This is a genomic window from Streptomyces lydicamycinicus (genome assembly GCF_000829715.2).
Lineage (GTDB): Bacteria > Actinomycetota > Actinomycetes > Streptomycetales > Streptomycetaceae > Streptomyces > Streptomyces lydicamycinicus.
On sequence record NZ_BBNO01000004.1, the window covers coordinates 1 to 56297 of the forward strand.

Consider the following 56297-nt stretch of genomic DNA (forward strand, 5'->3'; position numbering starts at 1 on the left):
ATCGTGCGGTCTCTGACGGACGGTGCCACCGGCCGGCAGTCGGCAACGGGGGACGGTCGGAGGGGATGTACCGGGGCCCGCCCGCAGGACCGGAGCAAACACCGGGGTGCTCAATCCCATGGACCCGCGTCGCCCGCGCCGAGGACGGGTCCCGGTGCGTCCCCTCCGGCCCCCGCGGCAACCACAGACCCCGCAACGACGCCAGCCACCACGGCGCCGCACCGAACGACGTACGGCGCCCCCTGAGGGGCGCGGGGAACCGCGCGCCCAGCCACAACCCACCCGCAGACAAAAAACGCCGCCCCGGCCACTGTCAGTGGCCCCCGGCATCATGGACCCATGCGCGCAGCCCGGCTGATCAAGATGGTGTTGCTGCTCCAGGCACGGCCGTCGATGACGGCGGCCGAACTGGCGCGGGAGCTGGAGGTATCGGAGCGCACGGTCGCCCGCGACGTCCTCTCGCTGTCCGAGGCGGGCGTGCCCGTCTACGCGGACCGCGGCCGCGCGGGCGGCTACCGCCTCATCGGCGGCTACCGCACCCGCCTCACCGGCCTCGGCCGCAGCGAGGCAGAGGCGCTCTTCCTGTCCGGAGTGCCGTCCGCACTGCGTGAGATGGGGCTCGCGGACGCCGCGTCCGCGGCCCGGCTGAAGGTCTCCGCCGCCCTGCTGCCCGAGCTGCGGGATGCCGCGACGGGCGTCGCCCAGCGCTTCCATCTCGACGCCCCCGCCTGGTATCAGGAGCCCGAGACCCCCGCCCTGCTGCCCGAGATCGCCGACGCGGTCTGGGACGACCGCAGGATCACCGCCCGCTACCTCCGCAAGGACACCGAGGTGGAGCGGGAGTTGGAGCCGTACGGCCTCGTGCTGAAGGCGGGGGTCTGGTATCTGGCGGCGCGTACGCAGGGCGACTACCGCGTCTACCGGGTCGACCGGTTCACCGCCGTGGCGGTCGCGGAGCACCGCAGCGCCTCCGGGGCCGGGAACGCCAGGACCGAGGACGCCGGGACCGAGAACGCGGGCGAACGGTTCACCCGCGACGCATCCTTCGACCTCCCGGCGTTCTGGGCAGAGCGGGCATCGCAGTTCGCCCGGTCGATCCTCCGGGAGGAGGTCGTGCTGCGGCTCTCCGCAAGCGGCATCCGCCAGCTCCCGTACGTCACCGAACGCACCGCGGCCCGCGAAGCGATCGCCCGGGCGCAGTCCGAGGGCGGCCCCGACGAACAGGGCCGGCTGACCGTCACCCTCGCCGTGGAGTCCGCCGACGTCGCCTACGCCCAGCTGCTGGCGCTGGGCCCGGAGGGCGAAATACTCGCGCCCCCCGAGCTCCGCGCCCGCTTCACCGCGGCCGCCCACCGGACAGCCGCGCTGTACACATGACCGCTCGCGCCCCCAAAGGGACGCGGTGAACCGCGCGACCAGCCACGACGACACAGCCGCAGGCGCAGGCGCAACCGCAACCGCAACCGCAGGGCCAGCCGCAGGCGCATCCGCATGACGGCACAAGCGAAAACGGCGCGACCCGTCGAGGGGCCTAGCGGTAATCCGCCGCGCTCCCGTCCTTGCCCCCGAAGACCACCTCCTCGAAGTACCCGAACCCGTCGGGCCGGGAGCCGTCCGTGTCGGTGAAGCCGTACTCCTTCGCCAGCTGTCCGCTGGAGAGCGACTGCCCGCTCCAGCGCGCCTTGTCGGGGTCGGCGGCCAGCGCCCGCAGCCCGCGGGCGATCAGGGCCGGCGACTCGGCGATGGCGAAGTGCGGTTCCTGGGCCACCGCGTCGCGCCAGGTCTCCTCCGTCACCCCGAAGTGGTCCAGCATCTCCTCCGACCGCAGAAAGCCGGGGGTGAGCGAGACCGCCGTGCCGCCGTGTTCCCTGAGCTCGGCGGCGAGGCCGAAGGCGATGCGGTGCGGGGCGTTCTTGGTGAGGTCGAAGCAGAGGTTCTCGCGGTAGCGGCGGTTGAAGGTGGCGGTGCCGTCGGTGATTTCGACGACCAGGCCGCCGGGCCGCCGGATCAGCAGCGGCAGGGCGTAATGGCTGGTGATGATGTGGCTGTCGATGCCGAGCCGGAACATCCGCAGCCCGTTCTCCAGATCGAGGTCCCACAGCCTGGTGTCGAACTCGATCAGCCGGTCGCCGCCCCAGAGGCTGTTGACCAGCACGTCCAGCCGGCCCTGCTCCCGGTCGATGCGCTCGGTCAGCGCCTTGACCTGCGCGGTATCCAGATGGTCGGTCGGTACGGCGATGCCGGTGCCGCCCGCCGCGCTCACCAGCTCCGCGGTCTGCTCGATCGTCTCCGTGGGCCGGCCGACCTCGCTCGTCCGCTCCCGGGTGGTCCGGCCGGTCACATAGACCAGGGCACCGGCCCGCCCCAGCTCCACCGCCATGGCCCGGCCCGCGCCCCGGGTCGCCCCGGCGACCAGCGCCACCTGTCCCGCCAGTTCCTTCTCTCCGGTCACGTACGCCACTCCTCGCTGTCAGGTGCCTTGTCGTGCTGCACGGCGACCCTGACAGCGATACCCGACACCTTCTGTCCGGATTCCGCGGGCACTGCCCGGCAATCCGTCCACCGGCTACGGGTGCGGCGCCCGTACGCTCCCTCCGGCCCGCAGCCGCCCGGTGACCTCCGCCGGGGCGTCCGGCCCGGCCGGTGTGGCGAGGGTGTTCTCCTCGGCGGTGGCGCGGACACCGCCCGTGGCGTCGAGTCCGCCGACCCCCGGGCTGCCGGCCGCGAGCAGGTACCACTTCCCGGACTTCGCCTGCCAGTGGAGGTCCCCGACCACCTGGGGCCCGAAGCGGCTACAGGCGGCCGTGTTCCCGGCCCGTCCGGCGATCCGCCCGGGGTCGGCCGGGTGCGCGGCGGGCGGCAGGAACCGCAGCGTCACGCTGCCGGGCCCGCGCCAGGTGTCGGCGCGGGTGCACACCCAGGCTGCACTGCCACCGTCCTCCGGCAGCTGCTGCCGGGCGAACTCCCAGGTGTTGACGGCCCGTACGCCGGCGCCCCGCAGCGACCCGAGCGAGCAGGCCGTCCGGGCCCAGTTCCGCAGCGCGGGCGCACCGGTCGCCCCGGTCGGCACCCCGGCTGCGCCGGCGGACGGCGGGGGCCCGGAGGCGAGGTGGGCGGGGACGAGATCGTCGAGGTCGGCGACCAGAAAGGCGGTGTCCGGACCGGCTGCCACGATCCGCGTCGAGGGCCGCAACTGGGCCACCGGCCAGCGCCCGCAGCCGGCGCCCGTCGCGGGCGGCAGCGGGATGCGGTCGGTGACACCGTCGGGGGCGACATGCAGCCCGTGCGGCGGGGCGGCCGGGGTCAGCAGATCCCGCGTGGTGATCTCCGAGATCCACGGCGCGAGCAGATAGCGCATCCAGCCGTTGCCGCGCCCGATCACCAGCGCGGCACCGGTCGTCAGATCCGCGGCGTCGACCCGGGCGAAGTGCAGGGTGGGCGTGGCGTCTTCGGGCTCGGCGTAGCGGACCAGGCGCTCCCCGTCGTGCAGGACCACCACCATGACGTTGTCGATCAGTCCCGCGTACAGCAGCTGCGGCGGATGGTCCGGCGGCCGGGTGGAGGTGTCCGCGGCCGCCCTGATCCGGGTGTCGGGGGGCGGCGCCGCCCAGACCCGCAGCGCCCGTGCCAGCAGTTTGCGGTCGCCGGCCTGCCGGCCGCGGACGGGCCAGGCGGTGAAGTCGATCCGGGCGGTGTCCGCCCACTGCTCGTTGGGGGTCCGCAGTAGCCGGTCCGGGTCCAGCGCCTGCTGCGCGGCGGACGGGGCCCGTCGGTCCGCCGTGCCGGGCCAGGTCCCGGCCACCGCCGCACCGATCGCGAGCACGGCCGCCACCGCGGCCACCAACCGCACCCGCTGCCGGCGGCGCAGCAGATCCGTCGGCCGGGTCTGCACCATGCACGGGTCGAACTCCCCCGAGCTCAGCAGGGCCGCCGCACCGGCCCCGGTCTCCAGGTCCAGCTGTGCGGCCGCCCGCTGCGCCGCGTCCGGTTCCTCGGCCCCGGCCCGCGCCAGCACCGCGCGCGCGGCGTCCTCGTCCAGACCTTCGAGATGCCACAGCCCGAGGGCGGCCCGCACCGCTGCCGGGACGGCGGACAGCGCCTGGTCCAGGGCGAGTTCATCGGCTCCGCCGGCCCGCGGGAACAGCCGCAGCCCCCAGACCAGGGGCAGCGCCGGCAGTACCCGGCCCGGCTGTCCCTCGTACGCCAGCGCCAGCCGCAGGGCCCGTTGGCGGACCAGGTCGTAGCCGGACTCGGGGGCCGGGCCGCGCTGCGCCGGCAGCCCGCCGTCCGGGCGGCGCAGCCGGGTCCGGGGCAGGGCGCGCTGGACCAGACCGTGTGCGGTCAGGACCCGGCGGTGGCGGCCCAGCGACGGGGGCAGTACGAGGTAGGTGAGGCGGACGAGCCGTGGATAGTGCTCGACGATGGCCGCCTCGGCCCGTTCGACATCGGCCCGGGTGCGTTCGTCCATGGGCATGGCCTGGAACAGCCCTTCGCGAAATGAGGGATATGCGGTCGTTGTCCGTTGCACGCCTTCCAACGAGTGATTCTTGGGACGGTCACAAGACGGATCACCGACCGGGGTGAGCGAGCCGCGGTCCGAACACCCCGTCACCCTTCCGGGCCGCCCGTCATCATTCCGGATAACGACCCCGTCGCATCCGGGGGACTCCGCATGCGACGGGCGCCGGCAGGGCAGATGCTGGAGCGGTGATGGACGAGACGGAGTTCTGGGAGCTGATCGACGCCTCCCGCGAGGCCGCTGAGGGCGATCCCGAGGAGCAGGCCGACGCACTGGTCGAGCGGCTGCTCGCGCTCGACCCGGACGCCGTCGTGGACTTCGCCCGCCACTTCGAGGCCCGCTACAACCGGGCGTACTCCTGGGATCTGTGGGCCGCCGCCTCGGTGATGCTGGGCGGCGCCAGCGATGACGCCTTCGACTACTTCCGCTGCTGGCTGATCGGCCAGGGCCGGGAGGTGTTCGAGGGCGGGCTGCACGACCCGGACCAGCTCGCCGAGCTGGTCGACGACTTCGACGAGTCGGTGGACGGGGACGCCGAGGAGCTGGGCTACGCGGCCGACGAGGCGTACGAGCAGATGACCGGCGGGGTGATGCCGGACCTGGAGCTGCCCCCGCCGCCCCGCGAACCGCTCGGCGCCTACCTCGACTTCGACGACGAGCGGACCATGGCGGAGCGCTTCCCCACCCTCTGGGACCGCTTCCGGCCGTAGCGCCTTTCGGGCCGGGGGGCGCGATCCGGCCCCGGGTGCCGCCACCGGCCCGCCGCTGCGGGCAGTATGGCCCCATGCGGATCGCGATCACCGGCTCGACCGGACTCATCGGCACGGCGCTCGTACGGTCCCTGCGCACGGACGGCCATGACGTCGTCCGGCTCGTACGGCGGGCGCCTTCGGCCGCCGACGAGGTGCGCTGGGACCCCGGGCGCCAGGAGATCGACACCGCCGGGCTGGCCGGCTGCGAGGCGGTGGTCCATCTGGCCGGCGCCGGCGTCGGCGACCACCGCTGGACGGCCGCCTACAAGCAGGAGATCCGCGACAGCCGGGTGCTGGGCACCCGCACCCTCGCCACGGCTCTCGCCGCCATGGACACCCCACCGCGGGTCCTCGTGTGCGGCAGCGCGATCGGCTACTACGGCGACACCGGCGACCGGCGCACGGACGAGAGCGCGCCGGCCGGCCACGGTTTCCTGCCGGAGGTCTGTGTGGCCTGGGAGGACGCCGCGAAACCGGCCCAGGACGCGGGGATCCGCACCGTCTTCGCGCGCACCGGCCTGGTCGTGGCGCGCGCGGGCGGCGCCTGGGGCCGGCTCTTCCCGGTCTTCCGGCTCGGCCTGGGCGGACGGCTCGGCGACGGCAGCCAGTACTGGAGCTTCATCTCCCTGGAGGACCACATCGCGGCGCTCCGCCATCTCCTCGACACCGGGGACCTGGCCGGGCCGGTCAACCTCACGGCCCCGGAACCGGTCACCAACCGCGAGGTCACCGCGGTGATGGGCAAGGTGCTGAACCGGCCCACGCTCTTCCCCGTCCCGGCGCCGGTGCTGCGGATCGCCCTCGGTGAGTTCGCCGGTGACGTACTGGGCAGCCAGCGGGTCATCCCGCGGCGGCTGCTGGACTCCGGGTTCACTTTCCGCCACCCCCGCATCATGGAAGCGGTCCGGGCGGCCGCCGCGTAGGGCCCGTCTTTCCGTCTGACGGGGCCCTCCCGGCGGGCTTGGCCAAGGGGCTCCGGACGCCCCTGGCACCGGGCCGCCCCTCTCTGGTGCCACCTCACACCCACGACTCGGCATCTCTCGCAGCTGTACCGGGCATGACACTCGGTGCCGCCATTTGGGACCGACCTCGGGAGGGGCAAGTGCTGCGCACCGCATCGGCCGTGGACGTCGTCATCGTGGGAGCCGGCCCGGCCGGTCTCGCCGCCGCCCGCCATCTGACCGGCGTAGGGGTGTCGGTCACCGTTCTGGAGGCCGCGCCACGGATCGGCGGCCGGTCCGTCACCGACCATCTCGACGGCTTCCGGCTGGACCGCTGCGGCCGGCCGCTGGCCGTCTCCGCCGCCGAGCTACGCCGTACGCCGGGGCTCGGCGAGCTGACCCTGCGTCCGTTCGCCCCCGGTCTGAGCCTCCACAACGGCCAGCGGGCACAGCGCATCAGCGCCCCCCGGAGCACCCGAGGCGCCCTTGCCGCGGCACGTGCCCTCTCCCGCGCCGACCGTCGTACGGAGCGCCGGACGGACCGTCAGGCGGGCCGCCAGACAGGCCGCCAGGTGGGCCGCCTCACCGACCGGCGGACCGCCCAGGACACGGACCGCCGTACGGACCGGAGCAGCGACCGGGCCGCCGTCACCGCCGTCACTCCCCCCGCCTCCGCCACCCACGCCCCGCCCGCCGACCGCCCGGTCCGCGACGTCCTGGCGGGCCGCCCCGCCTTCCCGCCGCGCGCCCATGACGCGCTGCTGCGGCCCCTGCTGGGCGCGCTGCTGTGCGATCCGCAGCTGGGCGGCTCCAGCCGGGGTGCCGCGGCGGCGCTGCGCGCCTACGCGGAGGGCCGGCTGTGGCTGCCGGCCGGCGGCGCCGCGGCCGTCCCCGAACTGCTCGCCGCCGCGCTGCCACCCGGCACGGTCCGTACGTCCGTGCAGGTCACCGCCGTCTCCACCACCGGCGTCAGCACCGCGGAGCACGGCCATATCCCGTGCCGGGCGGTGCTGGTGGCGACCGGCGCGCGGGAGGCGGCCGAGCTGCTGCCGGGACTGCGGGTGCCCGCCTTCCACCCGGTGACCGTCCTGCACCACTCCGCGGCGGTGGCCCCTGGCAGCCGCGGCGCGGCGGCGCGTGACACGACGCTGATCCTGCCGACGGACGGCCCGGTCGCGTACACCTACGCCGCCGGCGCGATCGACCCGTCCCGTACGCCGCCGGGACGGTCCCTGATCACCACGGCCGTGCTCGGCGCCGCGGCGGCGCTGCCGCTGTCCCTCCTTGAGCGGACGGTCCGGCCCCACCTCGACCGGATCTACGGCGCGCACACCGAGGACCGGCAGCTGCTGACCGCCCATCACACCCCGTACGCCGTGCCCGCGATGCCCGCCCCGTACGACCCGGAGCGCACGGTGCGGGTGCTCGCCGGGCTCTATGTGTGCGGCGACCACCGCGACACCAGCACGCTCCAGGGCGCCCTGAACTCGGGACGGCGCGCGGCCCGCGCCGTCCTCCAGGACTTCGGCCTGCCCGGCCTCACGACGGAACCGGACACCTTGCCCACGGCGGCCTGACCCCCGGGGCCGGGCCCGGGTCACCCCAGCGCCGCCACCCGCTCCTGGTACCCCCGGACCGCCGCCGCGTCCCGGTACGGCTCCAGGCGGCGCTCGAACTCCCGGACGTACTCGTGGGCCCGTACGGACCGCATCTCGGAGGCCTGGAGCGCCGCCTCGGCACCCAGCGTGCAGGCCTGCTCCAGCTCGCCCAGGCCCAGCCGCGCGGTCGCCAGCACCACCCGGCAGAAGAGCCGGCTGCGGGCGAAGCCGGCCGCCCGCAGCTGGAGGGAGCGTTCGGCGTGCTGGGAGGCCGCGCGGTACTGCTGGAGATCGCGGTGGCAGTGCGCGAGTTCGTCGGCGAGCTGCGCCTCGTCGAAGAAGCGCGCCCAGTACGGGGTGTCGTCGCCGGGACGGACGGTCTCCAGCGCCCGCTCGGCACGGGCCAGCGCCGCGGTGCAGGCCCGGACCTCGCCCAGCACACCGTGGCCGCGGGCCTCCGCGGAGTGCAGCAGCGCCTGCACCGTGGGCGGTGCGCTGCTGCCGATGCCCTGCTGGGCGACGCGCGCCAGCTGGACGGCCTCCCTGCCGTGCCCCAGATAGACGGCCTGCCGGCTCATCGTCACCAGGACGTAGGACCCGTACGCCCGGTCGCCGGCGGCCTGGGCCAGCCGCAGGGCCTGGACGAAGTACCGCTGCGCCAGCCCGTGGGCCGCGATGTCGTACGAGGTCCAGCCCGCGAGCCGGGTCAGATCGGCGGCGGCGGCGAACAACCGGCGGCCGGTGGCCTCGCCGTAGGTGCCGCGCAGCATCGGCTCGGCCTCGTGCTCCAGATAGCGCACCAGGGCCTGCCGGGCGTGGCCGCCGCCGTAGGCGTGGTCCAGCGCCCGGAACAGTTCGCCCACCGAGCGCAGCGCCGCGATGTCGCCGGAGGTGACCCGGGAGCCCTGGGTGCGGTCGACCCGGTCGTTGCGGCGCTGGCGCGGCACCGTGGCGGGGCGGCCGCCCTGTGCGGGCACCCGGCCCGCGCCCTCGGGAACGGGCTCGCCGCGGGCGACGCGCTCGTCGGCCCGTCCGATCAGCCAGTCCCGGCTGGGCACCACGAGCCCGGCGGGGGTGAAGGCGATCTTGCGGAGCTCGGCGTGGCTGCCGGAGTCCTTGCGCCACAGGCCGCTGACGATGTCCACCGCCTCGCTGGGGGTCGCGGCGAACTCCAGCCCGGCGTAGACCGGCGCACAGGCGTCCAGGCCGAGGTCCTGGGCGGACAGCCGGCGCCCCAGCCGGCGGGTGAACACCTCGGCGATCAGTGCGGGGGTGGTGCCTCTGGGCTGCTGGCCGCGCAGCCAGCGGGTCACCGATGTCTTGTCGTAGCGGAGGTCGAGGCCGTGCTCGATGCCGAGCTGATCGACGCGTCTGGCCAGCCCGGCATTGGAGAATCCGGCCTCGGCGATGAGCGCGGCCAGCTGGCGGTTGGGCGTGTGGTGCGGGGGTCGTTCCGTCATCAGCTTTACCGGTCTCCTGCCTTCCGGGCCGCACTGCCGGGTTCGGCGGACCCTGTCCGGCATGCTCAGCGCCCTTGTGGAACGGCGTGAATGTAACGGCCTTCGGCGGCCCGATCCTGGCCTGTGACCCGCGTTCATCCGATCGTGTGAGCAGGGACGTCCCGGTCAGGACACCCGGCCGCCTGCGGGGACCGGAGCCGGCGGCCGTACAGTGGCATGGGCGCGAAGTGGCATCAACGTTGCAGCGAAGTGCAACGAAGGTTCGAAGAGGAGCTGCCGTGACTGCGATCTCTCGGGGGGAGACCCCCGTACCCGAGGGGCTGCGCTTTGTGCATCTGGGCTTCGGCGCCGACGCCGTGGACTACGAATCCGCCTGGCAGGAGCAGCGCCGGGTGCACGCCGCCCGGTTCGCCGACGAGGTACCCGACACCTGTCTGCTGCTGGAACACCAGGCGGTCTACACCGCGGGGCGGCGGACGTCCGACGACGAGCGGCCGCTGGACGGGACCCCGGTCGTCGACGTGGACCGCGGCGGGAAGATCACCTGGCACGGGCCCGGGCAGCTGGTGGGTTACCCCATCCAGAAGTTGCCGCGTCCGGTTGACGTCGTGGCCCATGTCCGCCGCCTCGAAGACGCGCTGATCCGGGTCTGCGCCGAGTTCGGCGTCGAGGGCACCCGGGTCGAGGGCCGCAGCGGGGTGTGGGTGCTGGGCGACCCGGTCGAGGAGCGGGCGGCCCTGGGCGGGCTGAACCTCGACTTCGACCCGCGGCTCACGGACGAGCTGTTCGACCCGCGGCTGAACGGTCCGGAGTACGCGCCGTCCAACGCCGGCCAGCGCCGTGAGGACCGCAAGCTCGCCGCGATCGGCATCCGCGTCGCCAAGGGCGTCACGATGCACGGTTTCGCGCTGAACGTGAACCCGGACAACACCTCGTTCGACAAGATCGTGCCGTGCGGCATCCGGGACGCCGGCGTCGCCTCGCTGGCCAACGAGCTCGGCCGCGAGATCACCATCGCCGAGGTGCTGCCCGTGGCCGAGAAACATCTGCGGGACGTCCTGGAGGGCGCCGAACTGCTCCCCCGCGCGGTCTGAGGGGCAGGGGCGCCGGTCATGCACCCCGGAGACCCCAGGGAATGCACCCCCGCCATACGGGGTTGCACCGCACGTAAAGACGTGCGAATCAACGGGCGTACCCTGGTGTACGCCGAAGAAACGAAGTCGTAGGGAGCCGGTCGTGTCCGCAGTCGCACCCGACGGACGCAAGATGTTGCGCCTGGAGGTCCGGAACAGCCAGACCCCCATCGAGCGCAAGCCCGAGTGGATCAAGACCCGGGCGAAGATGGGTCCCGAGTACAACCACCTCCAGGGCCTGGTCAAGAGCGAGGGTCTGCACACGGTCTGCCAGGAGGCGGGCTGTCCCAACATCTTCGAATGCTGGGAGGACCGCGAGGCGACCTTCCTCATCGGTGGTGACCAGTGCACCCGCCGCTGTGACTTCTGCCAGATCGACACCGGCAAGCCGCAGGAGCTGGACCGCGACGAGCCCCGCCGGGTCGCCGAGTCCGTGCAGACCATGGGCCTGAAGTACGCCACGATCACCGGCGTCGCGCGCGACGACCTGGAGGACGGCGGCGCCTGGCTCTACGCCGAGACCGTCCGGCAGATCCACGCCTCGATGCCCGACACCGGCGTCGAGCTGCTGATCCCCGACTTCAACGCGGTCCCCGAGCAGCTCGCCGAGGTCTTCTCCTCCCGCCCGGAGGTGCTGGCCCACAACGTCGAGACGGTCCCGCGGATCTTCAAGCGGATCCGCCCCGGCTTCCGCTACGAGCGCTCGCTGGAGGTCATCTCCAAGTCCCGCGAGGCCGGTCTGGTCACCAAGTCGAACCTCATCCTGGGCATGGGCGAGGAGCGCGAGGAGATCAGCCAGGCGCTTCAGGACCTGCACGACGCGGGCTGCGAGCTGATCACGATCACCCAGTACCTGCGCCCGTCCGTGCGCCACCACCCCATCGAGCGCTGGGTCAAGCCCGCCGAGTTCGTGGAGCTGAAGGAAGAGGCCGAGGAGATCGGCTACGCGGGTGTCATGTCCGGCCCGCTGGTCCGCTCCTCCTACCGCGCCGGCCGCCTTTACCAGCAGGCCATGGAGCGGCGCGCGGCCGAGACGGCCAGTCAGGCGGTTTGACGCTCCCGGCGCGCCTTCTTGTGAAACGTGGCACATGCTGAGGACGCGGCCCGCACTCCCCCAGGACGGGGGGCGTGGGGGCCGCGTCAACGTTTCATTGGTGTTTGACCGGCAGGTCATCCGTTGGTAACACCTTTCGGTGACGATGGATGCACGCACCGCTCCCGCACCTACCCCTGCTTCTCCGAACAGATCAGAGGGAGTCACCCACCATGCAGGCCGCGCCGCTCCGCGCCACCACCACCCCCGCCCCCGCCCTCCCGCTCCCCTCGGTCACCGGCGCCCTGCGTGCCGTCGAGGCCGTGCTGATGCGTGGCGGCCAGCGCACCGCCCGTCGTAACGCCTGGACGTCGGTCCTGGAGGACCGCCGCCGCGCCAAGGACCGCCACGAGGCCGAGTACGTACTGGAGGCCGCGGCGACCCGCCGTCCCCAGGCCACGTAAACTTCGCTGTATGGCGAGGAAGGCAAACTCAGACGGCGCTGCCGGCGCTGAGAACACCGGGCGGCTGAAGCAGATCGCCCTGACCTACAAGATGACCCGTCGGGTCGACTCCAAGGTCGGTCTTGTCGTCGCTGGTGTAGGCATCGTCGTATTCGGCGTTCTCCTTGCCATCGGCTTCGCGATCGGCCACCCCATCTACGCGGGGATCCTGGGCTTCGTCCTGGCCTTCCTCGCGATGGCGATCGTCTTCGGGCGGCGCGCCGAGCGAGCTGCCTTCGGGCAGATGGAGGGCCAGCCCGGTGCGGCGGCCGCCGTGCTGGAGAACGTCGGCCGCGGCTGGACGGTCACCCCCGCGGTGGCCATGAACCGCAGCCAGGACGTGGTCCACCGCGCCGTCGGCAAGGCCGGCATCGTGCTGGTCGGCGAGGGCAACCCGAACCGGCTCCGGGGCCTGCTGGCCGCCGAGAAGAAGCGGATGGCGCGCACCGTCGCCGACGCCCCCGTCCACGACATCGTGGTGGGCGACGGCGAGGACCAGGTGCCGCTGAAGAAGCTCCGCACGACCCTGCTGAAGCTGCCGCGCGTGCTCCCCGGCGCCCAGGTCACCACCGTCAACGACCGGCTCCGTGCACTGGGCGACCTGATGAGCAACATGCCGGTCCCGAAGGGCCCCATGCCGAAGGGCATGCGGATGCCCAAGGGCGGCGGCAAGATGCGCTGACCGCCGTCAACGACCGGCCGGCCGCACGGGCGACCTGATCAGCAACATGCCGGTCCCCACGGGGCCGATGCCGGAGGGCATACGGATGCCCAAGGGCGACGGACCGACACCCGAACACGCGACGACGCCCCGGAGCCCTGAGCTCCGGGGCGTTTCGTATGGGGTGGGGGGTGCCTGGGGCGCGGGCGGTCGTCAACCGGCCCGCAGGTCGTCAGCCGGCCCGCGACTCCCGGACCGTCACAGACGGACCTGTACGGCGCGTGTGAGGCGATCGTGCAGCCCCCGGCCGTCCCGGTCCCACACCACCGCCGGGATGACCGCGACCAGCAGCACCGTGCGCAGCACGACCCGCGGCAGCGAGATCCGGCCACCGTCCTCGGAGATCACCCGCAGGCCCAGCAGCCGCTTGCCCGGTGTGAAGCCGACCGTGCCGACCGTCAGCACGCTGAGCACCGCGAAGACCACCAGCGCCCAGTTGCTCGCCGCCTGCGCCTTACCGCCGCTGAGCAGGCCGTACGCGATGAGCAGGCACAGCGCCCAGTCGATGAAGAGCGCGGCGAAGCGCCGCCCGGGGCGGGCGATCGAGCCCGGCCCCTCCTCCGGCAGCCCCAGCTGCTGCCCGCGGTATCCGAACTCGACACCCATGTCCTCGGCTGCCGCGCGGGGCCCGGAGATCCACGATCCGATTGCTCGCCTGTTGTCCACCCGACCACGGTACTGCGACCGCATACGTTCCCTTCGCGGAGGGCCTGTCGCGGTGCGGGCACGGCGAGCCGGGCCGACCGGGCGCGACGGGCGGCCCGGTAAGGGGCAGGACGGCTCGGCGGGCCACCGGCCGGGGTGGCGGCAGCGGCCGCCCGGAACATCCCTCTTTGGCGCACACTGGGAGGTAAGGGCGGCCGCCGCCGGTTAACCTCGGCGAAACAAATGGGTCATGCTTGGGAAATCCCGCCTGCCTATGGTCGGGCATCGCGCCACCGCACAGGGTCGCGTTCCGAGTAGCAATCCCGCGTCCGCCGACCGGTGACCGGGCTAGGAGGAGTTGGATGTTCCAGAACGGCGACGAGGCCAAGAAGTTCATCGCGGACGAAGACGTGAAGTTCATCGACGTCAGGTTCTGCGACCTGCCCGGTGTGATGCAGCACTTCACGATCCCGGCGAAGGCGTTCGACCCGGCCGAGGAACTCGCCTTCGACGGCTCCTCGATCCGCGGCTTCCAGGCCATCCACGAGTCCGACATGGCGCTGCGCGCGGACCTGTCGACGGCCCGTGTGGACCCGTTCCGCCGCGACAAGACCGTCAACATCAACTTCTTCATCCACGACCCGATCACGGGCGAGCAGTACAGCCGTGACCCGCGCAACATCGCCAAGAAGGCCGAGGCCTACCTCGCCTCCACCGGCATCGCGGACACCGCGTTCTTCGGTCCCGAGGCCGAGTTCTACGTCTTCGACAACGTCCGTTTCGAGACGAAGTCGAACGAGTCCTTCTACCACATCGACTCCGAGGCGGGTGCCTGGAACACCGGCTCGGAGGAGAACAACCGCGGCTACAAGGTCCGGTACAAGGGCGGCTACTTCCCGGCCCCGCCGGTCGACCACTTCGCCGACCTGCGTGCCGAGATCTCCCTGGAGCTGGAGGCGGCCGGCCTGGAGGTCGAGCGTCAGCACCACGAGGTCGGCACGGCCGGCCAGGCGGAGATCAACTACAAGTTCAACACGCTGCTCGCCGCCGCCGACGACCTGATGCTCTTCAAGTACATCGTGAAGAACGTCGCCTGGCGCAACGGCAAGTCCGCGACCTTCATGCCCAAGCCGATCTTCGGTGACAACGGCTCCGGCATGCACGTCCACCAGTCCCTGTGGCAGGGTGGCGCGCCCCTCTTCTACGACGAGCAGGGCTACGCGGGCCTCTCGGACACCGCCCGCTACTACATCGGCGGCATCCTCAAGCACGCCCCGTCGCTGCTGGCCTTCACCAACCCGACGGTGAACTCCTACCACCGCCTGGTCCCCGGCTTCGAGGCCCCGGTCAACCTGGTCTACTCCCAGCGCAACCGCTCCGCGGCCATGCGTATCCCGATCACGGGCTCGAACCCCAAGGCCAAGCGCGTCGAGTTCCGCGCCCCGGACCCGTCCTCGAACCCGTACCTCGCCTTCTCCGCCCTCCTCCTCGCGGGCCTGGACGGCGTCAAGAACAAGATCGAGCCGGCCGAGCCGATCGACAAGGACCTCTACGAGCTCGCCCCCGAGGAGCACGCGGGCGTCCCCCAGGTCCCGACCTCCCTCCCGGCCGTCCTCGACGCCCTCGAGGCCGACAACGAGTACCTCCAGCAGGGCGGCGTCTTCACCTCCGACCTGATCGAAACCTGGATCGACTACAAGCGCACCAACGAGATCGCCCCGATCCAGCTGCGTCCGCACCCGCATGAGTTCGAGCTTTACTACGACATCTGAGCCGCGGATTCCGCGCGAAGGCCGTCACCCCGCTCCGGGGTGGCGGCCTTCGCCGTGAGGGCCCCGGACGGGCGAGCAGGCTACGCCGCGGGCGGCTCCGGGATACGCCAGATGATGTGGAACCGCTCGGCGTCGGGAAGCCCGAGCGGGGCCACCGGGCTGGTCTGCTTACTTCCCCTCTGCGCCAATAGCCGTAAGCCCCTTCTCCGTAGGTCCGTAGACCTGGGTGTTGTCCGCCCAGAAGGCTACGGGGGAGGTCCAGGAGGCGGTGCTGCCGGCGAATTCGTAGGTCCAGCGGGCTTTTCCGGTTTCGGGGTCCAAGGCCCAGAGTTGGGAGTGGGCCCAGAGGTAGGTGGTGTCGGTGGTGGGCTGGAGGGCGAGGATGCCGGTGCGGAGCAGGGGGAGGGAGCCTGCCCAGTGGATGGCGCCGGTTTTGGCGTCGAAGGCGTGGAGGATGACGTGGCCCTGGAAGTCGGGGCCGGCGGCGTAGACGGTGGAGCCGTCCGGGGAGGCTGCCATGGCGTGGATGGTCACGTGGTCGGGAGACTGCCATGCCTTCTGGCCGTTCGTCGCGTCGATGGCGTAGAGACGGTCGGCCAGGTAGAGGAAGTAGCCGCCGGCGGAGCAGTGTGGGCCGTCGTGCCAGGAGACGGTGAAGAAGTCGGTCTCGTGACCGGAGGTCTGGCCGCCTCCTGGGGCGGGCTGTTGCCACTGCATCCTGCCGCGGTCGTGGACGTCCAGTCCGGCGAGCTTCGGGGCGCTCCGGTCGGGGTTGCTGGTGGTCCACAGCAGGCGGGTACCGGACGACGGGACCTTGAGCGAGACCTGGCTCATGGTCGTGTTCTTGAAGGTGGTCTCCCAGCGGAGCTTTCCGGTCGCCGGATTCACGGCCCAGATGAAGCTCTTCTCGGCGAACAGCTCCGCCCCCCTCGACAGATCGGAGCCCAGCTTCGAGAGTTCGGAGCGCAGCTTCGCCATGTCGTCGGGCAGGCGGCTCTTCGACATGGTGCCGGTGACGTAGACCGTGTCGTCCAGCATTCCCGGCACCCACGCGGTGGCCACACCGGTCCGCGGACTGCCGAGGGTCCAGGCGACCTTGCCGGTGTCGAGGTCCACGGCCCGCAGCACCGTGGCCGGTTCCGGCACCCAGCGCGACCGGCCCGGCATCTTCGTCTGTCCGATCGCGAACGCCCTGCCGTGGCCGACGGCGACGGGGCGGCCGCCCAGGCCGCCGACGGCCGGCGCGGCCGTGACGTTGGCCAGTGGACCCCACCGGGGGCGGCCCGCGCGGTCGAAGGCCCAGAGGTGCTTGCCGCTGACCGCGACGACCGTCCCGTCCGTGCCCGTCACCTGGGTCAGGGGTTCGGTGAGGGGCGCCGTCCACCGCGCGGTGGCGACGGTGCGGGTGGCGAGCGAGCGTGCGGGGTTCTTGAGGGAGGGGGAGGCCGTCTTGCCGCCGGTGCGGTTGTCCCGGAGCGACAGGGCGAGCGTGGTGCCGCCGCCGGCCAGTGCGACGGTTCCGCCGGCCAGGCCGAGGAGGAGCTTGCGGCGGCCGAGGAGGGGGGTGGGGGGCGGGAGCGCGTCCGGTAAGTCCGGCACCGGCCCGTACGGGGGTTCCGGGGCCCCCGGCGCGGGAGGCTGACCGGCGAGCGGGGAGGCGGGGCCGGGCAGGAGCTGGGTGGCCGCTGTCGGTGCGGCGCCGGCGGCGTCGGGCGGGGCGGGAAGGAGTTGGGTGGCCGCTGTCGATGCGGCGTCCGCGGCGTCGGGGAGGGCGGGCATACGCCGGGTCGGGCCCACTGCGGGCGGCCGGGCCGGTGCCATGACCGCGGATGCCTCTTCGATCGCGGTGATCAGGACCGGCGGCAGCCAGGCGCCCGGCGCCGCCAACTCCGCGTCCCGTTCGATGAATTCGATGACCTGACGCGGCGTCGGCCGGTCGGCGGCGTCCTTCGCGAGGCAGGCCGCGACCATCAGCCGCAGGCCGTCCGGGACCGTGGACAGGTCGGGCTCGTCGTACACCACCCGTTTCAGGACGTCCGGGACCCGGCCCTCGCCGAACGGGCTCGCCCCGGACGCGGCGAAGACGAGGGTGGCGCCGAGCGAGAACATATCGCTCGCCGAGGAGAGCGGCTCCCCGTTTCCCTGCTCGGGAGACATGTACGCGGGCGTGCCGAGGACCACGCCGGTGGTCGTCAGCGCCGTCCCCTCGGCGGCCCGGGCGATACCGAAGTCGATGACGTACGGCCCGTCGAGGGCCAGCAGGACGTTCGCGGGTTTCAGGTCCCGGTGCGTCAGCCGTGCGGCGTGGATGTTCACCAGGGCCTCGGCGATGCCGGCCGTCAGGGCCCGCAGCGCGGTCTCCGGGAGCGGGCCGCCGAGCTCCACCGCGCGGTGCAGGGAGATGCCCGGTACGAAGGCGGTCGCCATCCACGGCACGGCGGCGTCCGGGTCCGCGTCGACCACCGCGGCGGTGAAGGCGCCGGACGCGGCCCGCGCCGCTGACACCTCGGCGCGGAACCGGGCGCGGAACCCGGCGTCGCCGGCCAGTTCGGGGCGGATCAGCTTCACCGCGACCGTGCGGCCGCCGGCCGACCGCCCGAGGTAGACCGAGCCCATGCCGCCCGATCCCAGGCGGCCCAGCAGCGTGTAGGGGCCGACCCGGGGCGGGTCCGAGGGGTCCAACGGCTCCATTTTCAGGCTCCGTTCGCGTGGAGAGCGGCGACCGTCGTGGCCGTCGGGTCCGAGAGGCAGAGTCGCCCGTCACCGGCTGTCCACGCCAGTTTCGTGGGATCGGTTCCCTTCATGCCGGTGTACTTCCAGCGGGGCTTGCCGTTCGAGGGGTCACATGCCCAGACGACGGAGTCCGCACCCATCCGGTACAGGTTCCCGTCGGCGCACAGGAGGCGGGCACCGAAGGCCCGGGAGTCCTTGGAGTCGGCGGGGAGCGGTACCTTCCAGCGCGTGCGGCCGGTCCCGCCGTCCAGGGCTCCCAGGGAGTAGCCGTGGTCCTCGTCCTGCCAGAGGGCGTACAGGACCTTCCCGTCCTTGTCGGTGGCGATGCCGCCGCCCCGGAGGGACGCCGGGACGATGTCCGGCACCGTCCACAGGTTCTTTCCGGTCGCCGGGTCCAGTGCCGACATCCGGCCGCCGCCGTCGACGAGGACGAAGTGCCGCCCGGCGGCGTCGAGGGTGTGCGGCTCCGTCTTCTTCGACCAGGCGACCTTGCCCTTGGCGTCGAGTGCCCGCACCCGGGTGGCGCCGGCGAACAGGGCGTTGTCACCGCGCTGCGGCAGGGCCGAGAAGAGGAGGTCCGCGTCCTCGCCGTACAGCCAGGAGGTTTTACGGGAGGCGAGGTCCAACGCCCAGACGTGGTAGCCCACGGGGGACGGGCCGTGGTCCTTGCCGTCCCCGAAGCCGAGCAGATACGCCGTGCCGTCCAGGACGCCGCAGAAGCGGAGCACTCCCTGGGTGTGCGGCCGGTCCAGCGTGGCGCTCCAGGCGGCCTTCCCCTGGGTCAGGTCGATCGCGAGCACGGCGCTCCGCGCGGCCGCCGACTTCATCGCCACTCCGGCCACGTACAGATGGCCGTCGTCCACCGCGGCGATGACGTTCGGCACCGATCCCTGCACCGAGAGGGCGAGGCCGTGGTCGGCGCCGTTCACGGTCCACTTCGTATTGCCCTCGTCGTCGAGCGCCAGGACCCGTTCGAGGGAGGGGCAGACCACGACACCGTGGGTCGAGATCACCTGTGGGCAGGCCGCGGACTGTCTGTCCTTCCAGGCCAGGGTCGCCTCGGGGACATCGTCGCCGGAGGGGCGGCGGAGGCCGGACCCGCCGCCGGCCTGCCCGGTACCGCTCAGGGCCAGCCAGGTCCCCGCTCCGGCCACCGCGAGCGTTCCGCCGGCCAGCCCGAGGAGCAGCTTCCTGCGGCTCGTCCAGGGGCGGTCCGGGTCGGGGCGGTCCGGCTCCGGGTGGCCCGCAACCGGATCGCCCGGCTCCGGGTGGCCCGGCCCCGAACCGTCCGGCGCCGCCGGGAGGGGTTCCGCCGCCCCGGAGGCCGCACTGCCGAGGACCGGCGCCATATGGGTGAACGGCCGGGTCGGCGGGGGCTCGGGCAGCGTGGTCATGACGGCGCGGACGGCGATGATGTCGGCGGCGACCGCCTCCGGGAGCCAGCCGCCCGACGGGATGGGGTGGCCCTCCCGCTCGACGGACTCGGACACCTGGCGCGGGGTCGGCCGGTCTTCGGGGTTCTTGGCCAGACAGGACGCGATCAGGTCCCGCAGCCCGGCCGGGACCGCACCGAGATCGGGTTCGGTGTGCACGATGCGGAAGAGGACGCCCGCGGCCGCGCCCGCGCCGAACAGGCTCTCCCCGCCCGCGGCGAAGGCAATCGCCGAACCCAGCGAGAACATGTCGCTGGCCGAGGTGAGCGCCTCCCCCACCGCCTGCTCCGGCGACATGTACGGGGCCGAGCCGATGATCGCGCCGGTGGAGGTCAGCGCGGTGCCGTCGACGGCCCGCGCGATGCCGAAGTCGATGACGCGCGGCCCGTCCAGCGCCAGCAGCACGTTCGCCGGTTTCAGGTCCCGGTGGATCAGCCCGGCGTCGTGCACACTGGCCAGCGCCTCCGCCACCCCGGCGGTCAGCGCCCACAGCACGCCCTCGGGCAACGGGCCCCGGGTGCTGACCGCCTGGTCCAGCGAGACGCCGACGACGAAGGCGGTCGCCATCCAGGGGAGCTCGTCCCGCGTATCGGCGTCCACGACCGGCGCCGTGAAGGCCCCGGACACCAGCCGGGCCGCCTCGACCTCGCGCTGGAACCGGTCCCGGAACGCGTCGTCCTGTGCCAGATCCGGCCGCACCACCTTCACCGCGACCGTGCGGCCCCGGGCCCGGCCGAGGTACACCGCCCCCATCCCGCCGGCACCCAGCCGGCCCAGGAGTGTGTAGGGCCCGATCTGCCGCGGGTCCCCGGCCTCGAGCTGCTTCATCGCATCCCCCTTCAATGAGCCCCCACAGGCTACTGCCGGAGCCGTGGGCAGCCACCCCGGTTCGGATCAACCGCTCGGCCCAACATGCCGTGGTGTGACGGCTGTTGGCGTCGGCGGCTCGTCGGAGCGGCAGCATGTCGCCCCCGCTGACCGGGATTGACGGGGCGGCTCCCGGACCGCCCCGCTACCCCTCCGCCACGCGCCGGGCGCGCCCTCCGGGCAGACTGACGTTATGCCTGAATTGCCGGAAGTTGAGTCGCTCGCCCAGTTCCTCGCCGGCCGTCTGGCCGGCCGGGCCGTCGGCCGGGTGTATCCCGTGGCCGTGCATGCGCTGAAGACCTACGACCCACCGGTCACCGCGCTCGAAGGGGGCGCGTGCGAGGGGGTGACGCGGCACGGGAAGTTTCTCGATCTTCAGGTCGGGGCGCTGCATCTGGTGCTGCACCTGGCCAGGGCGGGGTGGGTGCGATGGAACGACACGCTGCCGGCGGTGCCGCCGCGGCCCGGGAAAGGGCCGCTGGCGCTGCGGGTGCGGCTCGCCGATCCGGACGACGGGGCGGGGTTCGACGTGACCGAGGCGGGGAGTCAGAAGCACCTCGCGGTCCATGTCGTACGGGATCCGCAGGAGGTGCCGGGGGTGGCGCGGCTCGGGCCCGACCCGCTCGGCGAGGACTTCACCCTGGCCGCCTTCCGTGCGCTGCTGGAGGGCGAGCGCCGGCAGATCAAGGGCGTGCTCCGGGATCAGAGCGTGCTGGCGGGGATCGGGAACGCCTACTCGGACGAGATTTTGCACAGGGCCCGGATGTCGCCGTTCAAACTGGCCGCGGCGCTCTCCGGGGAGGAGGTGGAGCGGCTGTACGCGGCGGTCGGAAGCACGCTCACGGAGGCGGTCGAGCGGTCCCGTGGGCTGGCCCTGAAAGACCTCAAGGCGGAGAAGAAGAGCGGGCTGCGGGTGCACGGGCGGAAGGGGGAGCCGTGTCCGGTCTGCGGGGACACGGTGCGCGAGGTGTCGTTCAGCGATTCGGCGCTCCAGTACTGCCCCACCTGCCAGACGGGCGGCAAGCCCCTGGCGGACCGGCGACTGTCCCGGCTGCTGAAGTAGCGGGGACGGCCGCCGGCCCGCCCGGGACGGTCAGTCCGCGGAGCTGCCGGACGCCAGCAGCTCCCGCAGCTCGGCCACCGCCTCGCGGAGCCGGTCGGCGAAGACCTGCATCGGGCCGGCCACCGCCAGGGGGGTGCTGAGGTAGAGGTGGAAGCGGTCGGGCAGCAGGACGTAGGCGACGCCGATACAGCGGCTGCTGGTGGAGCCGAAGCCGAAGTACTGGATGTTCTCGGACGGGGCGGAGCTGGTGCTCAGGTAGTCGTCCCGCATCGTCAGCCAGCCCGGGGTCCGGTAGAGGGCGGGCTGCTCGGTCACCCCGAGCTCCGCCCCGCGCCGCCGCTGGATCAGCTCCAGCTCCCACAGATGCTGCTCGGGGGCCTGGCCGGCCTGGCACTCCTTGGCGCGCGCCACATGCTTCCCGGCGGCGGCGCGGAACGCGGCCCGGCGGGTGTCCGGGGAGGCCGCCGGGTCCTCCATCGCGGCGACGAACGCCTGGATCTCCGGGGTGACGACCCGCATCGCCTCGGTCCGGCCGCGCCGCCACTGGCGGGTGGCGATCGACTCGTAGGTGGCGCCGAGATGCCCCTTGGCCCGCTGATGGGCGAGCTGGTAGGCGAGCTGGACGAAGGCGTCCGGTGAGGCGCCCAGCGCCTTGGCGGTGGTGCTGCCGAAGTCGTCGAAGGAGACGGTGCGGGTGGCGGTGTTCGCGCCGTACTCCGCGAAGGCGTCGGCCGCGGAGCGCACCTGCGCCCGGAGGGCGTCGTCCAGCTCGAAGAGGACCGGCTCCAGGGCCGGGAGCCCCTGGGAGCGGGCGCCGGAGCGGCGGGAGTGTTCCTCGGCCGGGGCGCTGAGCAGGGCGTCGGTGAAGCTGAGGATGGTGGTGCCGTCCAGCTCGCAGTGCTCCACGTTGATGCCCGCCCGGCCGTCGGCGAAGACGATCAGGGACACGGCCTTGTCGAACCAGCGGTTGCCGCCGTCGCCGTACAGCAGCCGGTCGCAGGCCTCCTGGACGTCCGCGGGGGCGGCGTCCTCCAGGCAGACACAGAACAGCGCGGTCTCGATGTCGTCCAGGGCGGCCGCGTTGCGGGGGTGGTGGGCGCGCAGGGACTCCCGGGCGGCGGCCCACTCCGCGCGCGCCATGGTCGTGAGGTGGCCGACCGAGGTGCCGGCCGCGGCCGGTTCGGCACCGGCCTTCTGTACGGCGCGCAGGCCCGCTTCGAGGTCGTCCAGGCTGTGCGGAACCCCGTCCGCGCCCAGCACCTCCATCCGGAACACGTTGCCGCGGTGGAACACCACGATGTGCCGGGCGTCGGACGGGCCGGGCCAGGCGTCGGTGTAGGGGCTGCGGACGGTGTCCTGTTCCGCCCCGGGAATCCGGGTGGCGGAGAACAGGTACTTGTTCTGCACCATCGACTGGGGCACGCCCCGCTGCACCACCGGAGGGATGAGCTCCTGATCGAGCTGCCGCTTGTAGTCGACGGCGCCGGCGATGAGCCCGGCCGCCCGCTCCACCTGGGACTGCGGCTGTCCGGGGGCGGGGTCGCGGAACAGGAAGAAGAAGTTGGCGTTGAGCGCGATCCGGTCCCGGCGGCCCAGATAGCGGTACGGCCAGAAGGTGTCGAGCCAGCTGTGGACGCCCTCCGTGGCGTCGTACTCCTCCAGCGCCGCCTGAAGCACCCGGCCGGGGCCGCCGGGACGGAGGAAGGCGGCCACCTCCGCCTCGGTCGCCGCCCGCTGGTCGGCGGTCAGCAGCGGCGCGCACCAGGCGAGGAACCTCTCGCAGCTCGCTTCCAGCGTGGGCAGCGGCACCCGCGGGAGGTTGTCCTCCTGGGCGAAGGTCGTCATGGCGGCCCTTTCCTGATGGTTATTCAATTCTGCTCTCTCGATTCGGATCACGGGGACCTGTGCTGTCACTCATCCATGGTCGCGCCGTCACCCACCGTGTCCGTCACCCCATGGCGCGCGGAGCGGGGACATGTGCGGACGACGCGGGGTCCGGGCCGTCCGCTAGTCCAGCAGCCGGTCGCCCCGTACGGCCCGGCCCTCGGCCGCGGTGTGGGCGGGCAGGACCCGGCCGAAGAGCTGCCGGGTGCGGGCGACGCTCCCGATGACGCCGGGCCGCTCGCTGTAGGCGAAGATCGCGGAGTGGCGCGCGGTCTCGCCGCGCACCGGGCTCACCCGGTGGAGCGAGTAGCGGCCCTTGAACAGCTGGAGGTCGCCGGGGTGCAGCGGCAGGCGCCGGATCAGCCGCTCGCCCCGGCCGTCCAGGACGTCCCGGACGTCGTCGAAGCGCTCGTCGTGCGCGGACCGGATGTTCGGGCAGTACTCGAAGACGCCGCCGTCCTGCGCCTGCCGGGTGAGCATGCTGACGGTGAACTCGTTGGTGTCGAAGTGCCAGGGGTGCTCCATGCCGGGGGCGACGACATTGAGCACCAGCCCGGAGAGCGGGTCCGCCAGCTCGTGCAGCCGTGGCAGTCCGAAGCAGCGGGCCAGGAAGTCCTGGAACACCGGGTCGGAGTAGAGCCGGCTGATCAGCGACTCCTCCGGCACCCGGTCCCGCGGGACGAAGGCGTTGCCCCGCTGGAAGGTCCGCCGGCCGGGGTGGCCGGCCGGCAGGTCCGCGTCCACCGCGATGTTGTAGACGTTGACCGTCTCGATGTCGAAGTGCGCCTGAGGGGCGATGGCGGCGCACTCCTGCTCCAGCGCCGCGCGGAGCGCCGGGCGGACGAAGTCCGGCAGCACGGTGCAGCCGAGCGTCCGGAGTTCGTGCCGGGCCCGGGAGATCACGGCCTGTCCCCCGGCACTGTCGGGTTCCGGCAGGGGGTACCGGGCGGTGTCGACCACCTGGTCGAGCGTGAGGGCTTGCGCAGTGCTCATTCGATCCTCTCCACATGCGGGCAGACCGTCGTGAGCCGGAGGCCGCCCACGGCCGCGCGCCCCGCCGGGAACGCCCCTCCGGGCCGTCCCCGCGGTCCGCGCGCCGTCGGGTCCGCGCCCCGGCTCTTCGGCAACTCCTCTTGCAGCAACTCCAGCACGGAGCAGCACAGTTGAAGCTCCCACAGCGTCGCCGGGTTGTCTGTGACACGTCGCACTGCGCGACCCGGCAACTGCGCGCCGTGCGGGGCGGAGCCGGGCGGCCCGGCGCGCGGCGGAGTCGGCTGCGTCACGTTTTTTGCAACTTGTTGCATAACTCTGGGGGGCTGGTCTACAACTACTGCCACGACCACCGCGCCTGGAGGCCCCCATGAGCCAGTACCCCCACCTGATGAGCCCCCTCGACCTCGGGTTCACCACCCTGCCCAACCGGGTGCTGATGGGGTCGATGCACATCGGGCTGGAGGAGGCCGAGAACGGCTTCGCGCGGATGGCCGCCTTCTACGCCGCCCGCGCGCGCGGCGGCGTCGGCCTGATGGTGACCGGCGGTATCGCGCCGAACGACGCGGGCCGGCCGTACGAGGGCGGGGCCAAGCTCACCACCGAGGCGGAGGCCGCGCAGCACCGGACCGTGACCGAGGCGGTGCACGCCGCGGGCGGGCGGATCGCGATGCAGATCCTGCACTTCGGGCGGTACGCGTACCACGCCGATCTGGTCGCACCGAGCGCGCTCCAGGCGCCCATCAGCCCCTTTGTGCCGAACGCGCTCACCGACGACGAGGTCGAGCAGACCATCGAGGACTATGTGCGGGCGGCGGAGCTGGCCAAGTCCGCCGGGTACGACGGTGTCGAGATCATGGGCTCCGAGGGCTATCTGATCAATGAGTTCATCGTCGGCGCGACGAACCAGCGCACGGACCGGTGGGGCGGCTCGTACGAGAACCGGATGCGCTTCCCGCTGGAGATCGTCCGCCGCACCCGGGAGCGGGTCGGCACCGACTTCATCCTGATCTACCGGCTCTCCATGCTGGACCTCGTCCCGGGCGGTTCCACGCTGGAGGAGGTGGTCACCCTCGCCAAGGAGATCGAGGCGGCGGGGGCCACGATCATCAACACCGGTATCGGCTGGCACGAGGCCCGTATCCCCACCATCGTGACCTCGGTGCCGCGCGGCGCCTACACCTGGGTGACGAAGCGGCTGATGGGCTCGGTGAGCATCCCGCTGGTCACCAGCAACCGCATCAACACCCCCGAGGTCGCCGAGGAGTTGCTCGCCGACGGACGCGCCGACATGGTGTCACTGGCCCGGCCCTTCCTCGCCGACCCGGACTTCGTCGCCAAGGCGCGGGACGGCAAGGCCGAGGCGATCAACACCTGCATCGGGTGCAACCAGGCCTGCCTCGACCACACCTTCAGCGGGAAGATCACGTCCTGCCTGGTCAACCCGCGGGCGTGCCACGAGACCGAGCTGGTGCTCTCTCCCACCCGGCGGCGCAAGCGGCTCGCCGTGGTCGGCGCCGGACCGGCCGGACTCGCCTGTGCCGTGTCCGCGGCCGAGCGCGGCCATGCGGTCACCCTCTTCGACGCCGCGGCCGAGATCGGCGGGCAGCTGAACATCGCCAAGCGGATACCGGGCAAGGAGGAGTTCGACGAGACCCTGCGCTACTTCCGCCACCAGCTCGAGCGCCATGGCGTGGACGTACGGCTGAACTCCCCGGTCACCGCCGCGGACCTGGGGGCCTACGACGAGGTCGTGGTCGCCACCGGGGTCACCCCGCGCACCCCGGAGATCGAGGGCATCGACCACCCGAGCGTCGTCAGCTACCTCGATGTGCTGCGGGACGGGGCGCCGGTCGGCGAACGCGTGGCGATCATCGGGGCGGGCGGCATCGGCTTCGATGTCGCGGAGTTCCTCACCGATGCCGGCGACGCGGCGAGCCAGGACCCGGAGGCCTACTTCCGCGCCTGGGGCGTCGACACCGGCTACGGCGACCGGGGCGGGCTGCGCACGCCCGAGCGCCCCAAGGCCCCGCGGCAGGTGCATCTGCTCCAGCGCAAGACGTCGAAGGTCGGCGCCGGTCTCGGCAAGACCACCGGCTGGATCCACCGTGCGGAGCTGCGGCACCGGGGCGTGACCAGCGTCGCCGGGGCGGCGTACGAGCGGATCGACGACGAGGGCCTGCACCTCACGGTCGACGGCACGGCGACCACGCTGCCGGTGGACACCGTCGTGCTGTGCACCGGGCAGGAGCCGCGCCGGGACCTGTACGAGGAGTTGCTGGCCGAGGGGCGCACCGTGCATCTCATCGGCGGTGCGGACGTCGCCGCGGAGCTGGACGCCAAGCGCGCCATCAAGCAGGGGACGGAGCTGGCGGCGGCCCTGTGAGCCGGCGCGGGACCGGGACGCGGCGGGCGGCGCGAGGCCGCGGCGTCCCGGCCGCCGCGACCTAGGATTCCCCCATGTCACTCCCGCACGCGATCCTCACCGCCCTGCTAGAGAAGCCGTCGTCGGGGCTGGCACTGACCCGTAGGTTCGACCGGTCGATCGGCTACTTCTGGTCGGCCACCCATCAGCAGATCTATCGCGAGCTGGGCAAGCTGGAGCAGGCCGGGTTCATCCGGGCGCTGCCGAGCGAACAGCCGTCGCGGGGGCAGAAGAAGGAGTTCGAGGTGCTGCCCGCGGGCCGGGCCGAGCTGACCCGCTGGGCCTCCGGCGAGCAGGAGTCCAAGCCCATCCGGGACGCGCTGCTGCTGCGGCTGCGGGCGTCAGCGGTGGTGGGGCGGGCCGGGCTCGACGAGGAGCTGCGGCGCCATCTGACGCTGCACCGGCGGCAGTTGGCGGAGTACCAGGAGATCGAGGACCGCGACTTCGGGGCGGCGGCGGACCCGGAGGACCGGTTGCGGCGGCTGGTGCTGCGGGCCGGGATCGGGCTGGAGACCTTCTGGGTGGAGTGGCTGGCGGAGGCGCTGGCCGAAGTGACGGACATGGACGCGGCGACGGCCCCGGGGGACGGCGCGGGCGGCTGAGCCGCACCGCGGGTACGCCGGCGCGGGAACGGCATGGGGCGGCCGGCCCCGGGGGAAGTCCCGGGGCCGGCCGCCCTGTTGATGCGCCGGGAGCCGTCAGCAGTTGTCGTAGAGGAGGGCGCGCACCAGACGGCAGGTCGTGTCGGACGGGGCGTGCACCCCTATCTCGGCGGCGGTGCTGCGGATCTTGCGGTTGTGGGCCTGCTCGGGGCGGTAGACGCCGGTGTCGAGCAGGGCGATGGCCAGCCGCATGGCCTTCAGGCGGCGGTTGTGCGATTCATACCGCTCGCGCGGCCATCCGGCGGGCAGCGGCTTCTTGGGCAGTGGGTGGGCCGGGAGAGGCTTCGTCATGAGTGTGGCAGCGGCCATCGGCGACCTCCTGGAGCGTGGATGAACCCTCACTGACTGGTTCCCATTCTACTGGCCACCACTGACAAAAGCCCCTGGCCAGAGGGGATTTGACGGCCCGAGGACGGCCCTGCGGACGGCCCCGGGTCAGGCCGCGGCGGCCATGGCACGCAGCCGCGTCTTGTCCGGCTTGCCGACCGGCGTGAGGGGGATGGCGTCGACGAGATGAACCGCGGCCGGGGCGTACAGGGCCCCCTGGTGCTCGGTGACGAAGGCGCGCAGGGCGGCGGGGTCCACACGGTGGCCCGGAGCCGGGACGACCGCGGCATGCACCTGTTCGGTCTCGTCCGGCCCGCGCACCCCGTAGACGGCGCAGTGGGCGACCGCCGGGTGGGTGTGCAGCAGATCCTCGACCTCCGCCGGGTGGACATGGCCGCCGACGACGATGATCAGGTCCTTGACCCGGTCGACGAGGTAGAGCCGGCCGTCGTCGTCCAGGATGCCGACGTCGCCGGTGCGCAGCCAGCCGTCACCGGGCAGCACCTGCGCGGTCAGCTCCGGCTGCTTCCAGTAGCCGGTCATCACCCCGGCGGACCGTACGTGGACCTCACCCCGCTCCCCCGCGGGCAGCTCCCGCCCGTCCGCGTCACGGATGGCGAGCGTGACGCCGGGCAGTGCGCGGCCGGCGGTGATCCGACCGCCGGGCCCGGTGGTGCGGTGGTCCTCCGGACGGGCCTCGGTGATCGTCATCGCCTCGGACATGCCGTACACCCCGTACAGCACCGGCCCGAAGACCTCGGCGGCCCGCGCCAGCCGGGAGGGCGAGGCCGCGCAGCCGCCATAGGTGATGCGGGTGAGGGAGCTGAGGTCGGTGCCGGGCAGCGTGGGGTCGTCGAGGAGGCGGTAGAGGAGCGGGGGCAGCAGCCAGAGGTGGGTGATGCGGTCGCGGGCGACGGCGGCGAGGACGGCCGTGGGGTCGAAGGCGTGGTGCAGGACGACGGTGCCGCCTGCCGCGAGGGTGGCATCGGTGAGGACGCCCGCGAGATGGGCGAGCGGGGTGCAGGCGAGGAAGCGGGGCGGGTCACCGGCGCCTTCCATGCGGTGGTGCCGGAGCATCCCGGCGTACGGGGCGTGCGGCATCCGCACGCCCTTGGGGATGCCGGTCGTGCCGCCGGTGTGCCGGATGCACCAGTCGTCCTCGGGCCGGACGGCGCCGGCGGGCACTTCGGGTGTGGCGGGGAGGGCGGCGCAGGCGGCCAGCAGGTCGGGGGCCGGGTCGGCAGCCGCGGGCACCGGGCCCAGGGTCAGCACGTCGGGCGCGGGGCCTCGGGTGTGGTGGAGCAGCGCCCGTGCGGTGCCGTACAGGGCCGGGTCGACGAGGAGCAGGGCGGTCTCCGCGCTCTCGGCGATCCGGGCCAGGGTCTCGGCGGCCATCCCGTCGTAGAGGAAGACGACCCGGGCGCCGAGGAGGTTGGCGGCGTAGCGGGCGGCGAGCACCTCGGGGCGGTTGCCGCTGAGGAGGCCGACGGTCCGCCCGTGGCCGATGCCGCGGCCGGCGAGCACGGCCGCCATGCGGTGCACGGTGTCGTACAGGGCGCCCGCGGTGACCTCGTCCCCGTCGTCCGTCATCAGGACGGGCCGGGACCGGTCACGGGCGAGGGCGGCGAGCAGCACATCGGTATAGCTGGTGAAGCCGGTGGCGGGCGTCATGGCGTGGGGCTCCCTGGGCCGGGACGGACAGCTGACGGCCCTGACGCTACGGACCGCCGCTGATGCCCTCCACGACCAATTTCGCCATGTGGTCATGCCTCCAGAGGCATCAGCGGGCTCAGCGTCTCCTCGGCCGCCGCCAGGATTTCGGTGACCCGGAGGCCGAAGTGGACATCGCAGGCGTTCGGCAGACCGGTCGCGGTGGCGGCGAGCAGGGCGTCGACGGCGCGGTGGTAGGCCGGTTCGGGGCCGTCCAGGCGGCGCGGCAGGGTGGTGATACCGGCGGTGCCGCGGAGGGTGATCTCGACGCCGGCGGCCGCCGCGGGGGCGGCCAGGCCGACCGTGGCCGTACTGGCCGCCCCGCTGCTGTGCCGCATCGTCAGCAGCACCGTGTCGGCCGGGCCCCGGGTGGCGGTGACCGCCTCCGCGTCCCCCAGGACCGGCAGCAGCACCGACAGCGCATGCGGGCCGACGTCCCACAGCCCGCCCTTCGTACGGCGCCAGGGCGAGGCGGCGTACGGGCTGGAGCTGTCCTCGGCGAAGACCGAGCCGAGCCAGTCGGCGTGCGCGGTGAACCAGCCGCCGGCCGCGGCCTGGGCGGCGATCCACTCCCCCTCCTGCTCCCCGAAGCGCGCGGTGAAGAAGACCACCGAGGCGATCCCCGCGCGGTCGGCGGTCGCAGCGAGGGCGCGGGCCTCGGGCACGGAGGTGGCGACCGGCTTGTCCAGGAGGAGGTGGCGGCCGGCCTCGGCGGCGCGGACCGCCAGCGGGGCCTGGACGGACGGCGGCAGCGCGATCGCGACGGCGTCGCAGGCCGCGAACAGTTCGTCGGGCGCGTCGTAGGGGCGGGTGTCGTGGACCTGGGCCAGCGCCGCGGCGGCCTCCGGCCGGCGCCCCCAGATGCCGGTGAGCTCGACGCCGGGGTGCGCGGCCAGGGCGGGGGCGTGGACCCGCCGCGCCCAGGGGCCGGTGCCGAGGAGTCCGATGCGCAGGGTCGTCATGGGGCCAGTGTCTCGCGGGGCGCGGGGCGGGACGCCGATTTCGCGGGCCGTGCCGTGGGCCCGGAGCCGGGTCGGCGGGGCCCGGTGCGGGTCCGGTGGCGTCGGGCCGGCCCGGGGTCCGAGGGGCTGCCGAAGCGGCGTCCACCTGAGGTCTCCGTCACATCGAAATAGCGAGAAGACAGGCGCAGCAAGGAAGTAATCCCAGGCTGCCAGCGAAGAAAACCTTGGAAAAGCCTGGATGTCCGGCTAGGTAACCTGCGGTTCACAAACGAGCAACGGACGAGAAATGGCGCGTTGCGAGAGTGCTCCGGTACGCCCGCACCGTACCCGCACCGACCGTGAAGAGGACCCCGTGACCATCAAGGCCGAGTACATCTGGATCGACGGCACCCAGCCGACCGCCAAGCTCCGCTCCAAGACCAAGATCCTGACCGACGGCAGCAAGCTGCCGCGGTGGGGCTTCGACGGGTCCAGCACCAACCAGGCCGAAGGCCACGCATCGGACCTCGTACTGGAGCCGGTGTTCAGCTGCCCGGACCCGATCCGCGGCGGCGACCACCTGCTGGTGCTGTGCGAGGTGCTGCACACCGACCTCACCCCGCACCCCTCCAACACCCGTGCGCTGCTGCGCCCGGTCGCGGAGCGGTTCGCCGACCAGGAGGCCATCTTCGGCATCGAGCAGGAGTACACCTTCCTCAAGGGTGACCGCCCGCTCGGCTTCCCCGAGGGCGGCGGCTACCCGGCCCCCCAGGGCGACTACTACTGCGGTGTGGGCGCGGACGCGATCTTCGGCCGGGAGATCGTCGAGAAGCACCTCGACCTGTGCCTGGCGGCGGGGCTGGGCCTGTCCGGCATCAACGCCGAGGTCATGCCCGGCCAGTGGGAGTTCCAGGTGGGCGCGCTGCCCGCGCTGGAGGTCTCGGACCACATGTGGGTGGCGCGCTGGCTACTGCACCGCGTCGCGGAGGACTACGGCGTGACCGCCTCGCTGGAGGCCAAGCCGGCCAAGGGCGACTGGAACGGCGCGGGCGCGCACACCAACTTCTCCACCCGGGCGATGCGCGAGGGCTACGACGCGATCATCACCGCCTGTGAGGCGCTGGGCCAGGGCGACAAGCCGCTGGAGCACGTCCGCCAGTACGGCACCGGCATCGAGGAGCGGCTGACGGGCGCGCACGAGACCGCCCCGTGGGACGCGTACTCCTACGGCGCCTCGGACCGTGGTGCCTCGGTGCGCATCCCCTGGCAGGTCGAGGTCGAGAAGAAGGGCTACATCGAGGACCGGCGGCCGAACGCCAACGTCGACCCGTATGTGGTCACCCGGCTGATGGTGGACACCTGCTGCACCGAGCTGGCGCGGCGCATGCAGGTCTGACGCCTCCGGAGGAGCGCGTGAGCGGGGCCGGACCGGACAGGTCCGGCCCCTCCGCATGTCCGGGGCGGTGTGGTCCCGTTGCCGCCGGACGCGGCAGGTCCGGGCCGTTCGTCGGTGGCTGCTGGCAGGCTGAGGGCATGCTGACGATCAACGCCGGGACCGGGCCGGGCCGCAGCCGACCAGAGATCCTGACCCGCCTCCGCCGCACCGCCGTGCCCTGGGCCACGCCGCTGTATGTCGGCGGCGTACAACTCGGTGCGTACGCCACCGCGCGGCTGCCCGCCCGGCGGCGCACCGAGCTGCTGCGCGCGCACTCCACCAATGTCGCCAATCTGCGGGCCGGGCGGTGGCGGACGCTGGTCACCAGCGCGGCCTTCGTCGAACATCCGCTGCCGCTGCCGTACGGCGCCGCGCTGCTCGCCGCCCTCGGTACGGCCGAGGCGCGCTGGGGCACCGGGCGCGCGGCGGGGGTGTTCATGGCCGGTCACATCGGGGCCAGCCTGCTGGTCTACGCGGGCCTGCGGGCGCGGGGGCACGGCCGTCCCGCCCACGGGCCCACGGGGGACGCGGCGCCGGACGCCACCGCACAGGCCATCGACGTCGGGGCCAGCTACGGCTTCAACGCCACGGTGGGCGCCCTCGCCGCCACCGTCCCGCACCGCGGCCTGCGGGCGGCGGCCACCGGCGGGCTGCTGGCGCTGGCGACCGCGCCCGTGCTGCGCCGGGGGCGCACGTTCACCGACGCCGGGCATCTGGCGGCCCTGGCGCTCGGGGTGGCGATGGGGGCGGGGATGCGACGAGCAACGGGCGGCGGCGGAGCGGGGACGAAGCAGGCATAGGGGGCAGGGGCGTCGCGCGGCGGATTCCGGCCATGGCCCTCCCCGCCGCGCGGTCGCCAACTCCGTTGCGGACGAGCCGAGTCGGGCCAGGAGTGCCGCCGGTCCCGGTGTCCGGGCGGGTCCGGCGCGGCGGAATCCCGTCACCGGGCGCCGCACGCCGGGGACAGATCACCGACCGTCTGGTTCAATAGGGCCATGGCCAGCCTCACCGACACCGCGACAGGTCGCAGCGACCTAGAGCCTTTCTGGCCGTCCCGGCAGGCGCACGCCTTCGACCGTCTGTGTTGCCGCGCGCACTGAGCGCGGGCCCGCACACCCCTCTCCGACGCCGCTGACCGGCGTCCGCTGCCCTGCCCGCGCGCATGACGTCCCCGACGCCCCGCTGCGCGAAAGAGCTGATTCCTGATGACGAACCTCCGTACCATGACCGCCGGTTCCGCGACCGCCCCGCTTCCCGCCGCCGCGGCGCCCGCCCACCGTCACCGGCTGCGCGCCGTGACACCCGACGAGGCCCATCCGTTGCCCGCCACCGCCCCGGCCGGCGGGGCTCCGCACCCGAGCGCCGTGTCGGTCGCCGAGCTGCTGAACTCCGGCGCGACCTGGCTGCCGGCGCCCCAGCACAGCCTGCCCGCGCTGCCCGGCCGGCCGCCGATGGTCGGCTATCTCGTCCTCGTACCGGCCGAACAGGCCGCCGCCACCGCCGCGCCGCCGGCCGCCGTGCCCGAGGCGCCCGCGGCACCCGCGCCGACCGGTGACGCGATCGTGCGGATCGACCCCGAACAGCGCACCGCGCAGGTCCAGGGCCGGCCGCTGGACCTGACCTACCTCGAATTCGAGCTGCTGGCCCATCTGGTCGCGCATCCGCACCGGGTGCACACCCGCGACCAGCTGGTGACCACGGTGTGGGGCTACGGGCACGTCGGCGACGGCCGCACCGTCGACGTCCATGTCGCCCGGCTGCGCCGCAAGTTGGGCGCCGCACACCGGTCGTCGATCGTGACGGTGCGGCGGGTCGGCTACAAGTACGTGCCGAGCATCTGAGGCAGGGTCAGACGCCCTCCTGACGCTGCCGCAGGCCCGGCCGGGCGGGGATCCGCTCCCCCGCCCGGCCGGGTGCCGCTCCCGCACGGGGACCGCACCGCTGCGCCGTTTCCCGGCCCGCCGGACCGCCCCACCGGTGCCAACAGCCCACGCAGAGGGCCGCCACCAGCCCGATACCGGAGACCAGCAGCACGCCCTTGGCCGGGGAGTCGGTGAGCGCCGCCCCGCCCAGCCCGCCGAGCGCCGCGCTGGACAGCGCCCAGAGGCCCGCGCCGACCGCGTCCAGCGCCACGAAGCGGCGCAGCGGGAAGCGGAGGCTCCCGGTGGACAGGGCGGCGACCACCCGGCCACCGGGCAGGAAGCGGCCGGCGATGATGAGCAGCGCGGCATGCCGTTCGACCCGGGCGCGGGCCCGCAGGTGCCGGGCCCGGCCGCGCTCACCACGCAGCAGCCGGGCGCTCGCGCGCGGGCCCGCGTACCGTCCCACGGCGTAGCCCAGACAGTCCCCCGCCAGCGCCCCGGCCGCCGCGACACCCGCCAGCAGGGCGAGCAACGCCGGGTCGGGGCCGATGAGCACGGCGACCAGGACGACGGTGGTCTCGCTCGGCATGAACGGCAGCAGCGCGTCGAGGCCGGACACCAGCAGGACGACCAGCCACAGCCAGGGCGAGCCCAGCATGCCCTGAAGGGACGCGGTGAGCTGGTCCAGCTGCTCAAACATGGGCCGGGGTGTCCCGCGGCGGGGCGTGCGGCACCGGAGCGGCGGGCCGGAGGGACACGGCCGGCCGGGCCGCGCCGCCGCCCGTCACCGCCGTCACCGGGCGCCCGCCCAGCGCGGCGCGAGCCGCCATCGCCGCCAACGTGCGCCGGTCCAGGCCCGCGTCGAGCGGCCACAGCACCGGATGCGCCGTGACACGTACGGTCAGGGCACGGGCGGCGAGCACCCGGCGCAGCGAGCCCGCGAAGGTGTCCTCCCCGCAGAACGCGGCGACCGTGCTGGGCAGGCCCTGCTGGCGGTAGTCCAGGGTCACCGGGCGGACCGGCGCGCCCGCGTCGACGGCGGCCTGGAAGGTGGCCCGGCGGAAGGTGCCCGCCTCGGCGGTGCACCAGGTGGTGGCCTGCGGGAAGACCGCCACCGACCGTCCGGCGGCGAGCAGTTCGGACACCTCCCGCACGGTGTGCGGCAGCCGCCGGGGGTGGGTGCGGTCGATGAAGTGCGTACCGGCCCGGCGGGCCAGGCCGCCGACGACCGGCCAGCCGCCGACCTCGCGCTTGGCGAGCAGGGTGACCGGTTCGACGGCGAGCAGGGCGAGGATGTCGAGCCAGGAGATGTGGTTGACGACGACGAGGGTGCCGGTGCCGTCCCCGGCGGTGAGCGCGGCGGCGCCCTCGACCTGGATGTCCAGCGCGTCGAGCAGCGCGCGGGCGTGGATCCGCAGCCGTCCCGGCTCGGCCATCCGCTCGCCGTCCGTCAGCGCCCGCCGCACGGTGCGGGCGAACGCGGTGCCGCGCCGGGCGATCCGGGTCGCCGGTACCCGCGGCAGGGCGTGTACGGCGCAGTCCGGGGTGCAGTCGGAGTGGACGTCCCAGGGGCCGTTCACCGTTCCCCCAGGAAGTAGCGCCGGTAGCGGTCGCCCAGCCGCTCCATGTCCAGGACGACGAAGAAGTCGGCGACGTCGAACTCGGGGTCGTGGGCGGGCGCGCCGCAGATGACGGCGCCGATGCGCAGATAGCCGCGGAGCAGCGGCGGCAGCTGGGCGAGGGCGGGGCGCTCGGGGACGGGGAGGGTGGTGTGCCAGGGGTGGTGCGGGGTGACCTGGAGCTCGGGCGGGGCGGCGTAGCGGGTCCGGCCCAGTTCCCAGGCGTGGGCGGCGGCGGTGCCGCCGTCGGCGAGCGGGACGGAGGCGCAGCCGGCGAGGTAACGGTGGCCGGAGAGCAGGGTGTAGCGGGCGAGGGCGGCCCACATCTGGGTCATGACCGCGCCGTTGCGGTGGCCGGGGTGCACACAGGAGCGGCCGGCCTCGATGAGGGAGGAGCGCAGCTCCGCCAGGGCGCCGAGGTCGAACTCGCCGTCGGAGTACAGCCGCGGGCTGCGGCCGGGCGGCAGCAGCCGGTAGGTGCCGACCACGTCGCCGGTGGCGGTGTGGCTGACGATGAGGTGGTCGGCGAGGTCGTCGACGGCGTCGATGTCATGGCCGGCCAGCGGGGAGTGCAGGGTCGCGCCCATCTCCTCGGCGAAGACCTGGTGGCGCAGGCGCTGGGCGGCACGGATCTGTGCGCGGGTGTCGGCGATCTCCGCGGTGTAGCCGGACTCGGCGGGAGCGGCCGCCGGTGCGGTGGCGGGAGCGGTGCGGGGGTCGGCGGCGGACGCGGCCGGTGCCATGCTCATGAGAGCTCTCCTTGGGGAGGGGGGAGGCTGGTGAGTCGGCGGGCGGTGGGGACAGCGGGGCCGGTGGGGCCGTGCGGGGCGGACGGTGCGCCGCTCCACGGTGGTGCCGGGTACACCCCGGCCGGGACGTAACCCCATGACCTGGCCCTTCTCTACGCGGCAGACTGTTCCCGGGTCCGACGGCCGGGCGCGTGAAGCCCAGGGAGCGAACGGATGAGGGTCCGCAGAACACTGGTCGCCGCGGTCCGGGGCCCGGGACTCACCTCGGCCGTGGAGCTGGGGTGGGCGGTTTCCTCCTCGGCCCGGGCTCACTGCCCGCGGAGCATCCGTGGCCGCTGTTCACCCTGCCGGTGCTCGGCGCCGGTTTTCCGCTGCTCGCCCGGTACGCCGGCCCTGCCCTGATCCGGGCGCTTTTCCTGCTCGCCGCGGTGTTTCTGACGCGAGCCCCGGGCCGAGCCGTCCGAGCGGGTGGCGCGGCCGGCCGAGACCCGGCACGACGCGGTGGACGCCGTCGGCCGCCGGACCGCGCCGGATCGAGCGGGATCTGCACGACGGCGCCCAGGCGCAACCGGTGGCCGTGGGCATGAGCCTCGGCACCACCGAGGCCCTGGTGGAGAAGGGCCCGGCGCGGGCCACCGAGCGGGCGGTCACCAAGCACACCTCCCGCATCTTCGGCAAGCGCCGGCTGCCGCCGTCGGACGACGGCAACCGGCGGGTGCCGGCGGTTCCGGCCTACTTGGACCGCGGCTGACCGACCGTTAGCGTGCCCCCCGCACGGGACTGTTGTGAGCACCGAGCACTGGGGGCACACGTGAGCCGACCGTCACGACGCGCACTGTTGGGAACCGCCGGAGCGATCGGCGCCGGGGCGGCGTTGGGCGGGGCCGCCGCCCCCGCTGCCGCCTCCGCCGGGACACCACCCACCCGGCGCCAGGAGGAAGCACCCGGGTACGACACCGCACCGGCACGGGCCGCGCTGAGGCGGCTGCTGCCCGCCCACGCCGACCAGTTCACGCTGGTGCCGCTCGCCCGGGACGGCGTCGGCGACCGCTTCCGGATCGAGGGCCGTACGGGCCGCATCACGGTCGCCGGGACCACCCCCGCGGCGGCGCTGACCGGCGTCAACTGGTACCTCAAGTACACCTGCCGGGCCCATCTGTCGTGGGCCGGCGACCAGGTGGCGCTGCCCGGCCGGCTGCCCGCCCCGGACGGCCCCGTCGAGCGGGCGACCTCACTGCCGCACCGGTTCGCCCTCAACGACACCCACGACGGCTACACCGCCCCGTACGCGGACTGGCCGCGCTGGGAGCGGCTGATCGACGCACTGGCGCTGCGCGGAGTGAACGAGGTGCTGGTCACCCCGGGCACCGAGGCCGTCTACCACCGGCTGCTGACCGGCTTCGGCTACTCCGACGCCGAGGCCCGCGGCTGGCTCCCGGCGCCCTCGCACCAGCCGTGGTGGCTGCTCCAGAACATGAGCGGCTACGGCGGCCCCACCAGCCCGGAACTGATCGCCAAACGGGCAGAGTTGGGGCGCCGGATCACCGGGCGACTGCGCGAGCTGGGTATGCACCCCGTCCTCCCCGGCTACTTCGGCACCGTCCCGGACGGTTTCGCCGCCCGCAACCCCGGGGCCAGAACCGTCCCCCAGGGCACCTGGGCGGGCCTCAAGCGCCCCGACTGGCTCGATCCGCGCACCGACGTCTTCGCCGCCGTCGCCGCCGCCTTCTACCGCCACCAGGAGCAACTCCTCGGCGCCGCCGACCACTTCAAGATGGATCTGCTGCACGAGGGCGGCGACCCCGGTGACGTACCGGTGCCGGAGGCCGCCCGAGCGGTCGAGAAGGCACTGCGCACCGCCCGCCCCGGGGCCACCTGGGTGATCCTGGGCTGGCAGGACAACCCGCGGCGCGATCTGCTGGACGCCGTCGACCACGACCGGATGCTGATCGTGGACGGCCTCAGCGACCTCGACACGGTCACCGACCGGGAGCGGGACTGGGGCGGGGTGCCGTACGCCTTCGGCTCCATCCCCAACTTCGGCGGCCGCACCACCGTCGGTGCCAAGACCCATATCTGGGCCGAGCGCTTCACCGCCTGGCGCGACAAGCCGGGCAGCCGGCTCGTCGGCACCGCGTACATGCCGGAGGCCGCCGAGCGCGACCCGGCCGCGTTCGAGCTGTTCGGCGAACTGGCCTGGCGGGATCGCCCGGTGGACCGCACCGCGTGGTTCAACGGCTATGCCGACCTCCGTTACGGCGCCCGCGACGCCCACGCCCGTGCCGCGTTCGCCGCGCTGCGCACCAGCGCGTACGAGATCTCCAGCAAGGACGGCCGCCCGCACGACTCCGTCTTCGCCGCCCGCCCGAACCTGGCCGCCCGCTCCGGCACCGTCTACGCCACCCACACCCCCGCCTTCGACCCGGCGGCCTTCGACACCGCGTTCGCCGCGCTGCTCGCGGTCCGCCCCGCGCTGCGCGGCAGCGACGCCTACCGCCACGATCTGACGGACGCCGCCCGGCAGGCGCTGGCCAACCGGTCCTGGCAGCTGATCGGTCAGCTCCAGGACGCCTACCGGCGCAAGGACCGGGACACCTTCCGTGCGCTGTCCGAACTCTGGCTCCGGCTGATGCGGCTCAGCGACGAGGTCACCGGCGCCCACCGGCAGTTCCTGCTGGGGCCGTGGCTGGCGGACGCCCGTGCGATGGCGACCGGCGCCGAGGAGGAGGCGCGGCTGGAACACAGCGCCCGGGCACTCATCACCACCTGGGCGGACCGGCCCACCGCGGACGGCGGCTCGCTCGCCAACTACGCCAACCGCGACTGGCACGGCCTGATCGGCGAGGTCCATCTCCCGCAGTGGCAGGCGTACTTGGACGAACTCGCGGACGCCCTGGCGGCGGACCGCCCGCCGAAGACCTTCGACTGGTACGCCACGGAAGAGCCCTGGACCCGCGCCCGCACCAGCCATCCGCTGCGCCCGACGACGGATGCGTACCGCACCGCGCGGCGGGTCCACGACACCCTCGCCCGGGCCCCCTACCAGGGCACCGTCACGGTCACCGCCGACCCGGCCGCGCTGCCGCCGGGCGGCCGGGCCACGGTCACCGCGGCGCTGCGCAACGTCAACGGGCTGCGGGCGACCGGCCGGGTGGACTTCGCCCTGACCGGTCTCGACGCCACCGCCTCGGGCCCGGTGTCGCTGCCCTCGGTCCCGCCCGGCGGCACCGGCCGCGCCCACTGGCGGGTCACCGCCCCGGCCGGCCCCCTGGAGGCCCCGCTGCACCCGCTCCCCTACGACCTCACCGTCGACTACGGCCCGCAGGGCGCACCGCGGGTCCGTACGCCGCGGCACGGCACGCTGTTCGTGGCGGGGCCGCTGGACCCGGGGCTGCGGACGGTCACCACCAACGCGGCGGTTTTCGGCCAGTTGGACGACCGTTTCGCCATCCATGGCGGGGGCGCGGACTTCTGGAAGGCCACCGCCGAATTCGGCGCGCTCTACCGGCCGGACGCCCTCACCGCCGGCGGCTCGGTCACCGTCGAGGTGACCGCGCAGGACCCGACCGGCCCCTGGGCCCGCGCCGGCCTCGTCGTCCGCAACCGCCTCACCGCCTCCGCCCCGGGCACACCGGACGCCCTCGGCTTCCTCAACCTGTCCGTGACGCCCGCCAACGGCGTCGTGCTGTCCTACGACGCCAACGGCGACGGCACCCTGGACACCTACCGGCGGCTCACCGGCATCACCGCCCCCGTACTGCTCCGGCTGACCCGCGGCACGGACAACGGCAACTCCGGCAGCTACACCGGCGCCTGCTCCACCGACGGCGGCACGACCTGGCGCGACATCGCCACCGTCGGTGTCCCCGGCGCCGCCGCCCGGCAGGACACCGGACTGCACCAGTCCGCCGCCAACTCGGCCACCGGGGACGGCGGGACGGCCGTATTCCGCCGCTGGAAGCTCGCCTGAGCGCCGCGTACGCTGACCCGGGAACGCACCACGAGCGAGGGGATCACGGTATGAGTGCCGCAGCTGAGAAGGAGTGGCTCTACGCCCTCGACATCTCCGACGCGACCTGGCAGCGCGCCCCCGGCGACTCCGAGGAGGCCGTGGAGATCGCCTTCCTGGAGCGGGGCGCGGTGGCCATGCGCAACTCCACGGACCCCGATGTGGTGCTGCGCTACACCGAGGCGGAGTGGCGCGCCTTCGTCCTCGGCGCACGGGACGGCGAGTTCGACCTCCAGCCCTGAAGCCGCCGCTCCCGGCGGCCCGTCACCGGCCCTCCCGGCGCCCCTCGGGGTGCGGGGAGGGCCGGTGACCATCACAGGATTCACTCGTTTCACGGAACGTGAAGCAGCAGCAGAAACAGCAGCAGGCGACACCCCGGCGCCCGGACCGCACCACCCCCGGCAGCCTTGCGGACTTCGGTGACGTCATCGACGTCGAGCAGGCCGAGGCGGCGCTGGTGGAGCACTACCCCCGGCTGGTCCGGCTGGCCTACCTCGTCCTGCCGCCCGGCCAGGGCCGCAGCCGGCGGGTGCTGGCCGCCCACGGCGTGGTGCAGCGGACCCTGCCACGCCAGCGCAGCTCCACCCGCGGGGCCGGTCTGCCCGCCCCGCGCACCGGCGCGGACGCGGCGATCGACCCCGGCTACGCCTTCGTCCGGCTGCGGGTCCTGCGGGCCGCGCTGGCCGGCGGCCGGACCCGCCGGTGGCTGCCGCTGCCGCCGCTGCTCCCCCAGGTGTGGGGCCTGCGGCTCTTCCCGCGCTCCGGGGGTGCCGACGAACTGGCGCTGGACCAGGCGCTGTCGGCGCTGTCCGGGCCGGGCCGGGCGGCGTTCGTGCTGCGCGATCTGGAGCGGCTGAGCGCACCGGAGACCCGCCGGGTGCTGGAGGCGGCCGGGGTGGCGCACCCCCGGGAGGCGCTGGAGGAGGCGGAGCGGGCGACGACACCGGCCGGCAGCCGGGACCGGTCGCTGCTGGAGTCGGCGGAGTTCGACCCCTGTGCGCTTCAGGCCAGGCCGACGGATCTGATCCGGCGGCGGCAGCACGGCCGGGCGGTGCTGGCGGCGGGCGCGGCCGTGCTGGTGTGCGGGGCGCTGCTGGGGCTGCCGGGCGAGGGCTGGGGCCCGGACGGCGCCGCCGCCCCGCCGTACGCGCAGAACGCCGCGGCCGAGGCGGCCTTGGACCCGGGCAAGCTGACGGTGTCCTCCGCGACCGCCTGGAAGCACGCGGCGCGGCAGGACTTCGCGACCTGGCCCGCCCGCGGCGACCGGATCCACGACCGGGCGCTGCTGCGGCGGGCGCTGGCCGTATGGGCCAGGCCCGGGGCCGGGGTGCAGGTCTCGGCGACCCCCGGCACCCCGGCCGGTCCGGCGGCCGGTCCGGCGCAGCTGCTGTTCGCGGGGGTGGTGAATCACGCCGTGGTCGTGCTCTTCCACGACGGACTGCGGGTGGTGCGCTATGCGGAGGCGGCGGACGGCGAGGGGCAGAGCGACGGCACCGGCGCGGCGCTGGACTTCGCGCGTACGGACGGTGCGGCGGCGGCTTCGGCGACCGCGCTGGTGGTGAGCCGCACCCAGGGCAATGTGCGCTTTCTGACCGCCCCGTGGGTGAAGTCGGCGCGGCTGGTCGATCTGGTCAAACCGGAGGCGGTGGACCAGCCGGTGACGGTCGGCGCGGGCGGGGTGACCGATCCGGTGCCCACGGCGCAGCCCACCGCGCAGTGCACGACCTGGCCGGCGCTGCGGATGGGCGGCCGGCTGCTGACCGATCTCGGTGAACTGGTCCCGGCGCGCCTGACGTACGGCAGCCCGCGCAAGCCGGGCGACGTGACGTCCCCGAAGGCCCGGACGGCATGGGCCCGCACGGCCTGCCAGCTGGCCGTGGCGCGCGGTCAGGGCGTCCGTACGGTCAACGCCTGGGAGTTCGCCCGGCAGCCGCTGCCCGGGGGCGCCGGAACCGCGGCCTGGCTGTGCACCCGCGCCGAAACCTGGCGCGGGGCGGGCAGCCGCACGATGGCCCAGATCCAGACACCCACGCCGAACGGGAAGCCGTACACGCCGGGCACGATCGCGGCCCGCGCCGAGGGCGGCACCGCCTGCGGCCCCCGGGCCCCCCGGGCGCTGGCCGGGGTCCTCTGGAAGGCCGCCGACAAACGCTGGTGGCTGCTCGCCGCGGGCAGCACCCAGGTCACCTCGGTCAGGGCAACCGGCGGCGTCTCCGGCCAGGCGACCGGCCGCCTGCTGTCGGTCCCGGCAAAGGCGGGCGACCGTGCGGAACTGACCGGCAGCCTGGCGAACGGCGGGCGGATCGGGGCGATCGGCTAGCGGGCGGCCCCGGGACCGGACCGGCCCTAGGGAAGCACGCGTTCCGCCCGCCGTGGCGAGGGCCGGGCCGCTGCCGCTCGTTCGTCGGCGGCCGCCAGCCAGAAGTAGAGCGGCGGCAGGGCCAGTTCGAGGGCCGTCAGGGCGAGCTGGAACCCTTGGGGCGGTCCGTGGACGGCCAGTGACAGCAGTCGGCCGAGGCCGCCGAGCAGAAAGATGCCGGCCAGCCACCGCACTGCCGTGGCCGGGATCGGCGAGCGCCGGGCCGTCCGGATCCAGGCGAGGCCGTAGCCGAGGAAGACCGCCCCGTAGAAGCGCTCCCGACTGTCGACGGTGGCACCCGCCGCACCCTCCCCCGGCACGGAGTCGATGCCGAGGGCGAAGTGGAACGCGCCGATCGCCACACAGGCGGCCCCCATCGCCAGCGCCAGCCACTTGAGAAGTCCGGCCATGCCCCGGCCCTCCATTCCCCGGTCCGCAGATGCCCGCTAGTAGACGCCTGTCTATTAATGGGAACGTACGGCCGGTAGTAGACAGGTGTCAAGTAACCTCGGGACCATGACCACACGCCGCCGACTCGACCCCGCCGAGCGCCGCAGCCAGTTGCTCGACACCGGAGCACAGCTCTTCGCGGCGAAGCCGTACGACGAGGTGTTCATGGAGGAGGTCGCCGAACGGGCCGGCGTCTCCCGCGCCCTGCTGTACCGCTACTTCCCGAACAAGCGCGATCTGTTCGCCGCGGTCTACCAGCAGGCCGCGGACCGGCTGCTGACCCGTACGGAACTCGATCCGGCCCGCCCCGTGCACGAGCAGCTGCGCGCCGGACTCGACGCCCATATCGACTACTTCACCGCGAACCGTCACACCGTGCTCGCGGCGAACCGGGTGCTCGCCGGTGACCCGGTGATCCAGACCGTCATCACCGACGAGCTGGCCGAACTGCGCCGGCGACTGCTCGACTCCACCGGCCTGAGCTCCGGACCCGGCGAGCTGGCGCCGGCGGCCCTGATGAGCTGGCTGGTGTTCGTCCGCACGCTCTGCGTGGAGTGGCTGACGCATCAGACCTTCAGCCGCACCGAGTTGCGCGAGATGTGCGTCGGCGCGCTCCTGGGAGCGCTGCGCCCGGTGATGGATCTCGACCGGCTGCTCACCGGCGAGGAGGAGCGCCCCGCGGACCCGCAGACGCCCCCCTGACCTTTCACCGTCCGAGGGGTACCGGCATTCCTTACCGCCCAGTACATTGACGCCATGTCTAATACGGCCCCGTTGCGGCCTCAGCCGGCCGCGTCCGAGCACCCCCCGCTGAAGGCCCGCAACGTCGCCTTCGACTGGGCGGACACCCCGTTGCACTGGATACCGGGCGATCCGTTCAGCACCCACACCATCAATGTGCTGCATCTGCTGCTGCCGGCCGGCGAGCGCTGGTTCGTGCACGTCTACAAGCAGGTACTGCCGCACATCCGCGACCCCCGGCTGCGGGCGGACGTGATCGGGTTCATCGGCCAGGAGGCGATGCACTCGCAGGCGCATGACGAGGTGCTGCCGCACCTCAAGGCGCAGGGGCTGGACCCGGCCCCGTACACCGCACAGGTCGACTGGCTCTTCGAGAAGCTGCTCGGCGACCGCACCCTGCCGCCGGGCCGCCCCCGGCGATGGTGGCTGCTGGAGCGGGTCGCGCTGGTCGCCGCCATCGAGCACTACACCGCGTTCCTGGGCGACTGGGTGCTCAACGCCCGGGCACTGGACGCGCGGGGCGCCGATCCGACGATGCTGGACCTGCTGCGCTGGCACGGCGCGGAGGAGGTCGAGCACCGCTCGGTGGCCTTCGATCTCTTCGTCCATCTGGACGGCGGATACCGTCGGCGCGTCCGCACCTGGGCCACGGCCTTCACCGCGCTGGTCTTCCTCTGGCAGCGCGGCACCCGCTTCTTCCTGGCGAACGACCCGTCGCCGGACGTCGGGCGGGCGAGCTTCCGGGAATTCGTCCGCGCCGGGCGGCGGGGCGTGCTGCCGACGGCCGGCGCCATGGCCCGCTCCATCCCGCAGTACCTCAGCCGCACCTACCACCCCTCCCACTACGGCAGCACCGAGCAGGCCATGGCCTATCTGGCCGCCTCCCCCGCCGCGACCGCGGCCGAGGCCCGTACCACCGGAGGTGCCTGAGATGCCCCGGCTCCGCACCGTCGCGCTGGTCGCCGCGGGCGCACTGGCCGCCCGGCGGGCACTGCGCCGACGGATCCAGTCCTCCCCCCTGTGGCCACTGCCCGCGCTGGAACACCCAACCTCCGGGCAGGGCCACCAGGCAGCCGGGACACGGCAGTTGCGGGTGGTGGAGCGTACGGCGGAGGCCGAGGGCGTGGTCCGGCTGCGCCTGGCGGGCGAGGGGCTGCCGGACTGGGAGCCCGGGGCGCACCTCGATCTGGTGCTGCCCTCGGGGGCCGTACGCCAGTACTCGCTGTGCGGCGACCCCGCCACGCCCGGTTCGTACACCATCGCCGCCCGGCTGATCGAGGACGGCCGCGGCGGCTCGCGCGAGGTGCACGAGCGACTGCACGAGGGGACGCTCGTCGGGGTCCGCGGCCCCCGAAACCGCTTCCCGCTCCGGGACGGCCCCGCCTATCTCTTCCTCGCGGGCGGTATCGGCATCACCCCCCTCCTGCCGATGGTGCGGCAGGCCGAGCGGGCCAGGGTGCCGTGGCGGCTGCTGTACTGCGGGCGGTCGCGTGCCTCGATGCCGTTCCTGGCGGAGCTCAGGCAGCTGGCGGGCCCCGGCGACGCCCGGCTGACGGTGGTCGCCGAGGACGAGGACGGGCGCCCCGATCTCGCCGCGGTACTCGCCGGTGCGCCACCGGGGGCGGCCGTCTACTGCTGTGGCCCCGAGCCCCTGATGGACGCCGTCGCGGCACTTCTGCCCGCCGTCACCGAGGGACTGACCCTGCACACCGAGCGGTTCACGGCGGCCACCCCCGCCCCCACGGCCGGGAACACGCCGTTCGAGGTCGAGCTGCGCCGCACCGGCCGTACGGTCACGGTGCCCGCGGACAGCAGTGTGCTGCGGGCGATCCGCGACCAGGCGCTGCCCGATCTGCCGTACTCCTGCGAGCGGGGATTCTGCGGCACCTGCCAACAGCGGGTGCTGTCCGGAGAGGTGGACCACCGCGATGACCTGCTGACGGACGCCGAACGCGCGGACTCCCTGCTGATCTGCGTCTCCCGGGCGCGCGGTGGACGTCTTGTGCTCGATCTGTGATGAGACCGGCGATTCCGCGCCGCGCCCCAGGTCGTTAGGGTGGCCGCATGACGACCGGGACGCGGCGGAGAATGGGCGTCGAGGAGCGGCGTGAGCAGCTGATCGCTGTCGCGCTCGACCTCTTCAGCCACCGTTCCCCGGAGGATGTCTCGATCGACGAGGTCGCCGAGGCGGCCGGTATCTCCCGGCCGCTCGTCTACCACTACTTCCCCGGCAAACAGCAGCTGTACGAGGCCGCGCTGCGCCGGGCCGCCGAAGAGCTCACGGCCCGTTTCGTGGAGCCGCACGAAGGCCCGCTCGGCGCCCGGCTGTTGCGGGTCATGGAGCGCTTCTTCGACTTCGTGGCCGAGCACGGCCCCGGCTTCTCGGCCCTGATGCGCGGCGGCCCCGCGATCGGATCCACCCGCACCGGCGCGATGATCGACGGCGTCCGCCAGGCCGCCTACGAGCAGATCCTGGCCCACCTCGGCATCCCCGACCCCGCCCCACGGCTGGAGTTGGTGGTCCGCTCCTGGGTCTCCCTCGCCGAGACCACCGCCCTGCTGTGGCTGGACGGCCGCCGCGTACCGCGCGCCGAGCTGGAACGCCAGCTCGTCCACGATTTCGCTGCGCTGGCGGCGGTGAGTGCGGCGTATGACGGCCAGATGGCCGTCGTGGTCCGCCGCATACTGGCCGAGGAGCCGGCGGATGGGATGTTCGCGGATCTCGTCACGCGCCTAAGCCGTTTCACTTAGCCTTCCCACGTTTTCGGCTGTCCCGCCGTGTGGGACCTCGCCGTTGCGCCTGCGCCGGGCGGTGCCGCTGCGCGGGGCTGTCGGGTGCGGTGACGGACCTCCGGGGCAGGGGTGTGGGACTGCTTCGCTTTACGTCCCACACCCCTGCCCCTCCGGCCCGTCCCCTCCCGTGGGATGGGTGGGAAAACGGTTGGTGGGGGCTGTTCTGAGTGGTCCGGTGCGCCGCACTGGTCGCCGTGAAACGACTGACGGCGGCCAGCCCCCACCCACCGTTACTACTCCCCCAACGGGAGGGGACGGGCCGGAGGGGCCTGGTGTGTGGACGTAAAGCGAAGCAGTCCACACACCAGGCCCCGGAGGCCCGTCACCGCACCCAACAACCACCCGCCCGCCGCAGGCGCAACGGCGACCAACACCCACGGCGGGACAGACAAAAACGTGGGCCGCTTAGCCAAGCGCAGCCGAAAGGGCAAAATCGTCCGCATGAACGAGATCACCTTCAGGCTCGTCGGCGACCGCACGCCCGGCGACTTCACGGCCCTGGTCGAGCTATACGACAGGGCCGCCCGCTGGATGCAGGAGGCCGGGATCGACCAGTGGAAGCCCGGGGGCAAGGATGAGGAACACTTCCGGCTGCGGCAGAAGGACGGGGAGGTCTGGCTGGCGGAGGTCGCCGGGCGGCGGGTGGGGGCCTTCGAGCTGTGGTGGGAGGACGAGCCCGCGTGGGGGCCGCGGCCGCCGGAGGCGGGCTATGTGCACCGGCTGATGGTGGATCGCCGGCACGCCCCGGCCGGGACGGGACGGGCGCTGCTGGCGCATGCCGAGCAGCGGATAGCGGGGGCGGGGCGGGCATGGGCCCGGCTGGACTGTGTCTCCTCCAACCCGCGGCTGCGCACCTATTACGAGGGCGCCGGTTACACGGTCGTCGGGGAGCAGTCCAAGGAGGGCGGCGGCAGCCGGTACGCCGTCACCCTCCTCGAAAAGCGGCTGGGCACCTGAGGACCGCTTAACCCCGGCGGAAGACCGCCACCGTACGGGCCGGGACCGTGAAGGTGCCCGAGGCGGGCGCGTAGGACGCGGTGGCGGTGGTGCGGTCGGCACCGTGGGCCTGGACGGGGTGCAGGGCGTAACGCTCGCCCGCCAGGTCGCGGACGGTCTGGTGCTGCCGGTCCGGGGTGGCGTTGAGGACGACGACGAGGTTGCCCAGGCGCATGGTGAGCACGCCGGGGGTCTCGTCCTTTCCGGAGAGCGGGAAGGACAGGGCGGACTGGACGCGGGCGGTGGTGGGCAGGCCGAAGGCCGGTTCGGTGGCGTGGATACGGAGCAGGTCGCGGTAGGCGGCGGACGCGCCGTGGATCGTGGCGCAGCCGGGCCGGAGCGCGGGATCGGCCAGCAGGGGCCGGGCGTAGGGCCACTTGTCCTTGTTGTCGGCGGCCGGCGGCAGACCGCGGCCGAAGCCGTTGCCGTCGGCGCAGTTCCAGTGCAGGGCGTTGAACCAGTCGCCGCTGTCGAAGGAGTTGCGGTCCAGGGACTTGGAGCGCAGGAGGTCGGAGCCCGCCTGGGAGAGTGCGGGGCCTTGCGAGAGGGCCGCGGTGGCGAGGGCCAGGACCTGCATCCGGGCGCGGTCGGCGGGGCCGGTGTGCGGCGGGAGTTTGTAGGCGAGGGCGTCGTAGAGGGTTTCGTTGTCGTGGGCGTCGGCGTAGGCGAGTGCGTCACCGGGGGCGGCGGCGTAGCCGGCCGGGGCACCGTTGTAGTCGACCTGGGAGCCCTTGACGCGGTGGCCGGTGGTGTCGGTGAAGGTGTAGTCGGCGAGGTTGCCGGTGAGGCCGACCTTGAGGAGGTCCTGGTAGTGGAGGAGCCGGGCGCGCTGCTCGGCCGGAGTGCCGTTCTCCTTCGATGAGTTGGGGTCGGTGGACAGGCCCGAGGCGAAGCCCTGGATGCGGGGGTCGGCGTCGAAGGGGCCGCCGCCGCGCACCGCGTCCCGGGCCCGGTCGTTGAAGGTGGCGATGCCGGTGCCGGCCATGTTCCGCTGGGTGGCCTGGACGAAGCGGGTGTCGTTCGCGGCCTCGCCGAAGTTCCAGCCCTCGCCGTAGAGGATGACCTTCTTGCCGTCGACGCCGTCCTTCTGCGGGGTCAGCGCGTCGAGGGCCTTCCTGACGGCGAGGATGTTGGCCTTGGGGTGGTGCCCCATGAGGTCGAAGCGGAAGCCGTCGACCTTGTACTCCTTGGCCCAGGTGACGACCGAGTCGACGACGAGCTTGCCCATCATGGTGTGCTCGGGCGCGGTGCCGGAGCAGCAGGTGGAGGTGGCCACCGTGCCGTCGTCGAGCAGCCGCTGGTAGTAGCCGGGAACGATGCGGTCCAGAACGGAGCGCGAATCCTGACCGCTCGCGGCGGTGTGGTTGTAGACGACGTCCATGACCGTACGCAGCCCGGCGCTGTTGAGCCCCTGGACCATCCGCCGGAACTCGACGGTGCGGGCCGTCCCGTCCGGGTCGGAGGCGTAGGACCCTTCCGGGACGGTGTAGTGCAGCGGGTCGTAGCCCCAGTTGTAGGCGTCGCGGGCGGCGGTCTTCCCGACGCAGTCCTGCTGGCCGTCGGAGTCGGGGGCGTACGAGGCGAGATCGCAGCCGGGACGGGCCTGGTCGGCGCGCCGCTCGGGTGCGGTGGCGAAGTCGAAGGCGGGCAGCAGGTGGACGTAGGAGGTGCCGGACCGGACGAGGGAGCGCAGGTGCCGCATCCCGTCCGAGCGCCGGTCGGTGAAGGCGAGGTACTGCCCCGGGTGGCGGGAGGTGCGGTCCTCGACGGAGAAGTCGCGGATCTGTAGCTCCTGGATGCGGGCCCGGCTCAGCGGCACCGCGGCGGGCTTCGCCGGCCGTGACCAGCCGTCCGGGGCGAGCCGCGGATCGTCGAGGTCGGTGACGAGGCTGCGGGCCGAATCGGCGGTCAGGGCGGTGGAGTAGGGGTCGGTGACCTTGTTGGTGACGGTCTTGCCGGCGGTGGGCGCGAAGACCGTGACCAGGTAGCGGTACGGCTTCCCGGTCCAGTCACGCTGCCCCTGGACGCGCCAGACACCGCTGCGGTCATCGCGTCGCATCGGGACCGTACGGCCGTCGAGTTCCAGGGCGACGGTGCGGGCGGTGGGCGCCCAGAGGGAGAGCGTGGGCCGGCCGTCGCGGCCGAACACCGGCCCCAGCGCGGCCTGTTGGGCACGGCTGCCGTAGAGGTCGTCCAGGACGCCTGGTATCTGGACGCCGGTGGTGGTGCGCCGCCCGTCCGCCGTGCGCTGGGCGGCCAGGAGCTTGCCACGCAGGGCGGTACCGGCCAGGTGGCGGTCGCGGGGATCGACGGTGAAGGCCGGGTACCCCGCCAGATGCGGATAAGCGCCCCGTTCGGACGGCGAGAGGCTGCCCGGCGTCAGTCGTATGCGATCGCCGTGGGCACCGAACTCCAGCTGGGCGGCGCGGTGTTCCGCGCCCTTCCAGACGACGGTGTCACGGTCGATCCACTGGGCCAGGGCCTGCTCCGGAGGGGCCGGCGCCGCCTGCGCCGATTGCTGCGGGGACGAGACCAGCAGGGTCACCGAACCGAGGACCAGGGCGAGCGCGGCGGCCAGGCGCCGGCGGGACCGGCGGGTGGTGGAGGACATGGGTCATGGTTCTATCCGCGCCGATTCCTCGCTGCAAGACCTTACGCAAGACATTGCAAGGGTGTTACGTTCCCGCAGTAGCCGGTCCGGCCGACCGGAGACCCGTCACCGAACGGGCCCTACGCGCCCGGCCGGTCGGACCGGCGCCAGGACCATCGGACTTCCTACCTGACAGGCCCGCTCAGCTCGCAGTGCAGCCCTGGACTATCCCGGGCCCCCGCCGGGCGCCGGGATGACACCGAGCTGCTGAAGGAAGCCGAGGAGATCCTTGTCCGACCACTTTTCGGCGAGCTTGCCGTTCTCGATGCGATGCATCACCGTCGCGGTCATCGTGATCGGCCTGCCGGTGGCAGGGATGCCCGGGAGATCCCTCTCGTGTACGCCCCGGGCGGTCAGCCGGGTCACGACTTTGTCGCCCTCCGCGATCTGGTCCTCGATCTCGTGCGTGCCGGGCGTGGCCTCCCAGAACAGCCGGAAGACCTGTTTGAGCCCCTCCCGACCGGGTGCGAAGCCTGGAAACGGTGGCGGCGAGTGGTCCTGGTAATCCTCGGCCACGAGATCATCCATGGCATCGAGGTTGCCCGCGTCGATCTCCTGGTAGAAGCGGCGAACCAGCCTCTTGTTCTCCTCGGTGGACACGGGAACCCCTCTGCGTGCGCCTCGTATGCCGGAGCGGCAGATACGGCCCGCATCGTCGCCCGTCGGCTCCCCTGGCCACACCCCCGGCGCGCCAGACCGCCGCGGACGTTCACTCGAAAGCAGCCGCGCGGGTCACTCGGTCACCGGGGCAGGGCAAAACGTTGCCGATGCGGCACTAGAGGTCCAGTTCCGCGCGGACCACCTTGCCCACCGGAACCCGGTCGACGACCTCCCAGCGAGCGGCGAGCGCGGCCACCAGCGGCAGCCCCCGTCCCGTCTCGCAGTCGGGCGGCGGCAGCACGAGAGCGCCCGGGGACGGCGGGCGCCTCTCCGTACGGGTGTCGGCGACCTCGATGCGGAGGGTGGCGGGGTGGGCCGCATCGGTGTCCCCATGCGCGTAGGACAGGGTCGCGAGGCGCAGTTCGAAGTCCCGGCCCGGGACGCGGCCGTGGGTCACGGCGTTCGCGGTGAGTTCGGCGACGACCGAGGCGGCGGCATCGGACAGCGCGCCGCCATAGGGAAAGCCCCACAGATCGAGCCGGTGGACGGCGAGATGCCGGGCGAGACGGGCGCCGAGGCAGGTGGCACTGAAGCGCTGGGTGAACACACGTACGGTAACCGGGGCTTGGGGAGACCGGGAGGTTGCTTGGGCTGGCATGCGCTCCACGGTGGCGCCCGTATGGCACCCATGGCCAGGATTTCCGCCCCTACGGAGCTCGTACGGAGCGTCAGCGTACGAGTGCAAAGGGTAGACATCGGCGGTAACGGACCGTAACCATGGATGAGTTGTGCGTGGGGCACGACAGACGCATGGGAGGTGGCCGGTATGGCCGGCAAAGCGGGCAACAGCGAGCCCGAAACCACCGACAGCCTCAGGGCGTTCGGGGCCGTGGTCAAGGCGTTCCGGGGGCGGGCGACACTGACGCAGGAAGGTCTGGCGCGGCGGGTGGGATTCTCCGCCGGGACCGTCGCCTCGATCGAGCAGGGGCGCAGGCTCCCGCCGCCGGAGTTCATCGAGCGGGCCGAGCGGGTGCTGGACGCCTTCGGGGTGCTGCGGGCGATGGCGACGCAGCTGGCGCGGCAGCCGGGATTAGCCGCGTGGTTCCGGCAGTGGGCCCGCCTGGAGGAGCAGGCGATCAGCCTGTACACGTACGAATGCCGGTTGGTGCCGGGGCTGTTGCAGACGGAGGCGTACGCGCGGGAGCTGTTCGAGCACCGCATTCCGCTGCTGACCGACAAGGAGACCGAGACGCAGGTGACCGCCCGACTGGACCGGCAGAAGCTGCTGCGGGACCGGCCGAACACGGCGTTCAGCTTCATCGTCGACGAGCATGTCTTTCTGCGGCGGACGGGTGGCGCGGACGTCTGCCGGGAACTCCTCGATTATGTGCTGGAGAGCACCAGGCTCCGGAACGTCGAGCTGCAAGTCATGCCGTTGGCTAGGGGAGTTCACGCGGGAATGGGCGGGCCGTTGCAGCTCCTGGAGACTCCGAGCAACCGGTGGTACGCCTACTGCGAGGGGCAACGAAGCGGCCAACTCATTCCTGACCCAAAGACAATCAGCACGCTCCAGATGCGCTATGCGAAACTGCGTTCGCAGGCCCTCACACCGGAGGACTCCCGGAGCCTGCTGACGCAGATGCGAGGAGCGCTATGAACAGCACCGAACTGGCCTGGTTCAAGAGCAGCTACAGCGGCAGCTCCGGCGACGACTGCGTGGAGGTCGCCCTCTCCTGGTACAAGTCCAGCCACAGCAGCAGCGATGGCGACAGCTGCGTGGAGATCGCCACCTGCCCCACCACCGTCCACATCCGCGACTCCAAGGACAAGGCCGGCCCACAGCTCGCCGTGCCCGCCGATGCCTGGGCGGCGTTCGTCGGGTACGCCGTCGAACTGGCCTGACGGCGCACGAGCCAGCCCCGGGGCCACGGCGGCACGCCGCCCGCGGCCCCGGGCTCGTGCGGTCAGCCGATCTTGACGTACCTGATGGAGACCAGCGGCCACCAGGTGGAGCTCGCCTCCGAGGTCTCTCCGGGCTCGACGGCCGAGCCGTCTCCCTTGCAGTTGTCCGCGGTGTACCAGGTCACCTTCTTGTTGGTGTGATTGGTGATCGTCTTGTAGCCCAGCGACTCCCACGGCGGCGTCTTCTTGGCGAGCTTGTAGCAAGCCCCGTCCGTGGGGTTGGTCAGCGTCCGCTCACCGTTCCCGGAGAACTCCAGCGTGCCGGTCGCGGCGTTCGCGGCACCCGTTCCCAGGATCAGAAGGGAAGCGGCCATGGCGCCCATGGCCAGCGTGCGGCCCGCGTTCCTGCGCATCTTCACTCGTTCTCTTCCTTCCGGAATGACAACTCGTACGCAAAGGGACGCTAGGGACCGGGGTTATGTTTCATCTATCGGTCGGTGTGCGCCCGTTATCGGCATCAGGTCGGAGGAAAGCGGAATTGCGGACTCTGGGCCTCCGTATGACTTCCGGTCCCGGCCCGTTCCCCACCCCGGATCACGCGCGCACCGGCCCCGTCGACCCCCGCACCACCAGCTCCGGCCGGAAGACGAACTCCGTGCGTTGCGGCGGCGCTTGACGCCCCTGGGTGCGTTCGTGGATCTCCTCGATCAGGGCGCCCACCGCCGCCGTCGCCATCGCCTGCACCGGCTGGCGCACCGTGGTCAGGGGTGGGTCGGTGAAGGCGATCAGCTGGGAGTCGTCGAAGCCGACGACGGAGAGGTCGCCCGGGACGTCCAGGCCGCGCTGGCGGGCCGCCCGCACCACGCCCAGTGCCATCAGGTCGCTGCCGCAGACGACGCCGGTGCAGCCCTCGTCGAGCAGTGCCGCGGCTGCCGCGTGGCCGCCCTCGACGCTGAACAGGGTGTGCTGGACGCGCCGTTCGGCCTGCCCCCTCGACAGGCCGAACGACTCCGCCAGCGCCGCCACGAAGCCGTCGGCCTTGCGGCGGGAGGGCACATAGCGGGCCGGGCCGACGGCCAGGCCGATCCGCTCGTGCCCCAGCTCGGCCAGGTGGCGCACGGCCATCCGGGCCGCCGCACCGTCGTCGGGTGAGACGAACGGCGCGTCGATGCGGTCGTGGTAGCCGTTGATGAGGACGAACGGGACGCCGCGGGAGGCCAGCCGGGCGTAGCGGGTCGGGTCGGCGCGGGTGTCGGCGTGCAGGCCGGAGAGGAAGACGATGCCGGTGACACCGCGTTCCTCCAGCTGCTCGACGAGTTCGTCCTCGGTGGCTCCGCCCGGCATCTGGGTGCACAGCACCGGGGTGTAGCCGTGGCCGGCCAGCGACTGCTCGATGATCTGGGCGAAGGCGGGGAAGATCGGGTTGGTCAGCTCGGGGATGACCAGCCCGACCAGCCCGGCACTGCGGCGCCGCAGCCGTACGGGACGCTCGTAGCCGAGCACGTCGAGCGCGGCGAGCACCCGCTGCCGGGTGCTCGCCGCCACGCCCGCCCGGCCGTTCAGGACCCGGCTGACGGTCGCCTCGCTGACCTCCGCCTGGGCGGCGATGTCGGAGAGCCGGGGGGCGGTAGGGAGATCGGGCAGGGTCACTCCTCCCACCAGACGGCGGTGTCGGCGGGCAGCGTGAAGTCCCCGTCTGAGGCGTCGAGTTGGCGGGAGGCGAGCAGGATCCGGCCGGGGGCGGGCAGCGGGGCCGGGCTCTCCGTCGTGTTGACGGTGCAGATCAGTCCGCCGGGCCGGCGGAAGGACAGGACGCCGTCGGGGGTATCCAGCCACTCGACCGCGTCGCCCGCGCCCAGGCCGGGGTGGGTGCGCCGCAGGGTGAGGGCGGTGCGGTAGAGCTCCAGGGTGGAGGCGGGGTCGCCGGTCTGGGCCTCGACGGTGAGGGCGGCCCAGTCGCCGGGCTGCGGCAGCCAGCTGCCGCCGTCACCGAAGCCGTACGGCGGTGCCTCGCCGCTCCACGGGAGCGGCACCCGGCAGCCGTCGCGCAGGCCCTCCTGGCCGCTGTCCCGGAAGAACGAGGGGTCCTGGCGGACCTCGTCGGGCAGGTCGGTGACCTCGGGCAGGCCCAGTTCCTCGCCCTGGTAGAGGTAGGCGGAGCCGGGCAGCGCCAGCATCAGGAGGGTGGCGGCACGGGCGCGGTCCAGGCCGCCGCCGAGCCGGGTGCGGTGGCGTACGACGTCGTGGTTGGACAGCACCCAGGTCGTCGGGGCGGCCACCGGGCGCATGGCGTCGAGGGAGGAGTCGATCGCCTCGCGGAGCTCGGCCGCGTTCCACCCCGCGTTCAGGTAGTGGAAGTTGAAGGCCTGGTGGAGTTCGTCGGGGCGGAGGTAGAGGGCGGTGCGGTCGGCGGTGGGGGTCCAGGCCTCGGCAACGGCGATCCGGTCGCCCGCGTACTCGTCGAGGACGGTGCGCCAGGAGCGGTAGACGTCGTGGACGCCGTCCTGGTCGAAGAACGGCAGGACCTGGTTGCCGAGCAGTTTCAGCTGTTCGCCGTGGCCCATGTCGGGCAGGCCGGGGGCCTTGACCAGGCCGTGGGCCACATCGACCCGGAAGCCGTCCACGCCCAGGTCCAGCCAGAAGCGCAGGATGGAGCGGAACTCGTCCTGGACGGCGGGGTGGTCCCAGTTGAAGTCGGGCTGTTCGGGCGCGAAGAGGTGCAGATACCACTCGCCGTCGGGGACCCGGGTCCAGGCGGGGCCGCCGAACAGGGACTCCCAGTCGTTGGGCGGCTCCTCGCCGTTCTGGCCCCGTCCCTTACGGAAGTGGAAGCGCTCGCGGAGCGTCGATCCGGGGCCCCCGGCCAGTGCGCGGCGGAACCATTCGTGCTGGTCGGAGCAGTGATTGGGGACGAGGTCGACGATGATGCGCAGCCCCAGCCGGTGGGCCTCGGTGATAACGGCCTCGGCGTCGGGCAGGGTGCCGAACATCGGGTCGATGGCGCGGTAGTCGGCGACGTCGTAGCCGGCGTCGGCCTGCGGGGACGCGTAGAAGGGGCTCAGCCAGACGGCGTCCACGCCCAGGTCGCGCAGGTACGGCAGCCGGCTGCGGACACCGGCCAGGTCCCCCATGCCGTCACCGTTGGCGTCGGCGAAGCTGCGCGGATAGACCTGGTAGATCACCGCGTCGCGCCACCAGTCGGTGGCAGGAGTGACGTTCTCAGGGGTGACGTTGTGCTGTGGAGTCATTTCAACCCTTGGTGGTGCCGGCGGTCAGTCCGGCTACGAGGTGGCGCTGGGCGAAGGCGAAGACGAGCGCGGCCGGTACGGCGATGATCACGGCGGCGGCGGTCATCGAACCCCAGTCGTTGGTGTACTGGTTGACGAAGGTCTGGAGGCCGCCGGCGAGCGTCAGGTTCTCCTCGCCGGTCATGAACGCGGAGGCGTAGGCGACCTCGGCCCAGGCGGTGACGAAGGTGTAGAAGCCGGTGACGGCGAGCCCGGGGCGGGCCAGCGGCAGGACGAGCCGCCAGAAGGTGCCGAACGGGTTGAGGCCGTCGACCCGGCCCGCCTCGTCAATCTCCACCGGGATGGTGTCGAAGAAGCCCTTCATCATCCAGGCGCAGAACGGGACGGCGATGGTCAGGTAGGTGATGACCAGGCCCGCGGGCTGGTTGAGCAGGCCGAGGCTCGCCAGGAGGTTGTACAGCGGCACGATCAGCACCGCGACCGGGAACATCTGGGTGATCAGCAGCAGCCACATCAGCGGGCGCATGCCGGGGAAGCGGAAGCGGCTGACGGCGTAGCCGGTGGTGGCGGCGAGGAAGACGCCGAGGACGGTGGTCAGCCCGACGATGATCACGGAGTTCTTGAACCAGGTCAGGAACTCGGTGTCGGCCAGTACATGGGTGTAGTTGGCGAAGGTGAAGTGGGTGACCAGGCTGGTGGAGAAGGCGTCGTTCCTCGGTTTGAAGGACGTCACCAGCAGCCACAGGGGCGGGAAGACCGCCAGTACGGCGGC

General features: G+C 73.1%; 47 protein-coding genes and 1 pseudogene (1 of these 48 running past the window's edge). 26 read left to right on the forward strand and 22 right to left on the reverse strand.

The window, feature by feature from the left end:
* The first annotated feature begins 339 nt into the window (after nt 1-339).
* Nucleotides 340-1377 carry a helix-turn-helix transcriptional regulator gene (locus TU31_RS13230; protein WP_042153972.1) on the forward strand — a complete coding sequence of 346 codons (1038 nt, stop codon included), beginning with the start codon at nt 340-342 and terminating at the stop codon, nt 1375-1377.
* Nucleotides 1378-1531: 154 nt separating this feature from the next.
* Here TU31_RS13230 and TU31_RS13235 read toward each other — a convergent pair whose 3' ends face one another.
* Both TU31_RS13235 and TU31_RS13240 read right to left on the reverse strand, forming a co-directional pair.
* Nucleotides 1532-2452, reverse strand: a complete 921-nt coding sequence (locus TU31_RS13235; RefSeq protein WP_042153974.1) for an SDR family oxidoreductase — start codon at nt 2450-2452, stop codon at nt 1532-1534.
* Between the two features lie 114 nt (nt 2453-2566).
* A complete protein-coding gene (locus TU31_RS13240; RefSeq protein WP_078885822.1) occupies nt 2567-4468 on the reverse strand; it encodes a hypothetical protein in 1902 nt (633 codons plus the stop codon).
* A 242-nt stretch (nt 4469-4710) separates the two neighbouring features.
* Between TU31_RS13240 and TU31_RS13245 the strand changes: the two genes are divergently transcribed.
* From TU31_RS13245 to TU31_RS13255, 3 genes are all read left to right on the forward strand, one after another.
* The gene (locus TU31_RS13245; protein WP_042153978.1) at nt 4711-5229 is read left to right on the forward strand and encodes a DUF4240 domain-containing protein; all 519 of its coding nucleotides are present in this window, start codon (nt 4711-4713) and stop codon (nt 5227-5229) included.
* 74 nt (nt 5230-5303) lie between these two features.
* A complete protein-coding gene (locus TU31_RS13250) occupies nt 5304-6194 on the forward strand; it encodes a TIGR01777 family oxidoreductase (protein ID WP_042153979.1) in 891 nt (296 codons plus the stop codon).
* Between the two features lie 179 nt (nt 6195-6373).
* Nucleotides 6374-7789 carry an FAD-dependent oxidoreductase gene (locus tag TU31_RS13255; protein WP_042153982.1) on the forward strand — a complete coding sequence of 472 codons (1416 nt, stop codon included), beginning with the start codon at nt 6374-6376 and terminating at the stop codon, nt 7787-7789.
* A gap of 20 nt (nt 7790-7809) precedes the next feature.
* On the opposite strand, the gene TU31_RS13260 is transcribed toward TU31_RS13255, so the two are convergent.
* A complete protein-coding gene (locus TU31_RS13260; protein WP_042153984.1) occupies nt 7810-9270 on the reverse strand; it encodes an NsdA family TPR-like regulatory protein in 1461 nt (486 codons plus the stop codon).
* A gap of 278 nt (nt 9271-9548) precedes the next feature.
* On the opposite strand from TU31_RS13260, the gene lipB reads away from it, so the two are divergent.
* The 4 genes from lipB to TU31_RS13280 all read left to right on the forward strand — a co-directional run bounded on the left by lipB (nt 9549) and on the right by TU31_RS13280 (nt 12621).
* Nucleotides 9549-10364, forward strand: a complete 816-nt coding sequence (lipB, locus tag TU31_RS13265) for a lipoyl(octanoyl) transferase LipB (protein ID WP_042153987.1) — start codon at nt 9549-9551, stop codon at nt 10362-10364.
* Between the two features lie 142 nt (nt 10365-10506).
* Complete coding sequence (lipA, locus tag TU31_RS13270) at nt 10507-11457, forward strand: lipoyl synthase (RefSeq protein WP_042153990.1); 951 nt, start codon at nt 10507-10509, stop codon at nt 11455-11457.
* Between the two features lie 212 nt (nt 11458-11669).
* Complete coding sequence (locus tag TU31_RS13275) at nt 11670-11900, forward strand: SCO2195 family GlnR-regulated protein (protein WP_042153991.1); 231 nt, start codon at nt 11670-11672, stop codon at nt 11898-11900.
* A 10-nt stretch (nt 11901-11910) separates the two neighbouring features.
* Complete coding sequence (locus tag TU31_RS13280; protein ID WP_042153993.1) at nt 11911-12621, forward strand: DUF4191 domain-containing protein; 711 nt, start codon at nt 11911-11913, stop codon at nt 12619-12621.
* Nucleotides 12622-12858: 237 nt separating this feature from the next.
* Here the strand turns inward: TU31_RS13280 and TU31_RS13285 are convergent, their stop codons facing one another.
* A complete protein-coding gene (locus TU31_RS13285) occupies nt 12859-13326 on the reverse strand; it encodes an RDD family protein (RefSeq protein ID WP_181018597.1) in 468 nt (155 codons plus the stop codon).
* A gap of 341 nt (nt 13327-13667) precedes the next feature.
* Between TU31_RS13285 and glnA the strand changes: the two genes are divergently transcribed.
* Complete coding sequence (glnA, locus tag TU31_RS13290; protein ID WP_042153996.1) at nt 13668-15077, forward strand: type I glutamate--ammonia ligase; 1410 nt, start codon at nt 13668-13670, stop codon at nt 15075-15077.
* Between the two features lie 168 nt (nt 15078-15245).
* Here the strand turns inward: glnA and TU31_RS35925 are convergent, their stop codons facing one another.
* Together TU31_RS35925 and TU31_RS35930 are read right to left on the reverse strand one after the other, a co-directional pair.
* Complete coding sequence (locus tag TU31_RS35925) at nt 15246-17768, reverse strand: serine/threonine-protein kinase (protein WP_052718929.1); 2523 nt, start codon at nt 17766-17768, stop codon at nt 15246-15248.
* Between the two features lie 2 nt (nt 17769-17770).
* Nucleotides 17771-20071 (reverse strand): serine/threonine-protein kinase, encoded by a 2301-nt coding sequence (locus TU31_RS35930; RefSeq protein WP_052718930.1) that lies wholly within the window; start codon nt 20069-20071, stop codon nt 17771-17773.
* A 232-nt stretch (nt 20072-20303) separates the two neighbouring features.
* Here TU31_RS35930 and TU31_RS13310 point away from each other — a divergent pair, with 232 nt between their 5' ends.
* A complete protein-coding gene (locus TU31_RS13310) occupies nt 20304-21173 on the forward strand; it encodes an Fpg/Nei family DNA glycosylase (RefSeq protein WP_042154001.1) in 870 nt (289 codons plus the stop codon).
* A 30-nt stretch (nt 21174-21203) separates the two neighbouring features.
* Here TU31_RS13310 and TU31_RS13315 read toward each other — a convergent pair whose 3' ends face one another.
* Nucleotides 21204-23018: a choline/carnitine O-acyltransferase gene (locus TU31_RS13315; RefSeq protein WP_078885767.1), complete on the reverse strand. Its 1815-nt coding sequence runs from the start codon at nt 23016-23018 to the stop codon at nt 21204-21206.
* Between the two features lie 162 nt (nt 23019-23180).
* Nucleotides 23181-24050: a HalD/BesD family halogenase gene (locus TU31_RS13320; RefSeq protein WP_042154006.1), complete on the reverse strand. Its 870-nt coding sequence runs from the start codon at nt 24048-24050 to the stop codon at nt 23181-23183.
* 367 nt (nt 24051-24417) lie between these two features.
* On the opposite strand from TU31_RS13320, the gene TU31_RS13325 reads away from it, so the two are divergent.
* Together TU31_RS13325 and TU31_RS13330 are read left to right on the forward strand one after the other, a co-directional pair.
* The gene (locus TU31_RS13325) at nt 24418-26433 is read left to right on the forward strand and encodes an NADPH-dependent 2,4-dienoyl-CoA reductase (protein ID WP_042154007.1); all 2016 of its coding nucleotides are present in this window, start codon (nt 24418-24420) and stop codon (nt 26431-26433) included.
* Nucleotides 26434-26507: 74 nt separating this feature from the next.
* Nucleotides 26508-27074: a PadR family transcriptional regulator gene (locus TU31_RS13330; protein WP_042154009.1), complete on the forward strand. Its 567-nt coding sequence runs from the start codon at nt 26508-26510 to the stop codon at nt 27072-27074.
* 96 nt (nt 27075-27170) lie between these two features.
* Here TU31_RS13330 and TU31_RS13335 read toward each other — a convergent pair whose 3' ends face one another.
* The 3 genes from TU31_RS13335 to TU31_RS13345 all read right to left on the reverse strand — a co-directional run bounded on the left by TU31_RS13335 (nt 27171) and on the right by TU31_RS13345 (nt 30133).
* Nucleotides 27171-27443 (reverse strand): hypothetical protein, encoded by a 273-nt coding sequence (locus TU31_RS13335; RefSeq protein WP_042154011.1) that lies wholly within the window; start codon nt 27441-27443, stop codon nt 27171-27173.
* Nucleotides 27444-27569: 126 nt separating this feature from the next.
* Nucleotides 27570-29132, reverse strand: coding sequence for an AMP-binding protein (locus tag TU31_RS13340; RefSeq protein ID WP_042154013.1), 1563 nt, complete (start codon nt 29130-29132; stop codon nt 27570-27572).
* Nucleotides 29133-29224: 92 nt separating this feature from the next.
* A complete protein-coding gene (locus tag TU31_RS13345; RefSeq protein WP_042154015.1) occupies nt 29225-30133 on the reverse strand; it encodes a Gfo/Idh/MocA family protein in 909 nt (302 codons plus the stop codon).
* A gap of 352 nt (nt 30134-30485) precedes the next feature.
* Here TU31_RS13345 and glnII point away from each other — a divergent pair, with 352 nt between their 5' ends.
* From glnII to TU31_RS13360, 3 genes are all read left to right on the forward strand, one after another.
* Nucleotides 30486-31508, forward strand: a complete 1023-nt coding sequence (glnII, locus tag TU31_RS13350) for a glutamine synthetase (protein WP_042154018.1) — start codon at nt 30486-30488, stop codon at nt 31506-31508.
* Nucleotides 31509-31645: 137 nt separating this feature from the next.
* Nucleotides 31646-32347: a rhomboid-like protein gene (locus TU31_RS13355; RefSeq protein ID WP_063770795.1), complete on the forward strand. Its 702-nt coding sequence runs from the start codon at nt 31646-31648 to the stop codon at nt 32345-32347.
* Between the two features lie 405 nt (nt 32348-32752).
* Nucleotides 32753-33388: a winged helix-turn-helix domain-containing protein gene (locus tag TU31_RS13360; RefSeq protein WP_042154020.1), complete on the forward strand. Its 636-nt coding sequence runs from the start codon at nt 32753-32755 to the stop codon at nt 33386-33388.
* A gap of 7 nt (nt 33389-33395) precedes the next feature.
* Here TU31_RS13360 and TU31_RS13365 read toward each other — a convergent pair whose 3' ends face one another.
* From TU31_RS13365 to TU31_RS13375, 3 genes are read right to left on the reverse strand one after another with little or no spacing between them, the layout of a single operon-like run.
* Complete coding sequence (locus TU31_RS13365; RefSeq protein WP_042154022.1) at nt 33396-34109, reverse strand: DedA family protein; 714 nt, start codon at nt 34107-34109, stop codon at nt 33396-33398.
* Nucleotides 34102-34989: a lysophospholipid acyltransferase family protein gene (locus TU31_RS13370; RefSeq protein ID WP_052718931.1), complete on the reverse strand. Its 888-nt coding sequence runs from the start codon at nt 34987-34989 to the stop codon at nt 34102-34104. Before TU31_RS13370 ends, TU31_RS13365 begins: the two co-directional genes overlap by 8 nt.
* Complete coding sequence (locus TU31_RS13375; RefSeq protein ID WP_042154024.1) at nt 34986-35777, reverse strand: GNAT family N-acetyltransferase; 792 nt, start codon at nt 35775-35777, stop codon at nt 34986-34988. Before TU31_RS13375 ends, TU31_RS13370 begins: the two co-directional genes overlap by 4 nt.
* Before the next feature lie 634 nt (nt 35778-36411).
* On the opposite strand from TU31_RS13375, the pseudogene TU31_RS39135 reads away from it, so the two are divergent.
* From TU31_RS39135 to TU31_RS13395, 4 genes and pseudogenes are all read left to right on the forward strand, one after another.
* Nucleotides 36412-36528, forward strand: a pseudogene (locus TU31_RS39135) (DNA-binding response regulator); the annotation flags it as partial.
* 84 nt (nt 36529-36612) lie between these two features.
* Nucleotides 36613-39747 carry an alpha-N-acetylglucosaminidase gene (locus TU31_RS13385; protein ID WP_107070694.1) on the forward strand — a complete coding sequence of 1045 codons (3135 nt, stop codon included), beginning with the start codon at nt 36613-36615 and terminating at the stop codon, nt 39745-39747.
* A 50-nt stretch (nt 39748-39797) separates the two neighbouring features.
* Nucleotides 39798-40028, forward strand: coding sequence for a DUF397 domain-containing protein (locus TU31_RS13390; RefSeq protein ID WP_042154028.1), 231 nt, complete (start codon nt 39798-39800; stop codon nt 40026-40028).
* Nucleotides 40029-40126: 98 nt separating this feature from the next.
* Entirely contained in the window at nt 40127-42106 is a 1980-nt protein-coding gene (locus TU31_RS13395) for a hypothetical protein (protein WP_042154029.1), read from the forward strand.
* Nucleotides 42107-42132: 26 nt separating this feature from the next.
* Here the strand turns inward: TU31_RS13395 and TU31_RS13400 are convergent, their stop codons facing one another.
* On the reverse strand, nt 42133-42555 hold the full coding sequence (locus tag TU31_RS13400; protein ID WP_042154031.1) for a DUF4345 domain-containing protein: 423 nt from the start codon (nt 42553-42555) through the stop codon (nt 42133-42135).
* Nucleotides 42556-42661: 106 nt separating this feature from the next.
* Here TU31_RS13400 and TU31_RS13405 point away from each other — a divergent pair, with 106 nt between their 5' ends.
* The 5 genes from TU31_RS13405 to TU31_RS13425 all read left to right on the forward strand — a co-directional run bounded on the left by TU31_RS13405 (nt 42662) and on the right by TU31_RS13425 (nt 47086).
* Complete coding sequence (locus TU31_RS13405; RefSeq protein ID WP_042154033.1) at nt 42662-43297, forward strand: TetR/AcrR family transcriptional regulator; 636 nt, start codon at nt 42662-42664, stop codon at nt 43295-43297.
* A 54-nt stretch (nt 43298-43351) separates the two neighbouring features.
* Entirely contained in the window at nt 43352-44266 is a 915-nt protein-coding gene (locus TU31_RS13410) for a metal-dependent hydrolase (RefSeq protein ID WP_042154034.1), read from the forward strand.
* Between the two features lies 1 nt (nt 44267).
* Complete coding sequence (locus tag TU31_RS13415) at nt 44268-45353, forward strand: PDR/VanB family oxidoreductase (protein ID WP_042154036.1); 1086 nt, start codon at nt 44268-44270, stop codon at nt 45351-45353.
* 47 nt (nt 45354-45400) lie between these two features.
* Nucleotides 45401-46087 carry a TetR/AcrR family transcriptional regulator gene (locus tag TU31_RS13420; RefSeq protein ID WP_063770796.1) on the forward strand — a complete coding sequence of 229 codons (687 nt, stop codon included), beginning with the start codon at nt 45401-45403 and terminating at the stop codon, nt 46085-46087.
* Between the two features lie 483 nt (nt 46088-46570).
* The gene (locus tag TU31_RS13425; protein ID WP_063770797.1) at nt 46571-47086 is read left to right on the forward strand and encodes a GNAT family N-acetyltransferase; all 516 of its coding nucleotides are present in this window, start codon (nt 46571-46573) and stop codon (nt 47084-47086) included.
* Between the two features lie 7 nt (nt 47087-47093).
* On the opposite strand, the gene pulA is transcribed toward TU31_RS13425, so the two are convergent.
* From pulA to TU31_RS13440, 3 genes are all read right to left on the reverse strand, one after another.
* Nucleotides 47094-49736 carry a pullulanase-type alpha-1,6-glucosidase gene (pulA, locus tag TU31_RS13430; RefSeq protein WP_078885768.1) on the reverse strand — a complete coding sequence of 881 codons (2643 nt, stop codon included), beginning with the start codon at nt 49734-49736 and terminating at the stop codon, nt 47094-47096.
* Nucleotides 49737-49940: 204 nt separating this feature from the next.
* A complete protein-coding gene (locus tag TU31_RS13435; RefSeq protein ID WP_042154040.1) occupies nt 49941-50375 on the reverse strand; it encodes an ester cyclase in 435 nt (144 codons plus the stop codon).
* Nucleotides 50376-50550: 175 nt separating this feature from the next.
* Nucleotides 50551-51033, reverse strand: coding sequence for an ATP-binding protein (locus TU31_RS13440; protein ID WP_042154042.1), 483 nt, complete (start codon nt 51031-51033; stop codon nt 50551-50553).
* Nucleotides 51034-51201: 168 nt separating this feature from the next.
* On the opposite strand from TU31_RS13440, the gene TU31_RS13445 reads away from it, so the two are divergent.
* Nucleotides 51202-52032: a helix-turn-helix domain-containing protein gene (locus TU31_RS13445; protein ID WP_107070695.1), complete on the forward strand. Its 831-nt coding sequence runs from the start codon at nt 51202-51204 to the stop codon at nt 52030-52032.
* A complete protein-coding gene (locus TU31_RS13450) occupies nt 52029-52277 on the forward strand; it encodes a DUF397 domain-containing protein (protein WP_042154046.1) in 249 nt (82 codons plus the stop codon). Before TU31_RS13445 ends, TU31_RS13450 begins: the two co-directional genes overlap by 4 nt.
* Before the next feature lie 62 nt (nt 52278-52339).
* On the opposite strand, the gene TU31_RS13455 is transcribed toward TU31_RS13450, so the two are convergent.
* The 4 genes from TU31_RS13455 to TU31_RS13470 all read right to left on the reverse strand — a co-directional run.
* On the reverse strand, nt 52340-52696 hold the full coding sequence (locus tag TU31_RS13455) for a hypothetical protein (RefSeq protein ID WP_042154049.1): 357 nt from the start codon (nt 52694-52696) through the stop codon (nt 52340-52342).
* Between the two features lie 175 nt (nt 52697-52871).
* A complete protein-coding gene (locus tag TU31_RS13460; protein WP_370682732.1) occupies nt 52872-53927 on the reverse strand; it encodes a LacI family DNA-binding transcriptional regulator in 1056 nt (351 codons plus the stop codon).
* Entirely contained in the window at nt 53924-55525 is a 1602-nt protein-coding gene (locus TU31_RS13465) for a glycoside hydrolase family 13 protein (RefSeq protein WP_042154051.1), read from the reverse strand. The genes TU31_RS13460 and TU31_RS13465 overlap by 4 nt, the downstream gene beginning before the upstream one ends.
* A 1-nt stretch (nt 55526) precedes the next feature.
* Nucleotides 55527-56297, reverse strand: the 3' portion of a protein-coding gene (locus tag TU31_RS13470; RefSeq protein ID WP_042155364.1) for a sugar ABC transporter permease. It continues 90 nt past the right edge of the window; 771 of the gene's 861 nt are visible here — the last part of the coding sequence; the start codon falls outside the window, past its right edge — the gene reads right to left on this strand; it ends in the stop codon at nt 55527-55529.

What these genes read in the sequence shown, in the direction of transcription:
- TU31_RS13420 (WP_063770796.1), top strand. Translation starts at nt 45,401, where the DNA reads ATGACGACCGGGACGCGGCGGAGAATGGGCGTCGAGGAGCGGCGTGAG.
- TU31_RS13415 (WP_042154036.1), top strand. Translation starts at nt 44,268, where the DNA reads ATGCCCCGGCTCCGCACCGTCGCGCTGGTCGCCGCGGGCGCACTGGCC.
- TU31_RS13400 (WP_042154031.1), bottom strand. Translation starts at nt 42,555, where the DNA reads ATGGCCGGACTTCTCAAGTGGCTGGCGCTGGCGATGGGGGCCGCCTGT.
- TU31_RS13245 (WP_042153978.1), top strand. Translation starts at nt 4,711, where the DNA reads ATGGACGAGACGGAGTTCTGGGAGCTGATCGACGCCTCCCGCGAGGCC.
- TU31_RS13230 (WP_042153972.1), top strand. Translation starts at nt 340, where the DNA reads ATGCGCGCAGCCCGGCTGATCAAGATGGTGTTGCTGCTCCAGGCACGG.
- TU31_RS13440 (WP_042154042.1), bottom strand. Translation starts at nt 51,033, where the DNA reads ATGCCAGCCCAAGCAACCTCCCGGTCTCCCCAAGCCCCGGTTACCGTA.
- TU31_RS13355 (WP_063770795.1), top strand. Translation starts at nt 31,646, where the DNA reads ATGCTGACGATCAACGCCGGGACCGGGCCGGGCCGCAGCCGACCAGAG.
- TU31_RS13325 (WP_042154007.1), top strand. Translation starts at nt 24,418, where the DNA reads ATGAGCCAGTACCCCCACCTGATGAGCCCCCTCGACCTCGGGTTCACC.
- TU31_RS13310 (WP_042154001.1), top strand. Translation starts at nt 20,304, where the DNA reads ATGCCTGAATTGCCGGAAGTTGAGTCGCTCGCCCAGTTCCTCGCCGGC.
- TU31_RS35925 (WP_052718929.1), bottom strand. Translation starts at nt 17,768, where the DNA reads ATGGAGCCGTTGGACCCCTCGGACCCGCCCCGGGTCGGCCCCTACACG.
- TU31_RS13425 (WP_063770797.1), top strand. Translation starts at nt 46,571, where the DNA reads ATGAACGAGATCACCTTCAGGCTCGTCGGCGACCGCACGCCCGGCGAC.
- TU31_RS13335 (WP_042154011.1), bottom strand. Translation starts at nt 27,443, where the DNA reads ATGGCCGCTGCCACACTCATGACGAAGCCTCTCCCGGCCCACCCACTG.
- TU31_RS13330 (WP_042154009.1), top strand. Translation starts at nt 26,508, where the DNA reads ATGTCACTCCCGCACGCGATCCTCACCGCCCTGCTAGAGAAGCCGTCG.
- TU31_RS13240 (WP_078885822.1), bottom strand. Translation starts at nt 4,468, where the DNA reads ATGGACGAACGCACCCGGGCCGATGTCGAACGGGCCGAGGCGGCCATC.
- pulA (WP_078885768.1), bottom strand. Translation starts at nt 49,736, where the DNA reads ATGTCCTCCACCACCCGCCGGTCCCGCCGGCGCCTGGCCGCCGCGCTC.
- glnA (WP_042153996.1), top strand. Translation starts at nt 13,668, where the DNA reads ATGTTCCAGAACGGCGACGAGGCCAAGAAGTTCATCGCGGACGAAGAC.
- TU31_RS13340 (WP_042154013.1), bottom strand. Translation starts at nt 29,132, where the DNA reads ATGACGCCCGCCACCGGCTTCACCAGCTATACCGATGTGCTGCTCGCC.
- TU31_RS13315 (WP_078885767.1), bottom strand. Translation starts at nt 23,018, where the DNA reads ATGACGACCTTCGCCCAGGAGGACAACCTCCCGCGGGTGCCGCTGCCC.
- TU31_RS13405 (WP_042154033.1), top strand. Translation starts at nt 42,662, where the DNA reads ATGACCACACGCCGCCGACTCGACCCCGCCGAGCGCCGCAGCCAGTTG.
- TU31_RS13250 (WP_042153979.1), top strand. Translation starts at nt 5,304, where the DNA reads ATGCGGATCGCGATCACCGGCTCGACCGGACTCATCGGCACGGCGCTC.
- TU31_RS13410 (WP_042154034.1), top strand. Translation starts at nt 43,352, where the DNA reads ATGTCTAATACGGCCCCGTTGCGGCCTCAGCCGGCCGCGTCCGAGCAC.
- TU31_RS13365 (WP_042154022.1), bottom strand. Translation starts at nt 34,109, where the DNA reads ATGTTTGAGCAGCTGGACCAGCTCACCGCGTCCCTTCAGGGCATGCTG.
- TU31_RS13320 (WP_042154006.1), bottom strand. Translation starts at nt 24,050, where the DNA reads ATGAGCACTGCGCAAGCCCTCACGCTCGACCAGGTGGTCGACACCGCC.
- TU31_RS13375 (WP_042154024.1), bottom strand. Translation starts at nt 35,777, where the DNA reads ATGAGCATGGCACCGGCCGCGTCCGCCGCCGACCCCCGCACCGCTCCC.
- TU31_RS13260 (WP_042153984.1), bottom strand. Translation starts at nt 9,270, where the DNA reads ATGACGGAACGACCCCCGCACCACACGCCCAACCGCCAGCTGGCCGCG.
- TU31_RS13390 (WP_042154028.1), top strand. Translation starts at nt 39,798, where the DNA reads ATGAGTGCCGCAGCTGAGAAGGAGTGGCTCTACGCCCTCGACATCTCC.
- TU31_RS13275 (WP_042153991.1), top strand. Translation starts at nt 11,670, where the DNA reads ATGCAGGCCGCGCCGCTCCGCGCCACCACCACCCCCGCCCCCGCCCTC.
- TU31_RS13450 (WP_042154046.1), top strand. Translation starts at nt 52,029, where the DNA reads ATGAACAGCACCGAACTGGCCTGGTTCAAGAGCAGCTACAGCGGCAGC.
- TU31_RS13360 (WP_042154020.1), top strand. Translation starts at nt 32,753, where the DNA reads ATGACGAACCTCCGTACCATGACCGCCGGTTCCGCGACCGCCCCGCTT.
- TU31_RS35930 (WP_052718930.1), bottom strand. Translation starts at nt 20,071, where the DNA reads ATGAAGCAGCTCGAGGCCGGGGACCCGCGGCAGATCGGGCCCTACACA.
- TU31_RS13445 (WP_107070695.1), top strand. Translation starts at nt 51,202, where the DNA reads ATGGCCGGCAAAGCGGGCAACAGCGAGCCCGAAACCACCGACAGCCTC.
- TU31_RS13465 (WP_042154051.1), bottom strand. Translation starts at nt 55,525, where the DNA reads ATGACTCCACAGCACAACGTCACCCCTGAGAACGTCACTCCTGCCACC.
- TU31_RS13280 (WP_042153993.1), top strand. Translation starts at nt 11,911, where the DNA reads ATGGCGAGGAAGGCAAACTCAGACGGCGCTGCCGGCGCTGAGAACACC.
- TU31_RS13345 (WP_042154015.1), bottom strand. Translation starts at nt 30,133, where the DNA reads ATGACGACCCTGCGCATCGGACTCCTCGGCACCGGCCCCTGGGCGCGG.